Origin of the sequence: Dyella sp. EPa41 (genome assembly GCF_016586165.1) — a bacterium.
GTDB lineage: Bacteria > Pseudomonadota > Gammaproteobacteria > Xanthomonadales > Rhodanobacteraceae > Dyella.
This window is the reverse complement of record NZ_BCPR01000034.1, coordinates 1-47,839: the sequence shown is the minus strand read 5'-3', so window position 1 is coordinate 47,839 and position 47,839 is coordinate 1. Positions and strand designations below refer to the sequence as shown.

Annotated in this window: 47 protein-coding genes and 1 tRNA gene; 19 read left to right on the top strand and 29 right to left on the bottom strand. The window is 66.3% G+C overall.

What is annotated here, in order from left to right; genetic code table 11:
- Positions 1 to 79 precede the first annotated feature (79 nt).
- The 4 genes from thiD to JMF82_RS12430 all read left to right on the top strand — a co-directional run bounded on the left by thiD (position 80) and on the right by JMF82_RS12430 (position 3,322).
- Entirely contained in the window at positions 80 to 832 is a 753-nt protein-coding gene (gene thiD, locus JMF82_RS12445) for a bifunctional hydroxymethylpyrimidine kinase/phosphomethylpyrimidine kinase (RefSeq protein ID WP_307837974.1), read from the top strand.
- 83 nt (positions 833 to 915) lie between these two features.
- On the top strand, positions 916 to 1,860 hold the full coding sequence (locus tag JMF82_RS12440; RefSeq protein WP_201314881.1) for an aspartyl/asparaginyl beta-hydroxylase domain-containing protein: 945 nt from the start codon (positions 916 to 918) through the stop codon (positions 1,858 to 1,860).
- 58 nt (positions 1,861 to 1,918) lie between these two features.
- A complete protein-coding gene (gene sigJ / locus JMF82_RS12435) occupies positions 1,919 to 2,818 on the top strand; it encodes an RNA polymerase sigma factor SigJ (protein ID WP_201314880.1) in 900 nt (299 codons plus the stop codon).
- Between the two features lie 33 nt (positions 2,819 to 2,851).
- Positions 2,852 to 3,322 carry a carboxymuconolactone decarboxylase family protein gene (locus JMF82_RS12430; RefSeq protein ID WP_201314879.1) on the top strand — a complete coding sequence of 157 codons (471 nt, stop codon included), beginning with the start codon at positions 2,852 to 2,854 and terminating at the stop codon, positions 3,320 to 3,322.
- A gap of 56 nt (positions 3,323 to 3,378) precedes the next feature.
- On the opposite strand, the gene JMF82_RS12425 is transcribed toward JMF82_RS12430, so the two are convergent.
- The 3 genes from JMF82_RS12425 to grxC form a co-directional block, all read right to left on the bottom strand.
- Positions 3,379 to 4,392, bottom strand: coding sequence for an isocitrate dehydrogenase (locus JMF82_RS12425; protein WP_201314878.1), 1,014 nt, complete (start codon positions 4,390 to 4,392; stop codon positions 3,379 to 3,381).
- 202 nt (positions 4,393 to 4,594) lie between these two features.
- Complete coding sequence (locus JMF82_RS12420) at positions 4,595 to 4,999, bottom strand: carboxymuconolactone decarboxylase family protein (protein WP_201314877.1); 405 nt, start codon at positions 4,997 to 4,999, stop codon at positions 4,595 to 4,597.
- The gene (gene grxC / locus JMF82_RS12415; RefSeq protein ID WP_201314876.1) at positions 4,996 to 5,259 is read right to left on the bottom strand and encodes a glutaredoxin 3; all 264 of its coding nucleotides are present in this window, start codon (positions 5,257 to 5,259) and stop codon (positions 4,996 to 4,998) included. Before grxC ends, JMF82_RS12420 begins: the two co-directional genes overlap by 4 nt.
- Positions 5,260 to 5,520: 261 nt before the next feature.
- Between grxC and JMF82_RS12410 the strand changes: the two genes are divergently transcribed.
- The 7 genes from JMF82_RS12410 (at position 5,521) to JMF82_RS12380 (ending at position 14,671) form a co-directional block, all read left to right on the top strand.
- Positions 5,521 to 7,203, top strand: a complete 1,683-nt coding sequence (locus JMF82_RS12410; RefSeq protein WP_201314875.1) for a M48 family metalloprotease — start codon at positions 5,521 to 5,523, stop codon at positions 7,201 to 7,203.
- A 116-nt stretch (positions 7,204 to 7,319) separates the two neighbouring features.
- Positions 7,320 to 8,009, top strand: coding sequence for a phosphate regulon transcriptional regulator PhoB (gene phoB, locus JMF82_RS12405; RefSeq protein WP_038616383.1), 690 nt, complete (start codon positions 7,320 to 7,322; stop codon positions 8,007 to 8,009).
- A gap of 88 nt (positions 8,010 to 8,097) precedes the next feature.
- Complete coding sequence (gene phoR, locus JMF82_RS12400; protein WP_201314874.1) at positions 8,098 to 9,366, top strand: phosphate regulon sensor histidine kinase PhoR; 1,269 nt, start codon at positions 8,098 to 8,100, stop codon at positions 9,364 to 9,366.
- Between the two features lie 87 nt (positions 9,367 to 9,453).
- Positions 9,454 to 11,556 carry a polyphosphate kinase 1 gene (gene ppk1 / locus JMF82_RS12395; protein WP_201314873.1) on the top strand — a complete coding sequence of 701 codons (2,103 nt, stop codon included), beginning with the start codon at positions 9,454 to 9,456 and terminating at the stop codon, positions 11,554 to 11,556.
- A gap of 70 nt (positions 11,557 to 11,626) precedes the next feature.
- Positions 11,627 to 13,144 (top strand): Ppx/GppA phosphatase family protein, encoded by a 1,518-nt coding sequence (locus tag JMF82_RS12390; protein WP_201314872.1) that lies wholly within the window; start codon positions 11,627 to 11,629, stop codon positions 13,142 to 13,144.
- 84 nt (positions 13,145 to 13,228) lie between these two features.
- Complete coding sequence (locus tag JMF82_RS12385; RefSeq protein WP_201314871.1) at positions 13,229 to 13,936, top strand: peptidylprolyl isomerase; 708 nt, start codon at positions 13,229 to 13,231, stop codon at positions 13,934 to 13,936.
- Positions 13,937 to 13,942: 6 nt separating this feature from the next.
- Positions 13,943 to 14,671: a UDP-2,3-diacylglucosamine diphosphatase gene (locus JMF82_RS12380; protein ID WP_201314870.1), complete on the top strand. Its 729-nt coding sequence runs from the start codon at positions 13,943 to 13,945 to the stop codon at positions 14,669 to 14,671.
- Between the two features lie 18 nt (positions 14,672 to 14,689).
- Here the strand turns inward: JMF82_RS12380 and JMF82_RS12375 are convergent, their stop codons facing one another.
- From JMF82_RS12375 to JMF82_RS12325, 11 genes are all read right to left on the bottom strand, one after another.
- Complete coding sequence (locus JMF82_RS12375) at positions 14,690 to 15,517, bottom strand: class I SAM-dependent methyltransferase (RefSeq protein ID WP_201314869.1); 828 nt, start codon at positions 15,515 to 15,517, stop codon at positions 14,690 to 14,692.
- A 313-nt stretch (positions 15,518 to 15,830) separates the two neighbouring features.
- Positions 15,831 to 15,923: transfer RNA gene (locus JMF82_RS12370), tRNA-Ser, on the bottom strand.
- Between the two features lie 74 nt (positions 15,924 to 15,997).
- A complete protein-coding gene (csrA, locus tag JMF82_RS12365; protein ID WP_038616369.1) occupies positions 15,998 to 16,198 on the bottom strand; it encodes a carbon storage regulator CsrA in 201 nt (66 codons plus the stop codon).
- A 260-nt stretch (positions 16,199 to 16,458) separates the two neighbouring features.
- Positions 16,459 to 19,095, bottom strand: coding sequence for an alanine--tRNA ligase (gene alaS, locus JMF82_RS12360; protein ID WP_201314868.1), 2,637 nt, complete (start codon positions 19,093 to 19,095; stop codon positions 16,459 to 16,461).
- An 83-nt stretch (positions 19,096 to 19,178) separates the two neighbouring features.
- On the bottom strand, positions 19,179 to 19,670 hold the full coding sequence (locus tag JMF82_RS12355) for a regulatory protein RecX (RefSeq protein ID WP_201314867.1): 492 nt from the start codon (positions 19,668 to 19,670) through the stop codon (positions 19,179 to 19,181).
- Between the two features lie 3 nt (positions 19,671 to 19,673).
- Positions 19,674 to 19,829, bottom strand: coding sequence for a hypothetical protein (locus JMF82_RS12350; protein WP_201314866.1), 156 nt, complete (start codon positions 19,827 to 19,829; stop codon positions 19,674 to 19,676).
- Between the two features lie 7 nt (positions 19,830 to 19,836).
- The gene (locus tag JMF82_RS12345) at positions 19,837 to 20,394 is read right to left on the bottom strand and encodes a sulfur transferase domain-containing protein (RefSeq protein WP_201314865.1); all 558 of its coding nucleotides are present in this window, start codon (positions 20,392 to 20,394) and stop codon (positions 19,837 to 19,839) included.
- A gap of 19 nt (positions 20,395 to 20,413) precedes the next feature.
- Positions 20,414 to 21,445, bottom strand: a complete 1,032-nt coding sequence (gene recA / locus JMF82_RS12340) for a recombinase RecA (RefSeq protein WP_201314864.1) — start codon at positions 21,443 to 21,445, stop codon at positions 20,414 to 20,416.
- Positions 21,446 to 21,734: 289 nt separating this feature from the next.
- On the bottom strand, positions 21,735 to 22,241 hold the full coding sequence (locus JMF82_RS12335; RefSeq protein WP_201314863.1) for a CinA family protein: 507 nt from the start codon (positions 22,239 to 22,241) through the stop codon (positions 21,735 to 21,737).
- A gap of 90 nt (positions 22,242 to 22,331) precedes the next feature.
- Positions 22,332 to 23,477, bottom strand: a complete 1,146-nt coding sequence (locus tag JMF82_RS12330) for a membrane dipeptidase (protein ID WP_236585447.1) — start codon at positions 23,475 to 23,477, stop codon at positions 22,332 to 22,334.
- Complete coding sequence (locus JMF82_RS12325; RefSeq protein ID WP_236585446.1) at positions 23,464 to 24,861, bottom strand: amidohydrolase family protein; 1,398 nt, start codon at positions 24,859 to 24,861, stop codon at positions 23,464 to 23,466. The genes JMF82_RS12330 and JMF82_RS12325 overlap by 14 nt, the downstream gene beginning before the upstream one ends.
- Before the next feature lie 145 nt (positions 24,862 to 25,006).
- Between JMF82_RS12325 and mutS the strand changes: the two genes are divergently transcribed.
- The gene (mutS, locus tag JMF82_RS12320) at positions 25,007 to 27,634 is read left to right on the top strand and encodes a DNA mismatch repair protein MutS (RefSeq protein ID WP_236585445.1); all 2,628 of its coding nucleotides are present in this window, start codon (positions 25,007 to 25,009) and stop codon (positions 27,632 to 27,634) included.
- 211 nt (positions 27,635 to 27,845) lie between these two features.
- Positions 27,846 to 28,691, top strand: coding sequence for an exodeoxyribonuclease III (xth, locus tag JMF82_RS12315; RefSeq protein WP_201314862.1), 846 nt, complete (start codon positions 27,846 to 27,848; stop codon positions 28,689 to 28,691).
- Here xth and JMF82_RS12310 read toward each other — a convergent pair whose 3' ends face one another.
- A complete protein-coding gene (locus JMF82_RS12310) occupies positions 28,692 to 28,943 on the bottom strand; it encodes a hypothetical protein (RefSeq protein WP_111983749.1) in 252 nt (83 codons plus the stop codon).
- Positions 28,944 to 29,400: 457 nt separating this feature from the next.
- Between JMF82_RS12310 and katG the strand changes: the two genes are divergently transcribed.
- Complete coding sequence (gene katG / locus JMF82_RS12305) at positions 29,401 to 31,662, top strand: catalase/peroxidase HPI (protein WP_201314861.1); 2,262 nt, start codon at positions 29,401 to 29,403, stop codon at positions 31,660 to 31,662.
- A 90-nt stretch (positions 31,663 to 31,752) separates the two neighbouring features.
- Here katG and JMF82_RS12300 read toward each other — a convergent pair whose 3' ends face one another.
- The 6 genes from JMF82_RS12300 to htpX all read right to left on the bottom strand — a co-directional run bounded on the left by JMF82_RS12300 (position 31,753) and on the right by htpX (position 37,488).
- A complete protein-coding gene (locus JMF82_RS12300) occupies positions 31,753 to 32,268 on the bottom strand; it encodes a response regulator (RefSeq protein WP_236585448.1) in 516 nt (171 codons plus the stop codon).
- A gap of 165 nt (positions 32,269 to 32,433) precedes the next feature.
- The gene (locus tag JMF82_RS12295) at positions 32,434 to 32,832 is read right to left on the bottom strand and encodes an RNA-binding S4 domain-containing protein (RefSeq protein WP_201314859.1); all 399 of its coding nucleotides are present in this window, start codon (positions 32,830 to 32,832) and stop codon (positions 32,434 to 32,436) included.
- Between the two features lie 359 nt (positions 32,833 to 33,191).
- Entirely contained in the window at positions 33,192 to 33,551 is a 360-nt protein-coding gene (locus tag JMF82_RS12290; RefSeq protein WP_201314858.1) for a DUF4440 domain-containing protein, read from the bottom strand.
- 6 nt (positions 33,552 to 33,557) lie between these two features.
- Positions 33,558 to 34,460 (bottom strand): AEC family transporter, encoded by a 903-nt coding sequence (locus JMF82_RS12285; protein WP_201314857.1) that lies wholly within the window; start codon positions 34,458 to 34,460, stop codon positions 33,558 to 33,560.
- 150 nt (positions 34,461 to 34,610) lie between these two features.
- The gene (htpG, locus tag JMF82_RS12280) at positions 34,611 to 36,482 is read right to left on the bottom strand and encodes a molecular chaperone HtpG (protein WP_201314856.1); all 1,872 of its coding nucleotides are present in this window, start codon (positions 36,480 to 36,482) and stop codon (positions 34,611 to 34,613) included.
- Between the two features lie 109 nt (positions 36,483 to 36,591).
- Positions 36,592 to 37,488 carry a protease HtpX gene (htpX, locus tag JMF82_RS12275; RefSeq protein WP_201314855.1) on the bottom strand — a complete coding sequence of 299 codons (897 nt, stop codon included), beginning with the start codon at positions 37,486 to 37,488 and terminating at the stop codon, positions 36,592 to 36,594.
- Between the two features lie 207 nt (positions 37,489 to 37,695).
- On the opposite strand from htpX, the gene gluQRS reads away from it, so the two are divergent.
- Together gluQRS and phbB are read left to right on the top strand one after the other, a co-directional pair.
- Entirely contained in the window at positions 37,696 to 38,556 is an 861-nt protein-coding gene (gene gluQRS / locus JMF82_RS12270; protein WP_201314854.1) for a tRNA glutamyl-Q(34) synthetase GluQRS, read from the top strand.
- Positions 38,557 to 38,709: 153 nt separating this feature from the next.
- Complete coding sequence (gene phbB, locus JMF82_RS12265) at positions 38,710 to 39,450, top strand: acetoacetyl-CoA reductase (protein ID WP_201314853.1); 741 nt, start codon at positions 38,710 to 38,712, stop codon at positions 39,448 to 39,450.
- Positions 39,451 to 39,578: 128 nt separating this feature from the next.
- Here the strand turns inward: phbB and JMF82_RS12260 are convergent, their stop codons facing one another.
- On the bottom strand, positions 39,579 to 40,394 hold the full coding sequence (locus JMF82_RS12260) for a tRNA threonylcarbamoyladenosine dehydratase (RefSeq protein WP_201314885.1): 816 nt from the start codon (positions 40,392 to 40,394) through the stop codon (positions 39,579 to 39,581).
- 166 nt (positions 40,395 to 40,560) lie between these two features.
- Between JMF82_RS12260 and JMF82_RS12255 the strand changes: the two genes are divergently transcribed.
- Entirely contained in the window at positions 40,561 to 40,950 is a 390-nt protein-coding gene (locus JMF82_RS12255; protein WP_201314852.1) for a cytochrome c, read from the top strand.
- A 48-nt stretch (positions 40,951 to 40,998) separates the two neighbouring features.
- Here JMF82_RS12255 and JMF82_RS12250 read toward each other — a convergent pair whose 3' ends face one another.
- The 6 genes from JMF82_RS12250 to JMF82_RS12225 form a co-directional block, all read right to left on the bottom strand.
- On the bottom strand, positions 40,999 to 41,301 hold the full coding sequence (locus tag JMF82_RS12250) for a DUF962 domain-containing protein (RefSeq protein WP_201314884.1): 303 nt from the start codon (positions 41,299 to 41,301) through the stop codon (positions 40,999 to 41,001).
- Between the two features lie 69 nt (positions 41,302 to 41,370).
- On the bottom strand, positions 41,371 to 42,243 hold the full coding sequence (locus tag JMF82_RS12245) for a pirin family protein (RefSeq protein ID WP_201314851.1): 873 nt from the start codon (positions 42,241 to 42,243) through the stop codon (positions 41,371 to 41,373).
- Between the two features lie 14 nt (positions 42,244 to 42,257).
- Entirely contained in the window at positions 42,258 to 43,316 is a 1,059-nt protein-coding gene (locus tag JMF82_RS12240) for an NADH:flavin oxidoreductase/NADH oxidase (RefSeq protein ID WP_201314850.1), read from the bottom strand.
- 55 nt (positions 43,317 to 43,371) lie between these two features.
- Positions 43,372 to 44,268 carry an alpha/beta fold hydrolase gene (locus JMF82_RS12235; RefSeq protein ID WP_201314849.1) on the bottom strand — a complete coding sequence of 299 codons (897 nt, stop codon included), beginning with the start codon at positions 44,266 to 44,268 and terminating at the stop codon, positions 43,372 to 43,374.
- Positions 44,269 to 44,388: 120 nt separating this feature from the next.
- Entirely contained in the window at positions 44,389 to 44,598 is a 210-nt protein-coding gene (locus JMF82_RS12230; RefSeq protein ID WP_038616299.1) for a cold-shock protein, read from the bottom strand.
- A gap of 277 nt (positions 44,599 to 44,875) precedes the next feature.
- Positions 44,876 to 45,085 carry a cold-shock protein gene (locus tag JMF82_RS12225; protein ID WP_038616297.1) on the bottom strand — a complete coding sequence of 70 codons (210 nt, stop codon included), beginning with the start codon at positions 45,083 to 45,085 and terminating at the stop codon, positions 44,876 to 44,878.
- A gap of 372 nt (positions 45,086 to 45,457) precedes the next feature.
- Here JMF82_RS12225 and JMF82_RS12220 point away from each other — a divergent pair, with 372 nt between their 5' ends.
- Positions 45,458 to 45,958, top strand: a complete 501-nt coding sequence (locus tag JMF82_RS12220; protein ID WP_236585444.1) for a hypothetical protein — start codon at positions 45,458 to 45,460, stop codon at positions 45,956 to 45,958.
- Between the two features lie 2 nt (positions 45,959 to 45,960).
- Here JMF82_RS12220 and JMF82_RS12215 read toward each other — a convergent pair whose 3' ends face one another.
- On the bottom strand, positions 45,961 to 47,097 hold the full coding sequence (locus JMF82_RS12215) for a crosslink repair DNA glycosylase YcaQ family protein (RefSeq protein WP_236585443.1): 1,137 nt from the start codon (positions 47,095 to 47,097) through the stop codon (positions 45,961 to 45,963).
- 292 nt (positions 47,098 to 47,389) lie between these two features.
- On the opposite strand from JMF82_RS12215, the gene JMF82_RS12210 reads away from it, so the two are divergent.
- The coding region (locus JMF82_RS12210; protein WP_201314847.1) for a hypothetical protein at positions 47,390 to 47,839 on the top strand (450 nt) is incomplete at its 3' end.

The following is a 47,839-nucleotide window of genomic DNA, read 5'->3' as shown; positions in this document are numbered from 1 at the left end:
CATCCAGGGCGATAATGGTCGGCATTGCAACCGACCTACTCAACCATGCCCTCTCCGCCCCCTCCCACTCGCCCTCACCATCGCCGGCTCCGATTCCGGCGGTGGCGCGGGTATCCAGGCCGACCTGAAGACGTTCCATGCGCGCGAGGTGCACGGGCTGTCCGTGATCGCGGCGGTCACCTCGCAGAACACCCGCGGCGTCACCGCGGTGCATACCGTGCCGCTCAAGCACATCCGCAGCCAGCTCGACGCGGTGTTCGATGATTTCCCCATTGGCGCGGTGAAGACCGGCATGCTGGGCAGCGCGTCGGTCACGCGCCTGGTGGCGAAGGAGATGAGCACGCGCAAGCCGGCCTGGCTGGTGGTCGATCCGGTGATGATCTCCACCAGCGGTGCGCGCCTGCTCGATGAGGACGCGGTGGAGGCCATGGTGGAGGAATTGATTCCGCTCGCGGACATCCTCACGCCCAACCTGCCCGAGGCCGAGGCCCTGCTCGGACGCAAGCTGCGCGGCCCCGGGGATTACGACAAGGCAGGGCAATCGTTGCTCGAACTCGGCGCGACAGCCGTATTGCTCAAGGGCGGCCACTCCAACGAACGCGAGGTGGTGGATCGCTTCTACGACGCCAAGGGCGTCATGGAGCTGCGCCATCCGCGGCTGGCCGTCGAAGGCCATGGCACGGGCTGCACGCTGGCCTCCGCCATCGCCGCGGAACTGGCCAAGGGACACGCGCCGCGCTCGTCCGTGCGACGCGCAGTGGCCTACGTCCATCGCGCGCTGGCACGCAGCTACCGCCCGGGCGGCGGGCCGGTGCATGTCCTTGGGCACTGACTTCCTGCCTGAACCGTAGCGCCGGGCCCGTGACGGGCCAGGAGTTACACTAGCCACTTCGACCTCTCGCTGCGTCCTCGTCCATGATCCTCGCCCCGCGCCTCGTTCTGCTGCTCCTGTTGCTGGTGTTCGTGTTCTGCGTGCTGCTGGTGCACCTGCGCGGTCGCGCCAAGCTGCGCTTCGATCGCCAGCTGGTCGATCACTCGGCGGTGTTCGCGCCGTACAACCTGCTGATGTATGCGTTCTCGGCGGTGCCGGCCACGCCCATCCTCGACCGTCGCGGCTTCCCGCAACTCGATCTGCTGCAGGCGAACTGGCAGGCCATCCGCGAGGAAGCGCTGCACCTGTTCGACGAGGGCTACATCCGCGCCGCCGAGAAACACAACGACGCCAGCTTCAACAGCTTCTTCAAGCAAGGCTGGAAGCGTTTCTACCTCAAGTGGTACGGCGAACCGCTGTCGTCCGCCGAGGCGCTGTGCCCGAAGACGGTGGAGCTGCTCAACGCCATCCCCAGCGTGAAGGCGGCGATGTTTGCGTTGTTGCCGCCGGGCAGCAAGCTCAATCCGCATCGCGATCCGTTCGCCGGGTCGTTGCGCTACCACCTCGGCCTGATCACACCCAACTCGGAGGATTGCCGCATCTTCGTCGACGGCGAGATCCACAGCTGGGGCGACGGCAAGGACGTGGTGTTCGACGAAACCTACGTGCACTGGGCCGAGAACCGCACCGACCAGACCCGCGTGATCCTGTTCGCGGACGTGGAGCGCCCGCTGCGCACACGCTTCATGAACGCGATCAACCATCGCGTCGGCGCCTTCATGGGCAAGATCACCGCGTCGCCCAACACCGAGTCGCCGGAAGAGAAAACCGGCTTCGTGAACCGCATGTTCGCGCTCAACCAGCGCGGCCGCGAGCGCAATCGTGCCTTCAAGAAGAGGCACCCGAAGCTGTTCCGCGTTGCCAAGTACATCGGCATGCTGCTGCTGATCTGGCTGATCTTCCTGGCGCCCTGGCCGCTGGTGCACTGACCGGTCACGAACCGCCGGTCTCGCGCGTCCTTGAGTGGAGTCTCCCGAGGAACCGTCCATGGACCGCGCCACCGCTCTTTTCCAGCAACACCGGCCCCGCCTTCTGGGGCTGGCCTATCGCATGCTCGGCACGCAGGCCGACGCCGAAGACGTCCTGCACGATGCCTGGCTGCGCTGGCATCAGCAGGAAACCGACGCGCTCGATGACGCCGAGGCCTGGCTGGTGACGGTCACCACGCGCATCGCGCTGGACCGCCTGCGCCGCGCCAAGACCGAGCGTGAGCACTACACCGGCCCCTGGCTGCCCGAGCCCTTGGTGGAAGACACCGAACAGCCCGAAGCGGCGCTGGAGCGCGTGGAAAGCCTTTCCCTCTCTTTCATCGCCTTGCTCGAACGTCTCAGCCCGGAGGAACGCGCCGCCTTCCTGCTCGTGCAGGTCTTTGACTACAGCCATGCCGAGGCGGCCCGGATGCTGCAGATCGCCGAGGACGCCTGCCGCCAGCGCGTGCATCGCGCACGGCAGCGGCTGCGCGAAGGCCGCCCCCGTTTCACGCATGCGCCGGAGGTGCAACGACGATTGCTGGAGAAGTTCCGCGACGCACTAGAGCAGGCGAACGTGCCCGCGCTACAGGCGTTGTTCGCGGCGGACGCGGTCCATCTCGCCGATGGCGGCGGCAAGGTCAGGGCCACGCTCCGCCCGCTGCATGGCGGCGATCGCGTGGTGCGGCTGTACTCGATCATCGCGCAGCGCTATCGCGACCTGCCGATCGTGCATCGCCTGCAGTGGATCAATGGCGCCCCTGCCCTGTTGACCTGGGTGGACGCCAAGCTGGCGACGGTGGCGTGGATCGAGACCGACGGCGAACGCATCACCAGCATCCACTCGCTGCGCAACCCCGAAAAACTCGCTCGCCTGGCGGCTGTCACGAATCCGCAGGCCGGTACGTCCTTGTCATGAGCGGCCGTGGTGGCCGCGTTCAAGGAGTCCCCCATGTCCAAGCGTCTTTCGGTGATGAAGCATTTCCAGACCATCAAGCCGTTGCTCGATTTCGGCGAGGCGGTACACCACCAGGCCGGCCTCGAGCGGCCGATGGTCGAGCTGATGCTGCTGCGGGTATCGCAGATCAACGGTTGCGCCTACTGCCTCGACATGCACAGCAAGGATGCGCGCGCTGCCGGCGAAATCGAGCAGCGCCTCTACCTGGTATCGGGCTGGCGTGAAGCGGGATCCCTGTACAGCGACCGGGAGCGTGCGGCGCTGGCCTGGGGCGAAGCCGTGACACGGCTCGGTGAGCACGGTGTTTCCGACGACGTGTACGAGCTGGCACGTGCTGCCTTCAGCGAAGAGGAGCTGGTCAACCTTACGCTGCTCGTCGGCCTCATCAACACCTGGAATCGCATCAACGTCGCGTTCCAGACGCCGGCCGGAAGCTACAAGTCGCCGGTGAAGCAGGCCGCCTGAGGCACAAAAAAAAGCCCCTCGAACGAGGGGCTTTTTCCATTGCGCGGAACCGAGGATCAGGCGCGCACGCGCTTGACGATGGCGTCGCCGAAGGTATCGGTGCTGCCCTTGCCGCCGATGTCCGGCGTCACGCTGTCGCGGTCGTTGGTCATCACGTCGCGGATGGCGTTGCGCACCTTGTCGCCCTTGTCGACCATGCCGAGGTGATCGAGCATGTCGGCCGCCGCCAGCAGCAGCGCGCACGGATTGGCGATGCCCTTGCCGGCGATGTCCGGCGCGGAGCCGTGCACGGCCTCGAAGATGGCCGCTTCGGTGCCGATGTTGTCGCCCGGAGCCAGGCCCAGGCCGCCGACGAGGCCGGCGCACAGGTCGGACAGGATGTCGCCAAACAGGTTAGTCGTGACGATCACGTCGAACTGTTCTGGCTTCATCACAAGCTGCATGCAGGCGTTGTCAACGATCATCTCGTTGAACTCGATCTGCGGGTATTCCTTGGCGATCTCGCGCGCCACGTTGAGGAACAGGCCCGAGGCGGTCTTGATGATGTTGGCCTTGTGCACGGCCGTGACCTTCTTGCGGCCCTTCTTCACGGCCAGCTCGAAGGCGTAGCGCACGATGCGGCTGGAGCCCTTGCGGGTGTTGCGCACCATCGAGATCGCGGTTTCGCCGTCCTCGGACACCGACTGGCCCTCGGACAGGTACGCGCCTTCGGTGTTCTCGCGCACCGTGATGATGTCGATGTTCTCGAAGCGCGACTTGGTGCCCGGGAAGCTGATCGCCGGACGCACGTTGGCGTACAGGTCGAAGTGGCGGCGCAGCGTCACGTTGATCGAGGTGAAGCCACCGCCCACCGGCGTGGTCAGCGGGCCCTTCAGGGCGACCTTGTGCTTGGCGATGGCGTCGAGCGTCGGCTGCGGCAGGAGATCACCGCTCTTTTCCAGCGCGACCATGCCGGCATCGACGAACTCGTAGGACAGACCGCAGTCCAGGGCGTCGAGAACGCGCAGCGTGGCTTTCATGATCTCGGGGCCGATGCCGTCGCCCGGAATCACGGCAATGGTCTTGCTCATGGGGACACTCCTTGGGATATGAATCGTGCAGCCCCGAAGCGGGGAGATCAGGGCCATGAAACCCTTCAATTATCCCCGATGCGCCTGCGTGCGGCCAGAGCGACGCCCGTGGGAGCCGTTGCAAATCCTCGCATGCAGCATTGAATAAACTCGCACGCGTCAACGAAGCGGCAAGGAGCCAGCCGCCTCGCTTTCCCGGCGCTCAGCCGTGGCTGGCGCAGTCGGCCGTGGCGGCGGCGCCGGACTCGAGCTGGTCGAGGAAGTCCACGGCGCGGCGCAGGTGCGGAATCACGATCGAGCCGCCCACCACCAGGCCCACGCTGAAGGTCTCGAAGAATTCCTCGCGCGTGACGCCGGCTTCCTTGCACTGGGCCACGTGGTAGCTGATGCAGTCATCGCAGCGCAGCACCATCGAAGCCACCAGGCCCAGCAGTTCCTTGGTCTTCACGTCCAGGGCGCCGGGCTTGTAGGTCTGGGTGTCGAGCGCGAAGAAGCGACGCACCACCTGGTTGTCTTCGGACAGGATGCGCTCGTTCATGCGCTGGCGGAACGCGGTGAACTCCGCCACGCGGTCCTTGCCGGCCTGCTCGTCGGCGGGCTTGCTCATGCGATGGTCTCCAGCAGCTGGGCCAGCTTGCCGTTGCGGTCGGCGGCGGCAAGGTCGTCGAAGCCACCCACGTGGTGACCGTTGATGAAGATCTGCGGCACCGTGCGACGGCCGCCGCTGCGCGCGAGCATCGCCTCGCGCTGGGCCGGGTCGGTGTCGACACGCACCTCCGTCCATTCCAATCCCTTGGACTTGAGCAGGTTCTTGGCGGACACGCAGTAAGGACACACCGCGGTGGAATAGACCTCGATCTTGGGCACGACAAACTCCGAAACCGGAAATTAATACGATTGTTTGAAGATGGGGCTGGCCACCCTGCCAAACAAGCCAACGGACGCTGAACTGACGCCTTCAGCGGGTGTCTCACAATGGTATTGTCGCTGACCTATGCGAATGGCACCACGCCCCGCCTCCCACGCCCCAGGACCCCGTTGCCGTCCGTGCCCCAGACCGTCCTGGCGCATGGTCGATCCAAGGACAGCAAACCGCATGTCGACACTGTTTTCCGGGGCAGGACGCCCATGAACCGCCTTTCACTTTCGCGCCTGCTGGCGGCCCTGGTTTGCGCGGGCCTGACGCTCAGTGCCCAGGCGCAGGATCGCGACGTGCGCCTGCCCGACCTCGGCAGCTCGGCCAACGCGCTCATTTCCCCGCAGGAAGCCCAGAATTACGGCGCCTCCATGCTGCGCCAGATGCGCGCGCTGGACATGGTGCTGGACGATGCCCTGCTCGACGACTACATCAACGACCTCGGCTATCGCCTGGTCTCGGGCAGCGAAAAACCCAAGGACCATTTCCAGTTCTTCATCGCCAAGGAAAACATCATCAACGCGTTCGCCGCCCCCGGCGGCTATATCGCGGTGAATTCCGGCCTGATCGTTCTGACCAACAACGAGAGCGAGCTGGCCGGCGTGATCGCCCACGAAATCGGCCACATCACGCAGAACCACCTGCAACGCGCCTTCGAGGCGTCGAAGAAGGACACCCCGCTGATGGCGCTGGTGCTGCTGGGCGCCATCGCCGCGGGCGCGGGCGCCGGTGCGGGCGACGCGGCCGGCGCCATCCTGATGGGCGGACAGGGCCTGCTGATGCAACGCCAGATCAACTTCACCCGCAAGGATGAAATCGAAGCCGATCGCGCGGGCATCCAGACGCTCGCCAATGCCGGTTACGATCCGAACGCCATGGCCTCGTTCTTCGGTCGCATGGAAGACACGCTGCGCGTGGGCACCGGCGGCGACCTGGGCGATACCCCGGCACTGCTGCAGGACCATCCGGTCACGATGGACCGCATCAGCGACGCCAAGGCGCGCGCCGGCACGTTGGCGGCCCGCCAGAAGCAGCGTCCCAGCGGCTCCACGCTGGACAAGACGCAATGGGAAAAGAGCACGGCGCCGATCGCCTTCGTGAAGGACCCCACGTCGCTGATCAACCGCGACACGGACGGCGTGGACAACTTCCTGCTGATGCGCGAGCGCGTCCGCGTGCTTTCCAACGACCCGGGCCAGATGACGTCGTACTACGCCTCCAGCCTGAAGAACGACCGCAGCTTCGACATCCCGTCCAACCGCTACGGTTACGCGCTCGCGCTGATACGCAGCAACAACGGCAGCAAGGCCGCCGAAGAATTGCAGCCGCTGCTGACGGCCCATCCGGGCAACCAGGTGCTGCGCCTGGCCATGGCCGACGCCAAACTGCAGGCCGGGCATCGCGCCGAAGCCCTCAGCCTCTATGCGGAACTCAACCAGCAATCGCCGCGCAACCGCGCCATTGCATTGGGCTACGCGAAGGCCCTCATCGAAGGCGGCAACCAGGACGACGGCCGCCAGGCGGCCACCATGCTGATGCCGATGCTCGACAACAACGACGAACCCGAGCTTTACCGCACCTATGCACGGGCCAGCGACAAGGCTGGCGACACGGTGCGGGCCGGCGAGGCCTATGCCGATGCGTCGTATCTGTCCGGCCGTCCGTTTGATGCCATGGAACAGCTCAAGCGCCTGCTGAAGCGACCGGATCTCGACTACTACGCCCGCGCACGCATCCAGGCCCGCATCAACGACCTCACCCCGCTGGTGATGGAACTGCGCAAGCGCAGGGTGCAGACCGACGACAACCCCGACGGTCGCAGCCAGCAGCCCCTGCAAAACGGCTCGGCGTGCCAGGGGCGCGTCTGTTTCAGCGCCAACGAATCGCGCCGCTGAGCCATTTCGCGACGCCGTGACGCTGCCGTCACGTTGCGGCAGCGTGAAATGTCATCGCGGCGTAACATTTCCCCGTTGCAATAATTGCGTCATAGGCCCCCAAGCGGACCCCACGCGTGCACAAACGCATCCTGATCGTCGAAGACGAAGCCTCGATCCGCGACATGGTCGCCTTCGCCCTCCGCAAGGCGGGCATGGACGCCATCCACGCCGCCGACGCCCGTGCCGCCCAGCTCGCCATCGCCGAACAGGTGCCGGACCTCATCCTGCTCGACTGGATGCTTCCGGGCACCAGCGGCCTGGAATTGGCCCGCCGCCTGCGCAAGGAAGAACTGAGCCGCGAAGTGCCGATCATCATGCTCACCGCCCGCGGCGAGGAGATGGACCGCGTCAATGGCCTGGAAGCCGGCGTGGACGACTACGTCGTCAAGCCCTTCTCCACGCGCGAACTGGTCGCACGCATCAAGGCCGTGCTGCGCCGCAGCCAGGGCGATGATGGCTCGGGCATGGTCGAACTCGGCGGCCTGCGCATCGACGGCCCCGCGCATCGCGTGTTCGCCGGCGACGACGCGGTCACCATCGGGCCGACCGAATATCGCCTGCTCTATTTCTTCATGACGCATCCCGAGCGTGTCTATTCGCGCGCACAGCTGCTCGACCACGTCTGGGGCGGCAGCGTGTACGTGGAAGAGCGCACCGTGGACGTACACATCCGCCGCCTGCGCAAGACGCTGGAACCATGGAAGCTCGACGACATGGTGCAGACCGTTCGTGGCGCGGGTTACCGTTTCTCCGCCAGCCCCTGAGCGCCCGCGCCTGACGGCGCTATTGCGGGCACGCAGGCTTTTGCCGATGCTGGCGCACCGCCAGCCCGGCATCGATGACTGACCGCCCATGCCTGACCTCTTCGACCGCTCGTGGAAGCTGCCGGCCATTCTCGTGGCCGGATGGCTGGTGGGTGGCGTCGCGGGCTGGTTCGCGGGAGGCCATGTCGCCACTGGCGTGGCACTGGTTGCCATCGCGGAAATCGTCTTGCTTCTGACCCAAATCCGTCATCAAGCGCAGCACATGATGACGCAAAGTTCCACGGTGAATTCCCTTCAGCATGACCGTTTCATGACGCGTTCCCGCCGCATCGCCTCCAGTCTGCGCGACTTGCGCAGCGCCGCCGGCAGCCTGCCGGATGCGGTCGTCCTGCTCGACACCGAGCAGCACGTCCGATGGTTCAATCACGCCGCCGAAGACCTGCTGGGCCTGCGACGCCCGCAGGATCGCGGCGCGCATCTGGACGAACGCCTCAGCACGACCGAGCTCGCCGGCTGGTTGAAGGAAGGCGCGCGCGAACCGCTCAACGACGTGGCGGCGCCGGGCCATCCCAATCGCCATATCAACGTCACGCTGCTGCCGTTCGGCCGTCGCCAGCGCCTGCTGCTTGCGCGCGACATCAGCCATCTCACGCGGCTGGAACAGATCCGTCGCGACTTCGTGGCCAACGTATCGCACGAACTGCGCACGCCGCTTACGGTGATCCATGGCTATCTCGAACTGATCGATCCGGAAGACGTGCCGGAGCTCGCGCCGGTGCTCAGCGAAATGCGCGCGCAATCCAAGCGCATGGGGCAGATCGTCGAAGACCTGCTCACCCTCTCGCGCCTGGAAACCCAGGATCACGTGCAGGACGAGCGCGTGCAGATGACCCCGCTGCTGGCCACCATCCGCAAGGAAGCCGAGGCATTGAGCCAGGGCCGCCACCAGATCACGGTGGAATCCACCGCCGAGGCCGACCTGCTCGGTTCGGTGAAGGACCTGCACAGCGCGTTCTCCAACCTGGTGAGCAACGCCGTGCGCTACACGCCGACCGGCGGGCGCATCACGGTGCGCTGGCGTCGCACGCCGGAAGGCGCGGTCTATTCGGTGACCGACACCGGCTACGGCATTCCCGCGACGCACCTGGCGCGCCTCACCGAACGCTTCTATCGCGTGTCGTCAAGCCGTTCGCGCGACAGCGGCGGCACCGGCCTTGGCCTGTCCATCGTCAAGCACGTGCTGAACCTGCATCAGGCGCGCCTGGACATCCAGAGCGAGCCTGGCCAGGGCTCCACGTTCTCGTGCTGGTTCAGCACCGAAAGGCTGCTGACGCCGGGTAGTGGCGACCCGGATTGACGGCGGCCAGCGACGCTACCTGAACGGCCGTCACAGTCCGCGGCACTGCGCCATGTAACAAATCGTCGCATCGGCCAGAATGGCAGGATGCGCCGCAAACCCGCCACTCCTTCGCCTGTTGCCGACCGTGCTGCCCCTGAGTTCTACCTCAGCCGCGAACTGGCGGCGCTCGAATTCAATTTCCGCGTGCTGGCCCAGGCGCGTGACACGCGCATCCCGCTGCTGGAGCGGCTGCGCTTCCTGAGCATCGTCGCCAACAACCTCGACGAGTTCTTCGAGGTGCGCGTGGCGATGCTCAAGCACCACCACATGTTCGGTTCTGCGGCGCCGGGACCGGATGGGCTTTCCTCCGGCGATCTGCTCGCGCGCATCCGCAAGCGCGTGCTCGACCTGGTGACCCAGCAATACACCACCTGGCAGGAGGAGCTACGGCCCGCGCTGGACGCCGAGGGCATCCATTTCCTCACCCGCTCGCACTGGACCGAGCGCCAGAAACGCTGGCTGCAGGGCTACTTCGAGAACGAAGTGATGCCGGTGCTGTCGCCGCTGGGACTGGACCCGGCGCATCCGTTCCCGCGCATCCTCAACAAGACGCTCAACATCGCCGTCGTGCTCAAGGGCCGCGACGCGTTCGGTCGCGAAGGGCACATGGCGCTGGTCCGCGCGCCGCGTTCGCTGCCGCGCATCATCCGCCTGCCCGACGAAGTGTGCGACGGCGGCGTGCACTACATCTTCCTGGCGGAGCTGCTGCAGGGCTTCGTCGACCTGATGTTCCCGGGCTTCAAGGTCGCCGGGGCCTACCAGTTCCGCGTCACCCGCAACAGCGAACTGATGGTGGAAGAAGCTGAAGTCGACAACCTCGCCCGCGCGCTGAGCGAAGAATTGCTGGGCCGCGGTTATGCGCGCCCGGTGCGACTGGAGATCGGCAACGACTGCCCGAAATCGATCGTCTCCATGCTCATCGCCAATTTCGAGCTGGAGGAAACGGACGTCTATCGCTGCGACGGCCCGGTCAACATCATCCGCGCCGGCACCATCTACGACGGCCTGGATCGCCCGGAACTGAAGTTCCCGCGGTTCATCCCGCAGCTGCCCGCGGTATTCAACGATAGCCGCTGCAAGTTCGAAGTACTGCGCCAGCGCGACGTGCTGCTGCACCATCCCTACGAATCCTTCGCCGCCGTGGTGGACCTGCTGCGCCAGGCCGCACAGGACCCCGCCGTGCTCGCGATCAAGCAGACGCTCTACCGCGCCGGCGTCGACACGCCGCTGGTGGACCTGCTGGTGGAGGCGGCGCGCAATGGCAAAGACGTCACCGTGGTGATCGAGCTGCGCGCGCGCTTCGACGAAGAGGCCAACATCCGCCTCGCCACGCGCCTGCAGGAGGCCGGCGTGCAAGTGGTGTACGGCGTCGTGGGCTTCAAGACGCACGCCAAGATGCTGCTGATCGTGCGCCGCGAGGACGACAGCCTGCGCCGCTACGTGCACCTGTCCACCGGCAACTACCACCAGGCCAACAGCCGCACCTATACCGACATCGGCCTGATGACCGCGCATCCGGGCATCGGCGAGGACCTGCACAAGGTGTTCCAGCAGCTCTCGGGCCTGGGGCCGGTGATCGAGCTGCACCACCTGCTGCATTCGCCGTTCACGCTTTACCGCAATGTGCTGGAAAAGATCGAGCGCGAGACCAACCATGCACTGGCCGGCAAACCCGCGCGCATCGTCGCCAAGCTCAATGCGCTGAACGAGGCACACGTGATCCAGGCGCTCTATCGCGCGTCGCAGGCGGGCGTGGAGATCGACCTGATCGTGCGCGGCGCCTGCACGCTGCGCCCTGGCCTGCCGGGCGTGTCGGAGCGCATCCGCGTGCGCTCCATCGTGGGCCGCTTCCTCGAGCACAGCCGCGTGTACTGGTTCGCCAACGACGGCGCGCCGGAGCTTTACTGCGCCAGCGCGGACTGGATGGAACGCAACCTGATGCGCCGCATCGAAGTCGCCTTCCCCATCCTCGATCCCACGCTGGCCAAGCGTGTGTACGAGGAGACGCTGGCGAATTATCTTGCCGACAACCTCGACGCCTGGCTGCTGGACGGCAAGGGGCGCTACACGCGGGCCCAGGCCGGCGACGCGCCACCGCACAGCGCCCAGCAATGGCTGCTGGACAGGCTGGTGCCCGCCACGGCGTGAGTCGCTGCGGCTTCGCGACAGCCTGCCAGCGTGAGAGAATCCATCCCTTGCAGCCCGACGTGAGTCCCGCATGAGCCAAGGCGATCAGACCCCGATCAAGGACGGCGAACTGATCGCCGCCGTGGACATGGGATCCAACAGCTACCACATGGTGGTGGCCCGGGTGGAACACGGCGAACCCCGCGTGATCGATCGCCTGCGCGAGACGGTGCGCATGGCCGCCGGCTTGCGTGCCGATGGCACGCTGGATGCGGAACATCGCGCCCGCGCACTCAACTGCCTTGCCCGGTTCGGCCAACGCATCGCAGGGGTGCCCTCGATCCGGGTGCGCGCCGTCGCCACCAACTCCGTCCGTCGCCTGGCGTCGCCGCAGTCGTTCCTCACGTCGGCCGAGACCGCGCTGGGCCATCCGGTGGAAATCGTCTCGGGCCGCGAGGAAGGCCGCCTGATCTTCCTCGGCGCTTCGCACGACCTGCCGGCCTCCCGCGAGAGCCGGCTGGTGATCGACGTGGGCGGCGGCAGTACCGAATTCATCATCGGCCGCGGCTTCGCGCCGATGCACACGGAGAGCGTGCAGGCAGGCTGCATTGCGTCCACGCTGCGCTTCTTCCCCGGCGGCAAGCTCAATCGCAAGCGCTGGCAGCGCGCCAACAACGAAATCGGCGTGCTGTTGCAGCAGTTCGCCGAAGACTACCGCGAGTCCGGTTGGGTCGAGGCGTATGGCTCCTCCGGCACCGCCAAGGCCATCGGCTCGGTGGTGCAGGCGATGAAGTTCTCCGACGACGGCATTACGCCGGCATCCATCGCCGCGCTGCGTGACGCCCTGCTGGGCCAGGGGCAGATCAGCGCGCTAAAGTTGCCCGGCCTCGCCGAGGACCGCGCGCCGGTGATCGCCGGCGGCGTGGTGATCTTCGAAGCCGCGTTCGAGGCACTGGGCATCGAGCGCATGCGCGTATGCGAAAGCTCGATGCGCGAAGGCCTGCTGTGGGACCTGATCGGCCGCGCCGGCGGTACCGATCCGCGTACCTCGAGCATCGATGCGCTCGCCAACCGTTATGGCGTGGATCGCGCCCAGGCACGTCGCGTGGAATCGACGGCGCTGATGTTCTTCGACCAGATCGCCCGCTCGTGGAAGCTCGACGGCGAAGCGCGCGAATGGCTGTCATGGGCCTCGCGCGTGCACGAGATCGGCCTGGCCATCGCGCACAGCCAGCACCATCACCACGGTGCCTACATCCTGCGCCACGCCGACCTGGCGGGCTTCTCCCGGCAGGAGCAGCAACTGCTCGCCGCCATCGTGGAGGCGCACCGTCGCAAACCGGACAAGGCCAGCTTCTCGGCCCTGCCGCAGCGCTATCGCCAGCTCGCACGCTACATCACCGCCCTGCTGCGCCTTGCCGTGCTGTTCCGCCGCGCGCGTCGCGCCGAATCGCTGCCGCGGATGCAGTTGGGCGCCACCAGCCACCGGATGCGCCTGCTGGTGCCCTCGTCGTGGCTGGAACAGCACCCGCTCAGCGAAGCCGACCTGGAGCAGGAGCAGGTCCCGATGAACGAGCTTGGCCTGCTGCTGGAAGTCCATCCGTACTAAGCCTGACCGCCCCGGGCCTCGCCGGGCCCACTACGTCCCATCGCCGCGTATCATGTCCCGATGCCACACGTCGCCCAGCCCGCCATGTCCCGAATCCTGCTCACCGCCGCCCTGCTGATGTCGCCGCTCATGCTCCAGGCCCAGGCTGCCAAGCCGGCGCCGACGCCCGTCGCGCAAGCGCATCCGGAAGTGGTGCTGCATACCTCGCAGGGCGACATCACCATCGAGCTTTATCCCGACAAGTCGCCCAAGAGCGTCGCCAACTTCCTGCAGTACGTGCGCGACGGCTTCTACAGCGGCACCGTGTTTCACCGGGCCATCCAGGGCTATCTGGTGCAAGGCGGCCTGTATACCCGCGACCTGCAGGCCAAGCGCACGCGTTCGGCCATCGCGAGCGAGGCGGACAACGGCCTGTCCAACCTGCGCGGCACCGTCGCCGTGGCGCGCGCGGCAGACCCCAACTCGGGCACGGCGCAGTTCTTCTTCAACCTCGTCGACAACCGCCGCCTGGATTTCGTCGGCAACCAGAGCGGGCTGACCTGGGGCTACACGGTGTTTGGCAAGGTCGTCAAAGGCATGGACGTGGTCGACAAGATCGCCGCCCTGCCCACGCGCGGCCTCGGGCCGTTCGCCACCGACGTGCCCAACCCGCTGGTCGTGATCGACAGCGCCAACGTCGTCGGCGAGGACCTGCCCGGCGCCGAGTCGAAGCCGGCCGCGGCGAAACCCGCTGCGGAAAAGACCGCGCCGGCGCCGGCCAAATCCACCGACAAGCCCAAGTCCAAGGGCTGAGCCGCCGTGGCCACGCTGTTCATCGCCGACCTGCACCTGGACGACAGCCGTCCGCGGATCACCCAGCTGTTCGAGAAGTTCCTCGCCAGCGACGAAGTGCGATCGGCCGATGCGCTCTACATCCTCGGCGACCTCGTCGAAGCATGGATCGGCGATGACGATGACGCCGAACTGCCGGGGCGGATCGCACTGGCCACCAGGGCGCTGCGCGACGCCGGCGTGCCGGTGTATTTCATGGTCGGCAACCGCGACTTCCTGCTCGGCAAGGAGTTCGCCGGACGCGCGGGCTTCACCCTGCTCGATGATGGCGCCGTGCACGACCTTTACGGCCGCCCCACCCTGCTGATGCATGGTGACGTGCTATGCACCGACGACCTCGCCTACCAGGCCGTGCGCAAGCAGGTGCGCACTCCCGAATGGATGGCACAGATCCTTGCCATGCCGCTGGAGGCGCGACGCGCGTTCGCCGCGAAGGCGCGCGAGGACAGCCGCGCGCACACCGGCAGCACCATGGAAACCATCATGGACGTCAATGCCGATGCCGTCGCCGGCACCATGCGCAACGCGGGCGTGACGCGACTGATCCATGGCCACACCCATCGACCCGCCATCCACCGTTTCGATTTGGACGGCTATCCGGCCGAACGCATCGTGCTGGGCGACTGGTACGAGCACGGCTCGGTGTTGAGCATCACGCCCGAAGGCGCCGAACTGCGCGGCCTGGCCCTGTCCTGAGCGGAACCCGCCGCGGTGCTAGGGCGATCCGGTCACCAGCGTGAAGGTGTGGATGAAATGGAAGTCAGGGCGACGCAGCGCGTACGCCGGATGCCGCGGGTCGCATAACCGTTCGAGCTGCGCGTAGTCCTCGTCGGCCAGATAGGGCCGCAAGCGCTCGCCCCAGGTCTGGCGGAAGATCGCTTCCTGCAGGTAGGCCTCCGTGGCCGCATCGACCGGCGAAACGCGCTCGATCGCGATCGTCCGTGGCTGGACGTTTCCGAGGCCCGCCTCGCGCATGAGCCCGACGAGCGCGCGCACGGCGGTGAGATCGCGCTCGTCCAAGCCATAACGATCGCGGTAGTACTGCCGCACGGCCTCGTTCACCAGGCGCTCCAGCCGCAGATCCCACGCGAAGTACATGTCGGGAAGGAACGAACTCTGCCCCAGGGCGATGCGCCCACCCGGGCGCAGCAAGGCGGACATGCCGCGAAGGGCATCGACGGCGTCGCGCAGATGGTTGATGGTATTCGCGCACCAGATGAAATCGAAGCTGCCCGCATGCAATGGCAGGCGCGTGAGATCCGCCTGCACCAGGCCACGAGGAGTGCGCTGCGATGCGGTGGCTGCGATGTGCGGCGCGGAAAGGTCCACGCCGACGGCCATGCCGTCGGGCCCGACGATATTCGCCAGCCGCCCCAGCGTTTCGCCCGTGCCGCAGCCGGCATCGAGCACTGCCATGCCGGGCCTCAATCCCGCCGCGGTCATGAGCGAGTGCAGGTCGGGACCGGCGAATGCGTTGAACTGCCGCAGCTTGCGCGCATAGTCGCGCTGGGGATGATCGCCCAGAGGTCCAGCAGATGTCATGTCGCCTCCGCACGGCAGAATCGCATCGCCATCATCGCGGCATGCGGCTGTTCTGGACAACATGGCGGCGTGCAAGATCGCTTCTCCGCCATATGCAAAACACGCCCCGTTCGGGGCTTGGTTGAACGACTCGGCTGCGTGACGCGAGGGATTGTTTGGCCCATCCATGGGCTTCACCCCTCCGCGCTTGCGCGCTCCGGGGCCAGCCTTCGGTTGTCCAGATTTGTTCCCTGCAAATGGGTCGAACGGAGGCTTAGTCCACACCTCTCTCCGCCAGATACGCAAAAAGCCCGCGAGGGGCTTTTTGCGTATCTGGCGGAGAGAGAGGGATTCGAACCCTCGATAAGGCTTTTGACCCTATACTCCCTTAGCAGGGGAGCCCCTTCGGCCTCTCGGGCATCTCTCCGAATTTTGTCCGCATCACTGCGGAGCCGGTAAGGATACTAACCGGCGCGCTCTAGGTAAAGCTTTTATCGCCTGTCAGTGTTCGCCAGTTTCGCCGGAAGCATCCGGCTCGTGCTCGTTCTTGATCCGCTGATAGATCTCTTCACGATGCACCGCGACGTTCTTGGGGGCATTGATGCCAATGCGCACCTGGTTGCCCTTCACGCCCAGAACGGTAACGGTCACCTCGTCACCGATCATCAAGGTTTCACCGACCCTGCGGGTCAGAATCAACATGTTTGCCACTCCATGAATACTTTGGTCATAGGCCAACAGACGGCTCCGCCTCACCCCTGAGCTTTCACCGTCTGGACAGTTCGACGATCGTACCGCCGAAGGCCCTACCGCCTTCCCGGTTCACAGACTCGGCATCCCCTGTGATGCCATGTCGGCCGACACCGTCGCAACCAGCGGTGTCGACTGTGTTTGATACTAGCCGAGCGTCCGCGGGCTGCGCAATGCGTAAACGGGAACGGAGTCTGAGCGATAGCCCCGCTTCAGGAAGTCAGCCGTTCGCCAATCCAGCCGGCCAGACCGTTCAGGATGCGTGGCAAGTCAGCGCTGTCGTTGCCACCGCCCTGGGCCATGTCCGGGCGACCGCCACCCTTGCCGTCGATCTGGCTGGCCACGTGGGACACGACGTCGCCGGCCTTGATGCGGCCAAGCGCCTTGCCGCTCACGCCGGCCACCAGCGACACGCGCCCGTCGGCGGCGCCTGCGAGGAGGATCACGCCGTCGGACAGCTGCTGCTTGAGCTGGTCCATGCTGTCGCGCAAGGCCTTGGCGTCCAGGCCTTCCAGGCGCGCGGCGATGACCTTGATGCCGTCGATGTCCCGCGCCGTGGAAGCAAGGTCGGCCGTCGCCGAACCCGCCGCCTTGGAACGCAACGACTCCAGTTCGCGCTCCAGCTTCTTCTGCTTGTCGAAGAGCTGGCGCAGTTTCTCCACGGCATCGTCACCCGATGACGACAGCAGCTGGGCGAACTCGCCCAGGCGGCGCTCCTCGTCGGCCACGTAGGCCAGCGCGCCGGCACCCGTCACAGCCTCGATACGGCGCACGCCGGAGGCCACGCCGGCCTCGCCGACGATCTTGAACAGGCCGATGTCGCCCGTGCGGCCCACGTGGGTGCCACCGCACAGTTCGGTGGAGAAATCGCCCATCTTCAGCACGCGCACTTCATCGCCGTACTTCTCGCCGAACAAGGCCATGGCGCCGAAATCGATGGCTTCGTTGTAACCCATGTGATGCACTTCGGCGGCGTCGTTGCGACGCACCTCGGCGTTCACCAGCGTTTCGATCTCGCGCAGTTCGTCCGCGCTCATCGGCTTGAAATGCGAGAAGTCGAAACGCAGTCGCTCCGGCGCGACCAGCGAACCCTTCTGCGTGACATGCTCGCCCAGCACCTTGCGCAACGCGGCGTGCAGCAGGTGCGTCGCGGAATGGTTGAGCACGATGGCCTGGCGACGCGTGCCGTCGACATTCGCATCGATCGCGTCGCCCACGCGCAGGGCCTGCCTGCCGCTCCAGCGACCGGCATGTCCGAAAAACACGCCGCCCATCTTGAGCGTATCGCCTACGGCAAATGTGCCCGACGCGTTCATCAGCGTACCGGTATCGCCTACCTGTCCGCCGGATTCGGCGTAGAACGGCGTGCGATCCAGAATGACAAGGCCGTCGTCACCCTCTTCCAGCGCATCGAACTGCTTGCCGCCACGCACGATGCCGACGACCTTGCTGCCCTGGCTGGTCAGCGCGTCGTAACCGAGGAAGACCGTGGGCGACAACTGGCTGGCCAGCTCGGCCGGCATCTGGCCCTTGGCTTCGAACTTGCCGCCTTCGCGGCTGCGCTCCTGCTGTTCCTTCATGGACTGCTCGAAGCCGTCCATGTCCACCGTGAGGCCACGCTCGCGCGCGATGTCGGCGGTGAGGTCGATCGGGAAGCCATAGGTGTCGTAGAGGCGGAACGCGTCCGCGCCAGGAATCGTGCCGTTCGCCTTGGCGGCGACGGCATCGAACAGGCGCATGCCGTTTTCCAGCGTTTCGCCGAAGCGGCGCTCCTCGGTGCGCAGCGCGTCTTCGACGAAGCCCTGCTTCTGGGCGAGCTCGGGATAGGCCTCGCCCATTTCCTCGACCAGCGGCTGCACCATCTTCCAGAAGAAGTCGCCGCGCACGCCGAGCATCCAGCCGTGGCGCAAGGCGCGACGGATGATGCGGCGGAGCACATAGCCACGGCCTTCATTGGACGGCAGCACGCCATCGACGATGAGGAACGAGCAGGCGCGGATGTGATCGGCGATCACGCGCAGCGACTTGTTGGCGAGATCGCCGGTGCTCGTGAGCTCCGAGGCGACCTTGATCAGGTGCTGGAACAGGTCGATCTCGTAGTTGGAGTGCACGTGCTGCAGCACGGCGGCCAGGCGCTCCAGGCCCATGCCGGTATCCACGCACGGCGCGGGCAGCGGCGACAGCGTGCCGTCAGGCGCGCGGTCGAACTGCATGAACACGAGGTTCCAGATTTCGATGTAACGGTCGCCGTCCTCTTCCGGCGAACCCGGCGGACCGCCCGCGATGCCCGGGCCGTGGTCGTAGAAGATCTCGGTGCACGGACCGCACGGGCCGGTGTCGGCCATCTGCCAGAAATTGTCCGAAGCGAACGGCGCGCCCTTGTTGTCGCCGATGCGCACGATGCGTTCGGCCGGCACGCCCACCTGCTTGTTCCAGAGGTCGTAGGCCTCGTCATCGGTGTGATAGACGGTGACCCACAGCTTGTCCTTGGGCAGCTTGAGGACGTCGGTGAGCAGCTCCCACGCGTACGCGATGGCGTCGCGCTTGAAGTAGTCGCCGAACGACCAGTTGCCCAGCATCTCGAAGAAGGTGTGGTGACGGGCCGTGTAGCCCACCGAATCCAGGTCGTTGTGCTTGCCGCCAGCGCGCAGGCAGCGCTGCACGTCGGCCGCGCGCACGTACGGCAGCTTCTCGCTGCCCAGGAACACGTTCTTGAACTGCACCATGCCCGAGTTGGTGAACAGCAGCGTGGGATCGCTGGCCGGCACCAGGGAGCTGGACGGCACGATGGTGTGCCCTTTCGAACGGAAATAGTCGAGGAAGGTCGAGCGGATTTCGGCAGTTTTCATGCGGCTGGGGAGGACCTGGCGGAGAGGTCACGCCCGGGAAACGGCGCCGAAACGGCGCTTACCCACCCCAGCGACCGGGGAGGTCAGGCATCATCGTCGGCTGCGTCGTCCACGTCGGCGTGGGTAACACTCCGTACTGTGGCGGCGGGAAAGCCCCGACGCAAGAGAAATTGCGCCCGGCGGGCCTTTTCTTCGCGATCTGGCGCCGATCCGGTGCCAAAACGCCGCCTGAGCTGGGCCAGGGCGCTGGCGTCCCAGTCCACCTCGGCCTGGTCAAGCACGGCACGGATCTTCGCGTCCGACAAGCCGTGGCTCTTCAGCTCGGCGCGCACCCGCATCGGGCCGTAACCTTGGGAAACCCGGCTGCGCACCAGCATCTCGGCGAAGCGGTCATCGTCCTGGTAGTGCTGCTCGCCCAGGCGATCGAGCGCCGTGCCGGCCTCTTCGCCTTCATAGCCCTTCTGCCGAAGCTTGAGCTTCAGCTCGCGGCGGGAGTGCTCGCGCCGCGCAAGCATGCCCAGGGCCTTGTCGTAGGCACTGGGTTTGTCGGTCTTGTCGTCGCGGTCGCGCGCCATGGCCTAGCAACGGAAATCGATCAGGCCGAAGCAAAGGGCGCCGAACAAGCCGAGGATGGCACCCAGTACCAGCCCCACGGCGGCAACGATGACCTTGAGGGCCACCTTCCAGCCCGATGCACGGGATGCCTGCTGCGCTTGGGTGGTGTAGCTATCCATGGCGGGTTCAACCTGGCGTTGGACGCGCCGCGATGCGGGCGTGGATGTCAGGGCCGAGGTCATCCACCGGCTGGCCAGCGGCAAGCACGGCCCGCTTGATGGCTTCGGCATCGAGGCCGCCGGCTCGCGACGCCTCGGCCAGCGCCCAGGTGCGGGCGGCACGGCGGCCGCTGCGGCAGTAGAGCAGCAGCGGCCTGGGCTGGGACGCCAGCGCCTTCTGCAAGGCGCTTACCGCCTGGTCGGGAATGACGCCGTGCGGCACCGGGGCATAGCTGAAGGCGAGCCCTGCGCGGGCCGCGGCATCCGCCATGTCGCTGGAGGAAGGCTGTCCCGCCACCTCGCCGTCCGGACGCAGGTCCACCACGGCGGCGAAACGGTCCTGCTGCAACAAAGGCAGCTGGGCCGGGCCGATCTGTTCGGAAACCCAGACCCCGTCGGCCAACAGCTTCATCGGCACGGCCCGCGGAAGCGGAGGATGGGCAAAGCGTTGGTACGCCGCCCACCCCATGACGGCGGTGGCGCCCGCCAGGACCGCGATGAAGAAGCTTCCCTTCAGTCCCGGCATGGCGCCTCCGATGCGTCGATCAGGCCTCTTCCGTTTCCACCGCCGGCAGCGGCGAGGAGCCATTGCTGACCAGCAGGCGGGTGCGCAGCTCGGCGTCGATCTCGTTGGCGATGGCCGGGTTGTCGCGCAGGAACTGGCGCACGTTTTCCTTGCCCTGGCCGATGCGGTCGCCCTTGTAGCTGTACCACGCGCCGGACTTGTCGATCAGGTTCTGCGCGACGCCCAGCTCGATGATCTCGCCCTCGCGCGAGGAACCCTCGCCGTAGAGAATCTCGAACTCGGCCTGGCGGAACGGCGGCGCGACCTTGTTCTTGACCACCTTGACGCGGGTTTCCGAACCGATGACTTCCTCGCCCTTCTTCACCGCGCCGATGCGACGGATGTCCAGGCGCACCGAGGCATAGAACTTCAGCGCGTTGCCGCCGGTGGTGGTTTCGGGGCTGCCGAACATCACGCCGATCTTCATGCGGATCTGGTTGATGAAGATCACCAGGCAGTTGGACTTCTTGATGTTGGCGGTGAGCTTGCGCAGCGCCTGGCTCATCAGGCGGGCATGCAGGCCGACGTGGGAGTCGCCCATCTCGCCCTCGATTTCGGCCTTGGGCGTGAGCGCGGCGACCGAGTCGACCACCACCACGTCCACGGCGCCCGAGCGCACCAGCATGTCGGCGATTTCCAGCGCCTGTTCGCCGGTGTCCGGCTGCGAGACCAGCAGGTCGTCCACGTTGACGCCCAGCTTGGCGGCGTAGGTGGGATCGAGCGCGTGCTCGGCGTCCACGAAGGCCGCGGTGCCGCCGTTCTTCTGGCAGTTGGCGATGACCTGCAGGGTCAGCGTGGTCTTGCCGGAGGATTCCGGACCGTAGATTTCCACCACGCGGCCGCGCGGCAGGCCGCCGACGCCCAGCGCGATATCCAGGCCCAGCGAGCCGGTGGAGACGGTATCGATGGCGTCGTCGGTGCGATCGCCCAGGCGCATGACGGCACCCTTGCCAAACTGCTTTTCGATCTGGCCGAGGGCCGAGGTGAGCGCCTTGCGCTTGTTGTCATCCATCGTCTTGAATCCTGGGTGGCAGTGAATGAAGGGCATGATGCCCGCGTCTGGTCTCACGGGCTGCGATCTGTGGCTGAGAGCCTGTTCCTTATCTCGGCATGGCTCGCGTCGACTTCCAGACCGGGGCTGTTTGCCCGCGGGCCGGCGTCGTCACTCGGTATGCATCGGCACGCACGCCCGCGTTCTTCCATGGCCTGCGGGCAAACAGCCCCGGCGCGGGCCACGCCGAGATAGGAAACAGGCTCAAGTATCCCATACCGGTCAAGCCGGTCTGGAAAGGCAACCGGAATCAGTCCGTCAGCGCCTTGATGACGCCCTTGAGGGCCGCCGCCACGGTCTGCCGGCGCACGGCCTCGCGGTCGCCGTCGAAGTGGAACAGCTGCGCATGGGCGTAGCCGCCGCGGCGCTTCCAGCCGATCCATACGGTGCCGACGGGCTTCTCGGCGGTGCCGCCGCTCGGCCCGGCGATGCCGGTCACCGCGACCGCCATGCCCGCGCCGAAGCGTGCCAGCGCACCCGAGACCATTTCCAGCGCCGTCTCCTCGCTCACGGCGCCCGTGCGTTCCAGCGTGCGCGGGTTGACGCCAAGCAGTGCTTCCTTGGCTTCGTAGCTGTAGGTCACCACGCCCGCGTCGAACCAGGCGGAGCTGCCCGGCAGATCGGTGAGCGTCTTGGCGGTCCACCCGCCCGTGCACGATTCGGCGGTGACCAGCATCAGGCGCTGGCGCAGCGCATAGGCTGCGATCTGCTCGGCCAGCTCCTTGAGCTCGGCATCGGTGGGGACAGACAACGTCATGGCATTTCCCGGGGACGGCACAAGCCGCTCCTTCTACCCTGCCGGGGCCATCCCGCCAAGAGCCGCGCGCCCATGTACCGCATGAAGCCTTCAGCTTCCCCAGACGGTTTCCGCGTAACGAAGGAAGTTCAGGCCGAGGATTTTCTCGATTCGCCCGGATGAATAGCCCTTCTGGTCCAGCCGTTGCGCCAGCTTGTGGAATTGCTGCGGGCCACGCAGGTCGACCACGAACGGATAGGTGTCCGGACGCTCGCCTGCAGCACTGATGCCCGCCGCCTTGCGCGCGGCAATCTCTTTCGCCAATGCGGCCTGGTAGACCTTGAGATCGTCGATCTGGCTCACCGAGCCGTCCGTGCCGATGCCTACGTGGTCCTCGCCGCAGATATTCACCGCATGGTCGATGTGGGTGACGACGTCTTCCGCCCTGGCATGCCCGGAAACATTGAGGAACGGCATGAAATAGATGCCGATGAAGCCGCCCCGCTCCGCCACCAGCCGCAGCTCGGCGTCGGTCTTGTTGCGCGGCAGGTCGGTGACCGCGCGGCAGCCGGTGTGGTTGATCGAGATGGGCGCGGTGGAAACGCGCGCGGCTTCCAGGCAGGTGCGCTCGCCGCTGTGCGAAAGATCGACCATCACGCGGCGCTCGTTGAGCCTTGCGATCACGTCGCGACCGAATGGCGTAAGCCCACGGTTTTCCGGCGCCATCGAGCCATCGCCCAACGGGTTGGCCGGGTTGTAGGTGAGCTGGAACACGCGCACGCCCAGGTTGGCGAAGATGTCCACGCGCGTGGCGTCCTTGCCCATCATGGCGCCGTTCTGGAAACCGTAGATCAGCCCGATCTTTTTCTCCGCCTTGGCGCGCCGGATGTCGCCCGCCGTCAGCACCTTCAACAGGTCGCGCTCGTGGGCGCGTACCCGCGCATCGGTGGCGGCGATGTCGCGCACGCTGGCTTCGAACGGATCGTCGGGGCCGGACACGTAGCCGAGCGTGATGTTCACCGCCGTCAGGCCGGACGCGTGGGCCTCGGACAGGACACGCGGCGAGAACTCGGGCACCGGGCTGCCGCCGGAATCGCGGTTCGGGTCGTCGAGGCCGCCGAGTGCATTGATGATGATCCCCGCATCCGCCGCACTGGCAACCGGCAGCGGCACGCCGCGCGCCTCCCACGGCAACATGGCCGCCGCGGCCGTCCAGGTCAGGCCGGTGAGGAATTTCCGCCGATCATTCGTCGTCATCGCCCATCTCTTCCTTCGTCACCGGTCGATATTCGGCACGCGGGTACGCATGCCCGCGCTTCACCGTCATGCGGATGCTGCGGAGATTGCCGATGTCCTTCACGGGATCGGCCGAGAGCACGGCGAAGTTCGCCAGCTTGCCCGCGGCGATCGAACCCATGTCCCGCGCCTGCCCGGCGGCCTGCGCGCCGATCAGCGTGGCCGAGCGGATCACCTGCAGTGGCGGCATGCCTACGTCATGCGCGAGGAAGAACATCTCGTCGTACACGGGCGGCCATGCGTTCTTGACACCGCCGTCGTCGTCGGTGCCGGTCGAAATCGGCACGCCGGCCCGCCACGCCTGGCGCACGAGCCGCGTGGTGGTCGGCCCGGTGCAGCGCAGTGGCTTGCGATCGGGATATGTCTTGCGCCCGGCGTCGTAGCGCACGAACAGGCTGCCGGTCGCATCGAGGATCGTGCCGTGCTCGAGCATGTCGCGATAAAGACCCGCGATGACCGGATCGTCGCCGGTCTTCGCCAGCAGTTCGTCGTGGAACGGCGTGTGGTCCTCGTAGGACTTCAGCATCACCGGTTCCAGCTGATAGGCGAGATAGCACGCATGGCTGACCACATCGACGCCGGCGCCGATGACATCGGCGGGCCGCGTCGGAAACACCGCGCCATGTGCCCACACCATGATGTGCTGCCGATGCGCTTCAGCGGTGATCGCCGCCACCCGATCCGGCGGCAGGTCCGCATAGACCTTGATTGCCGTGGCCGAGGTGCCACGCGCCAGCGTCACCGCCTCGCGCAGGTCGGTGTCCTCGTCGATCGCCTGCATCCATGGACTCTTGCCCGGCGCCACGCCATAGCTGGCCGCTGCCACGCGCGGGTCGGCGAAAAACCCGGGGCCGGCCATCACCGCCGCGTAGTAGATGTCCGGCGACGGCATCTCGTTCGCCCGCGCCTCGCGCGCCAGCTCACCGATCGAGCGAAGATCGTCCGCCATGTCGCGCACGGCCGTGACGCCCGCATAGAGATTGCGCCGGAGCAGTGCCCGCGCGCGCTTCGCATCCGGCGGCGTGGCCAGATGCACGTGGCTGTCGATCAGGCCGGGAATCACGTAGCTGCCCTGAAGATCGACCGTGCGCACGCCGGCCTCCGTCGAGCCGGCCAGCGAACCGTGCGGCCCCAGCGCCACGATCCGCTCGCCGCGCACCAGGATGTCCTGGTTGGCCATCGGCAACGCACCGGTACCGTCGATGATCGTGACGCCGGCATAGAGCGTCACAGGTTCGGCAGCGGGTGACCGGGACGCCTCGCTCCCAGCGAAGGCGACGGAAGCAAACAGCGCCAGGATCAGCGCCACCGCCTTGCGGGAGACAGATCGAGAAGGACTATGCATGGCGGCTGATCCTACCCAGCGGATTCCGGGCGCCACAAGGGCAGCGACCGCCAGTCAATTGGGTTATCTTGGCGGGCCTTTTCGAACGGCGCATCGCGCCGCCCCGCCACGGCGCACGCCACCGTCAGGCCAGGTAAAGCAGGTTATGGTTGCCCAGGATTTCGAGACCCACACCCCACTCATGCGCCAGTACCTGGGCGCGAAGGCCGAGCACCCGGACGTGCTGCTGTTCTTCCGCATGGGCGACTTCTACGAGCTGTTCTATGACGACGCGCGCAAGGCGGCGCGCTTGCTGGACATCACATTGACCCAGCGCGGCCAGTCCGCGGGGCAGCCGATTCCGATGGCCGGCGTGCCCTATCACGCGGTGGAGAACTATCTGGCGCGCCTGGTGCGCCTGGGCGAATCGGTGGCGATCTGCGAGCAGATCGGCGATCCGGCGCTCGCCAAGGGCCCGGTCGAACGCAAGGTGGTGCGCATCGTCACGCCGGGCACGGTGACCGATGCCGCCCTGCTGGAGGAGCGTCGCGACAACCTGCTGATGGCGATCAGCGCGGGCGCGCATGGCGCCTATGGCCTGGCCTGGGTCGACCTGGCCAGTGGCCGCTTCCTGCTCAGCGAAGTGCCGAGCGCCGAAGCGCTGGCTTCCGAACTCGCGCGACTGCAGCCGGCCGAGACGCTGGTCGGCGAAGATGTCGCCTGGCCAAAGTTCGTCAGCTCCCTGCCCGGCCTGCGCAAGCGTCCACCGTGGCACTTCGATGGCGACGCGGCACGACGCGAGCTCAATCGCTTCTTCGGCACGCGCGACCTCGGCGGCTTCGGCGTGGACCGCATGCCGCTGGCGATCGCCGCGGCCGGCTGCCTGCTCGGCTACGTGGAAGAAACGCAGAAGAGCGCGCTGCCGCACCTGTCCGGCATGGCCGTGGAGAGCGCCGGCGAGACCATCGCCCTCGATGCCGCCACGCGTCGCAACCTCGAGCTCGATACCCACCCCAGCGGCCGCACCGAACACACCCTGCTCGGCGTGCTGGACGAGTCGGTGACGCCGATGGGCGCGCGCCTGCTGCGCCGCTGGCTCAACCGCCCGCTGCGCTCGCGCGAGCTGCTGCGCAGCCGCCATCAGGCCATCGGCGCGCTGATCGACAACCGCCAGTACGAACCGCTGCGCGAACAGTTGCGTGGCATCGGCGACCTGGAGCGCATCCTCGCGCGCGTGGCGTTGCGCTCGGCGCGCCCGCGCGACCTGTCCACGCTGCGCGATGGCCTTGCCGCGGCGCCGAACCTTGCCAGCGCGCTCTTTCCCGAGCGCGAAGACCCAGAAGCGGCCACCCATGGCCGCACGCTTCAAAAAGAGCGCAACCCGCTGCTCGCCGGGCTGGTGGAGCGCATCGGCGACCACGCCGGCACGGCCGCCCTGCTCGCCCGCGCCGTGGTGCCGCAACCGCCGGTGCTGCAGCGCGATGGCGGCGTCATCGCCGATGGCTACGATGCGGAACTGGATGAACTGCGCCGCCTCGCCACCAACGCCGACCAATACCTGGTCGAGCTGGAAGAACGCGAGAAGGCTGCCAGCGGCATTGCCACGCTCAAGGTCGGCTACAACCGCGTGCACGGCTACTACATCGAGATCAGCAAGGGCCAGGCCGACAAGGCGCCGACGCACTACACGCGTCGCCAGACCACCAAGAACGCCGAGCGCTACATCACCGAGGAACTGAAGACCTTCGAGGACAAGGTGCTCTCGGCGAAGGAGCGCTCGCTGATGCGCGAGCGGGCCCTGTATGAGGCGCTGCTCGACACGCTGATCACCGAGCTGGAACCGCTGAAGAACGCCGGCGCGGCCATGGCCGAACTCGACGTGCTCGCCACCCTGGCCGAGCGCGCCTCGACGCTCGACTGGAGCGCACCCGAACTCACCGACGAACCCGGCATAGCGATCGAACGCGGCCGCCACCCGGTGGTGGAAAAGGTGCGCGACGAGCCGTTCGAGCCGAACGACCTCGCACTCGACGACAACCGGCGCATGCTGGTGATCACCGGCCCGAACATGGGCGGCAAGTCCACCTATATGCGCCAGAACGCGCTGATCGTGCTGCTCGCCCATATCGGCAGCTACGTGCCGGCCTCGCGTGCGGTGATCGGCCCGATCGACCGCATCTTCACGCGCATCGGTGCCGGCGACGATCTCTCGCGCGGCCAGTCCACCTTCATGGTGGAGATGAGCGAAACGGCCAACATCCTGCACAACGCCACCGAACACAGCCTGGTGCTGATGGACGAAGTGGGCCGTGGCACCAGCACGTACGACGGCCTGGCGCTGGCGCGCGCGGCGGCCGTGCACCTGGCGGCGAGCAGCCGTTCGTACACGCTGTTCGCCACGCATTACTTCGAACTCACCGAGCTGGCCAACGAATATCCGTCCATCGCCAACGTGCACCTGGACGCCGTGGAGTACGGCGAGCAACTGGTGTTCATGCATGCGGTGAAGGAGGGCCCGGCCAACCGCAGCTTCGGCCTGCAGGTGGCGGCGCTGGCCGGTCTGCCGAAGTCGGTGATCGCCGATGCACGGCGCACGCTCGCCGAACTCGAACGCGGCATGCATCAGCAAGCCTCGGCGGCCGGCAGCAGGAGCGCGCCGGACGACTCGCCGCAAATGGGCCTGTTCGCTGCGCAACCGTCCGTGGTGGAGCGCGCGCTGGAAAACATCGACCCCGATGCGATGTCGCCCCGCGAAGCGCTCGAAGCGCTCTATCGCCTGAAGGCACTCGCCTAAGCAACACGGCGATGCGGCATGCACGCCGCGTCACCGGAGAGCGCTTGTTGGCGCTTTGCTGACGTTCCGTCCACCCGCCTTGCGCGGTCCGCGCCGTAGTGTGCGCGCAGGCGAGTGCCGGAGCAAACCCATGCAGACGCGACTTATCGGGCAAAGCGGCGCGCGAACCTGGCTGGTCAAGCTCGCGCCGCGGTGACGCCCGCGCTTTCCAATGACGCTGACGCTCGCCACCTTCAACATCAACGGCATCCGCGCCCGCCTGCCGAACCTGCTGGCGTGGCTGGAGCGCGAAGCGCCGGATATCGCCTGCCTGCAGGAGTTGAAGGCCAACGACGAGGCCTTTCCCATCGAAGCGATCCGCGAAGCCGGCTACGAGGCGGTGTGGCACGGCCAGCGTGCGTGGAACGGCGTGGCCATCCTGAGCAAGGGCGAGGCACCGCATGAGCGACGCCGCGGCCTGCCAGGTGGCGCCGAAGACACGCACAGCCGCTACCTCGAAGCGGAGGCACATGGCTTGATCGTCGGCTGCCTGTATCTGCCCAACGGAAATCCGCAGCCCGGACCAAAGTTCGACTACAAGCTTGCCTGGTTTGATCGCCTCAACCGCTACGCGAAACGGCTGATCAAAAGCGACGAGCCGGTCGTGCTTGCCGGCGACTTCAACGTGGTGCCGACCGACGAAGACATCTACAACCCTGCGTCGTGGCGCCACGATGCACTGCTGCAGCCGGAGACCCGCGAACGCTATCGCAAACTGCTGGCACAAGGCTGGACCGATGCGTTGCGTGCGTGCTTCCCGGAGGAGCGCATTTACACGTTCTGGGATTACTTCCGGCAGCACTGGCCACGCAACGCGGGGTTGCGCATCGATCACCTGCTGCTGTCACGCGTACTTGCCGAAAGGATGACGGATGCAGGCGTCGATCGCTGGGTGCGCGGCGAAAGCAAGGCAAGCGACCACGCACCGGCCTGGGTGCAGCTACGCGAAGAAGCAGGCAGCAAGCCACGCACGGCAACGCGCAGAACATCGACGCGCCGCCGCACCAAGGCAAGGTGATCAGTGCGGATATTCCGACTTGCGCGCCCTGCCGATCGCCTCCAGCACGGGGCGCGACAGATGATCGAGATCCAGCATGACCTTGCCTGCATGCACGGCGCGCACGCCGCTGGCGGGTATCAGGAAGTCGCCCGAGTTTTCGATGTAGACAATGACCGCGTTCTCTTCCGGCAACAGACGCCGCACGGCACCGACACCGTCCTCGCCATCAGCGACGAACACCAGCGAACCTTCTTCGATTGACTCGGCCATGACCGGCCTCCACGCGCCATTCACTGCGGTAAATCGTCGATAAGGTGCCGTCGGGCCAGCGTGAAGCGGGCGTCGCAAACGTTCATGTCGCGTCGTCACACCGTCATCACCGGGCGCAGGGCGAACTTGCCGGGCTGAGCCATGGGCCGGCCACGACTCATAGCCGCCGTCTATGGAAAGCATCGAAACAATCAAATTCCACCCCGGCGACGGCCTGCGTACATTCAATCGCAGGCCAGCCGTCGCCAGCCATCCCCTGTTGCGAGGAACCGCAGTCATGGGAAGCCCCAACACCACTCCCGCCTTCACCGTCCCGGGCGGCGCCGCAAGGTTCGCGGCCGGGGACATCGCCAAGCCGGCACACCGGCCGGCGTGCCTGTACTCATACCCACTTTTCCGTGCCCGGGCTTCTCGCAGACCGGGTCGCTGGATCCCCGCGGCCAAAGGTAGATAACCCATGTCAGCCCAAATGAAGTGCCCGTTCCACAACACCGCCGGCACCGGCACCACCAACCGCGACTGGTGGCCCAACCAGCTCAACCTGAAGATCCTTTCCCAGCATTCGGAACGGACCGATCCGATGGGCGAGGATTTCGACTACCGCAAGGAGTTCAAGACCCTCGACCTGGCCGGCGTGAAGAAGGACCTGCACGCGCTGATGACCGATTCGCAGGAGTGGTGGCCCGCCGACTTCGGCCATTACGGCCCGCTCTTCATCCGCATGGCCTGGCACGCGGCGGGCACCTACCGCATCGGCGACGGGCGCGGCGGCGCCGGCAGCGGCCAGCAGCGCTTCGCGCCGCTCAACAGCTGGCCGGACAACGCCAACCTGGACAAGGCCCGTCGCCTGCTATGGCCGATCAAGCAGAAGTACGGCCGCAAGCTTTCCTGGGCCGACCTGCTGGTGCTGACCGGCAACGTCGCCCTGGAATCGATGGGCTTCAAGACGCTGGGCTTCGGCGGCGGCCGCCCCGACGTGTGGGAGCCCGACGAGGACGTTTACTGGGGCAATGAAAAGACCTGGCTGGGCGGCGATATCCGCTACGGCAAGGGCCCGGGTGGCCAGGACGAAGCCGTGCTGGTGGCGGAGAAGGAGCTGCATGGCAGCGAGACCAGCCGCACCGATCATGGCCGGCGCCTGGAGAATCCCCTGGCTGCGGTGCAGATGGGCCTGATCTACGTGAATCCCGAAGGGCCCGACGGCAACCCGGATCCGGCCGCGGCGGCGCACGACATCCGCGACACCTTCGGCCGCATGGCCATGGACGATGAGGAGACGGTCGCGCTCATCGCGGGCGGCCATACGTTCGGCAAGACGCATGGTGCGGGCCCGGCCACCCATGTGGGTCCCGAGCCGGAAGCCGCCGGCATCGAGGAGCAGGGCCTGGGCTGGCGCAGCACGTTCCGCAGCGGCAAGGGCGGCGACACGATCACCAGCGGACTGGAAGTGACCTGGTCGCAGACGCCGACGAAGTGGAGCAACTACTTCTTCGACAACCTGTTCGGCTTCGAATGGGAGCTGACCAGGAGCCCGGCCGGCGCGCACCAGTGGACGCCCAAGAACGGCGCTGGCGCAGGCAGCATTCCCGACGCGCACGATCCGTCCAGGAAGCACGCGCCGACCATGCTCACCACGGACCTCTCGCTGCGCGTCGATCCGGCCTACGAGAAGATCTCCCGCCGCTTCCACCAGCATCCGGAGCAGTTCGCCGACGCGTTTGCGCGAGCCTGGTTCAAGCTGACCCATCGCGACATGGGACCGCGTTCGCGCTACCTCGGTCCGGACGTACCCAAGGAAGACTTCATCTGGCAGGACCCCCTTCCCGCCGTCGACCACCCCCTGATCGACGACAAGGACATCGCGTCGCTCAAGTCGAAGATCCTCGCCTCGGGCGTGTCCATTCCCGAACTCGTTACCACCGCCTGGGCCGCGGCCTCCACCTTCCGCGGTTCCGACAAGCGCGGCGGCGCGAATGGCGCGCGCATCCGCCTCGCGCCACAGAAGGACTGGGCAGCCAACGAACCCCAGCAGCTGGCCAAGGTGCTGAAGGCGCTGGAAGGCGTACAGCGCGACTTCAACGGCGGCGCGGCGGGCGGCAAGAAGGTCTCGCTTGCCGATCTCATCGTGCTGGGCGGCAGCGCTGCCGTCGAGCAGGCTGCCAGGAACGCGGGCGTCACTGTCACCGTGCCGTTCTCGCCGGGCCGCACGGATGCGTCGCAGGAACAGACCGACGTGGAGTCGTTCGACGTGCTCGAGCCGCTGGCGGATGGTTTCCGCAACTTCCTCAAGGGCCGCTACAGCGTACCCGCCGAGAAGCTGCTGGTGAACAAGGCCCAGCTGCTCACGCTGACGGCGCCCGAAATGACCGTGCTGGTCGGCGGCATGCGCGTGCTCGACACCAATGCCGGCCACACCAGGCACGGCGTATTCACCACGCAACCGGGAACGCTCAGCAACGACTTCTTCGTGAACCTGCTCGACATGGGCACGGAATGGAAGCCGACCTCGGAAAGCGGCGAGTTGTTCGAAGGCCGTGACCGCAAGACGGGTGCGGCCCGCTGGACCGGCACGCGCGTCGACCTGATCTTCAGTTCGAACTCGCAATTGCGCGGGTTGGCCGAGGTCTACGGCAGCGCCGACGCCAGGCAGAAGTTCGTCCACGACTTCGTCGCGGCCTGGGCCAAGGTGATGGACCTCGACCGCTTCGACCTGGCCTGATCCATCCGGTATCGCGTCACGACAAAGGGCGGTCATCCTCCAGGGATGGCCGCCCTTTTCATGACCGGCACAAGGGGATGTCGGACATCGTCAGGCCGCGAGTTCCGGCACGCTGCCGTCGGGCCTTTCGCTGGTCGCGTTCGCCAGCATCGCGGGAATGGTCTCCACCGGCACCGACACCGGCAGGCTCACGACATTGGCGACATCGCGCAGGGGCAAGCGGCCCTGCTGTACCAGGCGATCGATGCTGCGCGCCACTTCGGCATGGCCGAACGGCTTGCTGATGAAGTCATCGGCGCCGAAGCGCTGCACGTAGAACTGCTCCGTCGCCTGCTGGTTGCCGCTGATCATCACGATCGGGATGTGCCGGGTGGCCGCGTCATGGCGCAGCGAACGCAGCACGGCAAAGCCGTTCATGCCGGGCAGCACGATGTCGAGGAAGATCATCGCCGGCGGTTCGGCACGCGCCATCTCCAGGGCGCTCTCGCCGTCCGCCGCGCGCACCACCTCGTAACCGTCGACTTCGAGCATGCGCCCGAGCACCGCGCGGATCGTCGGCGAATCGTCCACGACCAGTACCCGCGCGCCCAGCGTCGTCTTGCGCATCGCCTCCGGCGCCGGCTCCTGGGCCGCACCGCTCAGCCACCGCTTCAGAAAGGTCAAGCCGGTCATCGTCGTCCTCCCGCATCACGTCCAAGGGAGAGCCGTCTTTTCGCGGCTCTTGGAGCGTGATGCTCCCGCAGAACGCAGCCGCATTCTGCGATGGCCGACTCACATGGAATCCTTAAGCCGTCGCAATTCCCGACGTGCCTGCTTGTCCGGGCGACCGGGAGGAGCCATGGCACCCACCAGCTTGCGCTGGGCCTTCGCCTCCTCGCGCGCCTTCACGCTGGCTTCGCTTTCACGATAGAGCGCCTGCGCCGCCGGCGCCGGGCCACGTTTGTCCGACAGCGCCAGCACCTCGACCTCCAGCCGTTCCTCGCCCCGGCTGATGCGGAACACGTCGCCGACCTGCACCGCCTTGGCCGGCTTGCAGCTGGCATCGTTGAGGTCGATCTTGCCGCCGTCGATGGCCTGCTTGGCCAGGCTGCGGGTCTTGAAGAAACGCGCAGCCCAGAGCCAAACGTCGGCGCGTACCGGTGACGAAACGGGGAATGGAACGGATGACATGGCCCCATTGTCGCCCATCCAGGTCTCTCCGTATCCGTGGACCCGCTTTGGCGGGAGCGCACCCGGCGCGCGACAAGCCGACGGAGTGGCCATCACCACGCGCCGCGGTCGCCCACTGGGTGGGCTCCTACAAACAAGGCGATCAACGCAGCCGTTACGCCCCTCCCCCTGTAGGAGCGCACCCTGTGCGCGACAAGCCGACGAAGCGGCCATCACCACGCGCCGCGGTCGCCCACTGGGTGGGCTCCTACAAACAAGGCGATCAACGCAGCCGTTACGACCATCCCCCTGTAGGAGCGCACCCAGTGGGCGACAAGCCGACGAAGCGAAGCCCCCGCCTCGCCTCACAGCCAAAACCCCTACAAAAGCGCCGTCCCCTGATGAAACACCATCTGCCACCGCCCCTCGCGTAGCCGCCAGATCGAACTGCGCAGCGAATCGGCGGCGGGACGCGCAGCGGTGACGCCGCGATGTGCGCGATACGTCAACAACGCCACGTCATCCGCCAGCAACGTCAAGCGGAAATCGGTCGCCTCGCGCGGCGAGAACGTTTCGTCCTTCAACGCGTCGATCACCGCATCGCGCGTCCATACCGCGCCCGATACACCGAACTCGAAAAAATCCCCGGCGATCAGTTGCCGCAACCATTCCGCATTCGCCCGCACGTCCTGCCGGTGCAGTTGCGTCTCCAGGTCGATCAGGTGCGCAAGAAGATCCATGGCGCACTACCCGCCCAGCCAGAGATTGCCCAAGGGAATGGTGATCAACGACAGCACGATGCCCGCGCCAAGGATCGTATTGGCCAACGTCGGCTCCAACCGGTGTTCGTCCGCCAGGATGGCCGCCGAAATCATCGGCGCCATGGCGGCCTGCAACACGCCCACGGTGAGTGTCAGGCCACCCACGCCGGCCGCCAGGCCGAGCGCCAGCGAAGCAAGCGGGGCGAGCAGCAGCTTCCAGCCGAGCCCCAGCAAAAGCGGGAGCATCTGGCGTTCACCGAGGTGGAACGTGAACTGCAGGCCCACCGAAAACAGCGCCAGCGGCGTCAGCGTGGTGCCAATGGGCGCGAGCACGCCCTCGAGCATGTCGGGCCATCCGCCCAGGACGCCCGCGATGCCGCCGACAACCAGGGCGATGAATGCGGGAAACGTCAAAATGCGGCGTGCGATCACCGCCGGCTGCGGTGTCTTGCCCGAATACCATGCGGCGACGGCGACGCCCGCCGACGCGAGCAGCGGAAAGCAACCGAGCTGGTCCGCCACGACGGCCAGCGCGAGACCTTCCTTGCCATGCAACGCCTGCATCATGGGGTAACCCATGAACGACGTATTGCCCAGTCCGCATACCAGGGTGAGCGCGCCGATGCGCCCGCGCGACCAGTTCAACAGACGCCCCAACACGGCGAACAGCAGCCACGCGCCGAAGAACACGATCCACATCGCCGCCACGGGAAACCACAGCTGCGTATCCACCTTCACCTTCGGCACCAGGTCCAGCACCAGCGCCGGCAACGCGACCCGGAGCACCCACCAGTTGATGCCATGGACGGTGCCGCTGGGCGGCTTGGCATAGCGCGCAACCAGCGCGCCAAGCAGCAGGCAGGCGAATAGCAGGAGCAATGCGCTCATGGACTTCCCATGAAGAGAAACGGCCGCAGTATAGCGGCCGTTGGCGTGATGCCCTTTGCGGGACCAGCGAGGAAACCGGGTCGCCCAGTGCCCCGCACCGTCGTGCAATGACACCGGACTTCAGCATGGTGAGCCGCTGGTCGCTCCCTGTCACCCCACGATCAGACGATTCAAACGCTGCACGAACCCCGCCGGATCCGGCAGCTGCGCACCTGCGGCGATTTCGGCCTGGTCGAGCAGGAGGTTGGCGAGATCGCCGGCCTTGGCCGTGTCGCTCTCGCTTTCCAAGCGCTTGAGCAACGGATGCTGCGGATTGATCTCCAGCGTCGGCTTGCTTTCTGGCATCTCGTGGCCGGCCTCGCGCAGCAGGCGCGCGAGGTGCGGTGCCATTTCGAAATCGGACAGCGCCAGGCACGACGGCGAATCGGTGAGGCGTGCGGATACACGCACCTCGTTCACGCGATCGCCCAGCAGCTCCTTGAGCTTCTTGAGCAGCGGCTCGGCCGCCTTGCTGGCTTCTTCCTGCTGCTTCTTGCCGGCCTCGTCCAGCGGCAGTTCGCCCTTGGCGACGTTGCGCAGCTTCTTGCCGGCGTACTCGTTGAGGCTGCCCAGCATCCATTCGTCGACGCGGTCGAACATCAGCAGCACTTCGATGCCCTTGGCCTTGAAAGCCTCCAGCTGCGGGCTGCCCAGCGCGGCGGTATAGCTGTCCGCGGTGATGTACCAGATGGTGTCCTGGCCCACTGCCATGCGGCCGATATAGTCATCCAGTGACACTGTCTGCTTGGCGCCATCGCCCTTGGTCGACGCGAAGCGCAGCAACTTGGCGATGCGCTCGCGGTTGGCGGCATCCTCCACGATGCCTTCCTTCAGCGTATTGCCGAAGGACTTGTAGAACGTGGCGAACTTCTCCGGTTCGTCGCGCGCCAGCTTCTCGATGAGGTCGAGCACGCGCTTCACGCAGGCCGCGCGGATGCGCTCCAGCTGGCGGTTGTGCTGCAGGATCTCGCGGCTCACGTTGAGCGGCAGGTCGTCGGCATCCACCACGCCGCGCACGAAGCGCAGGTAGTTGGGCAGCAGCTCTTCCGCCGCGTCCATGATGAAGACGCGCTTGATGTAGAGCTTGAGGCCCTTGCGTTCGTCGCGCCCGCCCATCATCAGGTCGAACGGCGGCTGCTCGGGCAGATAGAGCAGCGTGGTGAAGCTCTGGCTGCCTTCCACGCGGTTGTGCGTCCAGGCGAGCGCATCGTTGAAGTCATGGCCGAGCGACTTGTAGAAGCTCTGGTAGTCCTCGTCGGAAATCTCGTTGCGCGGCTTGGCCCACAGCGCCGAGGCGTCGTTGACGGTTTCCCACTCGCCGGTCGGCTTGCCGTCCTGCTCCTTCGGCATGCGGATCGGGAAGGCGACATGGTCGGAATACTTGCGGATCAGCGAGCGCAGCTCCCAGCCCTTGAGGAACTCGTCCTCGTCGGCCTTCAGGTGCAGGATCACCGCGGTACCGCGCTCGGGCAGGTCGACCTGGGCCAGGCTGTATTCGCCCTTGCCGTCGCTCTCCCATTTCACGCCCTCGCCCGCCGGCTGGTCGGCACGACGGCTCAACACGGTGACGCGGTCGGCCACCACGAACGCGGAATAGAAGCCCACGCCGAACTGGCCGATCAGGCGCGCGTCGGTCTTCTGCTCGGCGCTCATCGCCTCGAGGAAGCGACGCGTGCCGGAACTGGCGATGGTGCCGATGTTGGCCACCACTTCATCGCGTGTCATGCCGATGCCGTTGTCGCGCACGGTCACGGTGCGGGCGTCGGCATCCCAGCTGACCTGGATCTGCAGTTCGCCGTCGCCCGACATCAGCTCGGGGTTGGCGAGCGATTCGAAGCGCAGCTTGTCGCAGGCGTCGGAAGCATTGGAGATGAGCTCGCGCAGGAAGATCTCCTTGTGCGAGTACAGCGAGTGCGTGACCAGGTGCAGCACCTGGGCGACTTCGGCTTCGAATTTGCGGGTCTCGGGCGTGGCGTTCGTCATACGGAAAGGCTCGTTCGAAAGTCAGTCAAAAGGACAAGGAGTCACAAACGAAGGGGCCGACAAGTCGGCCCCTCAGGCTACCCGCCTTCACGGGGAAGGCGGGTGAAGATCAGGCGTTGGCCGAACCCTGCAGTGCGGCGATGCGCTCTTCCAGCGGCGGGTGGCTCATGAACAGGCGCTTGAAGCCCGTGGCCAGGTGGCCGGAGATGCCGAACGCGGCAATGGTCTGCGGCAAGGTGCTTTCACCGTGCTGCACCTGCAGGCGCTGCAAGGCCGAGATCATCGCGCCACGACCCGCCAGCTTGGCGCCGGCGGCATCGGCGCGGAATTCACGCCAGCGCGAGAACGCCATCACGATCATCGAGGCGAACAGGCCGAACACCAGCTGCAGCACCATCACCGACACGAAATAGCCAATGCCGCCACCACCGTCACGGTCACGGCCGCCCGAGAGCCAACTGTCGACCAGGCGGCCGACCACGCGGGCCGCCACGATCACCAAAGTGTTCACCACGCCCTGGATCAGGGTCAGCGTCACCATGTCGCCGTTGGCGACATGGCCGATTTCGTGACCCAGCACGGCCGACACCTGCTCGCGATCCATCTGCTGCAGCAGGCCCGTGCTCACCGCCACCAGCGAGCTGTTCCTGGTCATGCCGGTGGCGAAGGCGTTCATTTCGGGTGCGTCGTAGATCGCCACCTCGGGCATGCCGATGCCGGCGTTCTGTGCGTGGCGACGCACGGTTTCCACCAGCCAGCGCTCGGCCTCGTTCTGCGGCTGCTCGATCACGCGGGCGCCGGTGGACATCTTGGCCATCCACTTGGACATGGCCAGCGATATGAAGGCGCCGCCCATGCCGAATACGGCGGCGTAGATCAGCAGGCCGCCCATGCCGCCGTAACCACGGGCGGCGGCCCACTGGTCGACGCCAAACACGTGGCAGACGATGCTCAGCAGGAACAGGACGGCGATATTGGTAAGCAGGAACAGTGCGATGCGACGCATGGCTGTCTCTTTGGCAGTCATGAAGGAACACAGACGGCTCTCGCCGTCACCCAAGGATCGTGGCGAAATCTTGCGGTTTCAAGGCCTCTTTCTCCTGCAGGAGCGCACCCAGTGCGCGAAAAGCCCACGGAGCGGGTGCGCCGTGGCTTTGCGGTCGCGCACTGGGTGCGCTCCTACAAGGGAAAGCTTCCTCCGTACAATGACGGAATGACCTACCGCGGACGTTTCGCTCCTTCTCCGACCGGCCATTTGCATTTCGGTTCACTCGTCGCCGCGGTGGGCAGCTGGCTGTGCGCGCGCCATGCAGGCGGAGAATGGCTGCTGCGGGTGGAGGACATCGACCCGCCCCGCGAAATGCCGGGCTCCGCGGAGAGCATCCTCGCGGCCCTGCCCGCCTTCGGCCTGGCGGCCGATGGTCCCGTCGTGTTCCAGTCCAACCGGCAGGCGGCGTACGACGCGGCGTTCGAGCAGCTGAAGGCGGCGGACCTGGTATTTCCGTGCTGGTGCAGCCGGAACGACCTCGCCGGCGGCCTTCACCTGGACGGACGCTGTCTGGCCGCCCCCGGCGCGGGCCGGGAGCCGGCCTGGCGCCTGCGCGTCCCGGACATCGAGATCGGCTTCGACGATGGCCTGCAGGGCCCGCAGATGCAGAACCTGCGCGACACGGCTGGCGATTTCGTGATCCGGCGCGTGGAGGGCTATTACGCCTACCAGCTCGCCTGCGTGGTGGACGACGCCTTCCAGGGCATCACCGAGGTGGTGCGTGGCAACGACCTGCTCGACTCCACGCCGCGCCAGATCTTCCTGCAGCGCTGCCTGGGCCTGCCGACACCTCGCTACCTGCACCTGCCACTGGCGCTGGACGGCAGCGGCCGCAAGCTCTCCAAGTCGGAACAGGCCCATCCGGTCGACCCCACCGACCCGTTGCCGGCGCTGCGACGGACGCTGGCGTTTCTCGACCTGCCCATCGCCCCCGCGGCCGGTCATCCGGCTGCCCTGCTCGCCCATGCGCTCGAACGGTTCGAGCCCGCGGGCTTGCCGCACTGCAGCGAACGGATGGCCGCCTAAACGCCGACCCGCCGGCAGTGATCGAACTCACCTCGCGTTACGGTGGAATTTGCGTATCCTCCGTAGACGTTTTGCCATGTGGCGCGGTTACACATGGCTTCGCCCCTCGACGCATGGGCGGATGGGTACTCGATCATCATTTGGAGAACAGGCATGACGCAGCGCACGGCATTGGTCACTGGCGGCACGGGCGGAATCGGCACGGCGATCATCCGGTATCTCGCCCGGCAGGGGCATCGGGTTGCCACCAATTATCGCGACCAGGCCAAGGCGGAAGCGATGAAGGACATGATGGCGAAGGAAGGCATCGAGGTGATGCTGGTGCCGGGCGACGTGAAAGACCCCGACTCCTGCGAGGCCATGGTGCGCATCATCGAAGGCGCCATGGGTCCGGTGGAGATCCTGGTCAACAACGCCGGCATCACGCGCGACACCACCTTCCACAAGATGACCTATCCGCAGTGGATGGAAGTGGTGAACACCAACCTCAACGCGTGCTTCAACGTGACGCGCCCGGTGATCGAGGGCATGCGCCAGCACAAGTGGGGCCGCATCGTGCAGATCAGTTCGATCAACGGCCAGAAGGGCCAGTACGGCCAGGCCAACTACGCCGCGGCCAAGGCCGGCATGCATGGCTTCACCATTTCGCTGGCGCAGGAAAACGCCAGGTTCGGCATCACCGTGAACACCGTATCGCCCGGCTATGTGGGCACCGACATGGTGATGGCCGTGCCCGAGGAAGTGCGCGAGAAGATCATTGCGCAGATCCCGGTGGGACGCCTCGGCAAGCCAGAGGAAATCGCGCATGCCGTGGCCTTCCTCACCGGCGAGGAGGCGGCGTGGATCACCGGCGCCAACCTGTCGATCAACGGCGGCCACTACATGGGGTGGTAAGGCCGGCCGCAGGAGCGGCCTGTGAAAGGAGAAGCCGGCGGCTGCGCCGCCTGTAAATGGAAAAGCAAGCGCCACGGCGCCGCGTGTCATCAACCATTGACAGGCCGCTTGGCGGCCGGCTTCGCCATTTACTGCTCGCCCAGCGAGCGACTCAACAGCTTCTCCATCACCTTCCCCACCGCCGCAAACGCGAACGCCCCGGTGACGTGCGTGGCCGCGCCCAGGCCGCCGCCGCAGGCGAGATTCAGCGCCTCGGTGCCGTTGGCCACCGGCGGGCGCGTGCCGCACACCGTGCCGTCGGGCTGCGGGTACTGGACGTTCTGCAGCGAATAGACGGCCGACACGCCGAAATAGCGATCAGGGTTCTTCGGGAAATTGAAATCCTGGCGGAGCTTCTTGCGGATCAGGCTGAACATCGCGTCGTGCTCGGTGCGCGACAGGTCGCGCACGCGGATCTGCGTGGGGTCGGTGCGACCGCCTGCCGAACCCACCGTCACCATCGGCAGCTTGCGCCGGCGGCACCAGGCGATGGCCTCCAGCTTTACGCGGAACGCATCGCAGGCGTCCAGCACCACGTCGTAACCGCGGTCGAGCAGCTCGTCCAGCGTGGAGGTGGTGAGGAATCGCTCGATGGCATCGATCTTGATCGCAGGATTGATCGCGCGCAGGCGCTTTTCGATCACGCCGACCTTGGACTTGCCGTACTCGCCGTCCAGCGCATGCAGCTGCCGGTTGGTGTTGGAGACGCAGATCTCGTCGGCGTCGATCAGGGTGAGATGCCCCACGCCACTGCGCGCCAGCGCCTCGGCCGCCCACGAGCCCACCCCACCGATGCCGATCACGCACACATGTGCCTGGGCCAGCGCGTCGATGCTGCCCACGCCGTACAGGCGCTCGACGCCAGCGAAACGCTCACGAGGAAACGCTGTTTCGCCCACCGGCATGGTGTCAGGGGACTGTCGCGCGGCGGCCACGCCGGCCGCGCCATCTGAATGCTTCACTGGAACCTACCAACCTTTTGAAGACAGTACATTTTAGCGAGAGGTGAGCCACCGTGCAGGCGGCCGGCTATGCTTGCGGTCTTTGTGCCTTTCCACGGAAATCCCACGCATGCGCGCCGCCCTCCTGATCGTGCTTGGCCTGTTCATCGGCATCATCGGCACCGTGTTCGCCCTGAACGCACTCCGCCAGCACCAGCCGATGTCCCATTCGGTGATGTCGCTGATGGATCACCATGCCGGCGAACTGCGCGCGGCCCTCAAGGTCCAGCACTGCGAAGCGGCGCCGGTGCGCCAGCACCTGACGCGCCTGCTGCAGACCCAGGCCGATATCGGCGAGGCGTTTCCGGGCGTCGACCAGCCCTTCCTGGATGAGGCCACCAAGCTGCGTGACAAGACCCAGGCCGCCCTGGATGCCGCGCCTGCCGACTGCAAGGCGCTGGCCGCGGTGATCAAGCCGATTGCCGAGACCTGCCAGTCCTGTCATCAGCAATACCGCTGAAGGCGACACCCCTCCTGCTGGGAACATATGCCACCGGGCAGTGGTTCGTCAGAGCTTGATCTTGCCCCGCAGCATCTGCCAATACATCACCCAATCACCCATCAGGCTGTAGAGCGGATGGGTGAAGGTGGCGGGCCGGTTCTTCTCGAACACGAAATGCCCGATCCAGGCGAAGCCGTAACCCGCCACCGGCGCGGCCAGCAGCCACCACGCATTGCCCGTCGCCACCGCGGTCACGATCACCGCCAACACCAGCGTGCTGCCGATGAAATGCATGCGGCGGCATTGGCGGTCGCTGTGCTCGTTCAGATAGAACGGGTAGAAGTCGCGGAAGCTGGCATAACCGGACATACGGTCACCCTTGGCGTGATGGCGCCAGCGTAAACCGGCGCGTGCGGTCATGCATGCGCATGCGCAGCATCAGGTCGGCAGCGGGATGTACTCCGCCTCATCGCCAATCACCTTGCCCATGCGTTGCGCGGCCCAGTCGGCCTTGGCCTGCTCGATGCGCTCGCGGCTGCTGGCGACGAAGTTCCACCACAGGTGGCGCTCGCCATCCAGCGGCGCGCCGCCGAACAACATCACGCGGCTGGCAGTGCGGGCGCGCAGTGGCGGCGAGTCGGGGCCCGCCTGCACGGCCGCTTGCATCGGCTTGACCGTCACGCCATCCCACTCCACCTCACCGTCCACCACGCATACGCCACGCTCCACGTGGTCTTCGGGCCACGGCAGCTCGGCACCGGCTTCCAGCGTCGCCTCGATGAAGAACATCGGCGCGAACACCTTCACCGGGGACTGCTGGCCATAGCCCGTACCGGCGATCAGCACCAGCCTGGCGCCGGCCATGTCGATGCGCGGCAGCTCGTCGGCCTCATGGTGATGGAATTCCGGATCGACTTCCGCATCCTTCTGCGGCAAGGCCACCCACACCTGGATGCCGTGGGCGCGCTGGCCGCCGCCGCGCGCTTCAGGCGGCGTGCGTTCGGAATGCACGATGCCGCGGCCGGCCGTCATCCAGTTCACTTCGCCCGGGCGGATGTCGGCGATGCTGCCCAGGCTGTCGCGATGGCGGATCACGCCTTCGAACAACCATGTCACGGTGGCCAGCCCGATGTGCGGATGCGGGCGTACGTCCATGCCCTTGTCTTGGAGAAAGGTCACCGGCCCCATGTAATCGAAGAACACGAACGGACCCACGTGGCGTGCCTGCAGCACCGGCAACAGCCGTCGTACGTTGAAGCCATCGCCCAGGTCGTGTACGCGACCATCGATCAAAGTCGGCTGCTGTTCCATATCGGTTCCTTTGGTTACCACGCCCGCTGATATTGCACCGGTGCCGTGATCGGCACGCCCAGCTCCTGCGCCGCGCGGCGCGGGAAATAGGGATCGCGCAGGCTCTCGCGCGCGATCAGCACCACGTCGGCGGCGCCTTCGTCGATGATGCGCGCGGCATGTGTGGATTCGGTGATGAGGCCCACGGCGCCCGTCGCGATGCCCGCATCATGACGGATGCGCGAAGCGAATGGCACCTGGTAGCCGGGGGACACGGGAATCTTCGCATGGGGAACCAGGCCACCGCTGGAGGTATCGACGAGATCGACGCCGAGCGACTTGATGTCACGCGCGAGTTGCACGCTCTGCTCGATATCCCAGCCACCCTCGGTCCAGTCGGTGGCCGAAACGCGCAGCCACAGCGGGAGGTGCTCGGGCCATACCTCGCGCACGGCCTTGATCACTTCGCGCACGAGGCGCGTGCGATTCTCGAAGCTGCCGCCGTACTCGTCGGTGCGATGGTTGCTGAGCGGCGAAATGAACTGGTGCAGCAGATAGCCATGGGCGGCATGCAGCTCGATGAGCTGGAAGCCTGCCTCGAGCGCGCGTACCGCGGCCGCGCGGAAGTCCGCGATCACCTTGGCGATCCCGGCGGCATCCAGCGCCTGCGGCACGTGCCAGTGCGCGTCGAACGGTATCGCCGAGGGCGCCACGGTCTGCCACGCACCGGCGTCCGCCGCCAGCGGGTGACCGCCTTGCCACGGCGGCAACACACTGGCCTTGCGGCCGGCATGCGCCAGCTGCACGCCGGCCACCGCGCCCTGCGAGGTCACGAAGCGCGTGATCGGTTGCCAGGCAGCCAGCTGCTCGTCGTTCCACAGTCCGACATCGCCGGCGGAAATGCGGCCCTCCGCGGATACGGCCGTCGCTTCCACGATCACCGCACCCGCCCCGCCCACGGCGCGGCTGCCGAGATGGACCAGATGCCAGTCGCTGGGCACGCCGTCGGTCGCCGAGTATTGGCACATGGGCGCGATCACCAGGCGATTGCGCAAGGAAAGGCTGCGTTGGGCAAAAGGAGTGAAGAGATTCATCGAACCGGGTCCGGGGCAAAGATGCCGTTCCACATGCCGCCGATGTGTACGCGCTTCAAGGGCACGGCGCGGATGACAGGCCCGATTGCCAGGCGACGATGCGATCGGCCACGGGTTGCGGCGCCTTCATCCAGCCGAAATGATCGGCCGGCCGGCCATCCATGTCGCCGGAAACGATGAGCTGCCGTTCGACAAGGGCATGCGGCATCTTCCCCAGCAACCATGACAGCGACGCCTCCGGACCTAGCCAGTCCTCGGCAAACCGCAGCGCCAGCAAGGGCATCGCCAAGCGGCGGAGACCCTGCTCGAGGTCGTCGGGCATGCCCTTGGCCGCATAACGGCCGGTGCGCCCGCTGCGCGCCCAGTCGTCGATCACGCCGCGGGCTTCGTTGCCGCCGAAACCGATCTTCTTGCCGGGGAGGTGACCGACCGCTCGCGCAAGCCATGGTGCCGCGGCATACGCCAGGCGGATCCATTGGCCGTGACGATATTGCCGCCAGTACGGCGAGCCGCTGGCCACCACGAGCAGCCCGACCGCGGCATGCGGATGCATGCCGGCGTAGAGCGACGCCAGCTGCCCGCCGAGACTGTGTCCGCCGAGCAGGAATTCCTTGCGAGGCAATCGCTCGCGGACGGCGGCGAAGCCCGCCGGCAGGTCGTCCTGCAACAGTTCGCGATAACCCCAATTTTCATGGCGCCCTGCACGGCGGCTGCTGGAACCGTTGCCACGCCATTCGTGGATGGCCATCGCCACGCCGGCCTGCGCCAATGCTTGCGCCAATGGCAGGTATTGCCTGGCCGATACGCCCAGGGCCGGCAGCCAATACAACACGCGGCGCGGGGAACCCACGGGCAATTGCAGCAGCACGTCTGCCTGCGCGCCGTCAGCGGCGCGCGCCGGCAAGGCCTCGCAGGCCGGCAGCATGGGAACCGAAGGCAGAAACACGGACATGGCGATTTGCCGCTGGAGCGAAACGACGCAGGCTAGCGAATCCAATTCGCGGGAAAAAGACCGCGAAATAAAAAAGGCCGGCTTGCGCCGGCCTTTTTTATAAACAAGAGGTCAATTGAATCAGGCAGGCGCGACTTCGTCGGCCTGCAGGCCCTTCTGGCCCTGCACGACCTTGAAGCTCACCTTCTGTCCCTCTTTGAGGCTACGGAAACCCGTGCCGCTGATTGCCCTGAAATGCACGAAGACGTCGGGTCCGCTTTCACGACTGATAAAGCCAAACCCTTTGGCGTCGTTGAACCATTTGACTGTGCCAACTTCACGATCCGACATGACTCACTCCGATCTGCTCGACGCTGAGACAAGTCAGCCTCCCCTTTGGCCGACGGCTTACTGGGCATGCAGGGATCGGGTGAAGCGATGTGGACCCGAGTGGGTCGCGCACCGGGCATGCACGTGACCGAGCAACCACAGTGAATCCAGCATAACGGATTTCTTTAATGCAAGTGAATGGCCTTTGCCATTTTCACATTTCAACGACATTTGCACAGAAAATAAAAAAGCCAGGCATTGCTGCCTGGCTTTTCTTTTGCGTTATGAATAACGCTTTTTACTGCGGGATCACTTCGTCAGCCTGCAGGCCCTTCTGGCCCTGCACGACCTTGAAGCTGACCTTCTGGCCTTCCTGCAGGCTCTTGAAGCCGTTGCCCTGGATCGCGCGGAAATGCACGAAGACATCCGGGCCGTTGTCACGGCTGATGAAGCCGAAACCCTTGGCATCGTTGAACCACTTGACGGTACCGATCTGACGATCAGACATGTAAATCACTCCATAGGATAGAAAAGACTCAACCTGCGCAACGTGCGCAGGCCGACTTACTGGTATGCAAGGAAACCCTAGGGGTGATGCGATGAGGCTAGATCGAGATCAGGCGGCATCGGGTCACAAAACTCTGGTGACCCCGGCAGACACAGTCCGTGCATCATAGCGGTTCGATCGCCACAAGGCGAATAGGCCTTTTTCCCAAACTGAATGAATGCCGCATAACAGCGCGACAATGCGGATTCATTTTCACGCCGCCTTCTCATTTCATCCGGTCTTTACCGCGTAGGACGAGTATGAAAGTCTCTGCGCTCGCACCGGCCCCTGAGACTGACGAGCGTCCGGCCGGCCATTAGAAGGAGAAGCTCGATGATGTCCCGTCGTACCCGTCTTGCGCTGTTTTCGCTGATTGCCGGTGGTGTCGCGCTGGCCGGCTGCAGCAGCCAGCCCACCGCCACCACCACGACGACCACCTCATCGACCACCGGCAGATCACACGCGGGCACGTCCACGCCGGCATCGCCCCGCTCGGGCGCCGCCACGGCGCCGCGCTCCAAGGCCGCTGCCGCTGCCGGGGCGCCCGCCACCAGCCAGGCCGGCAATACCGGCATTCCGGCCTGCGATGACTACCTGGCCAGCTATGTCGCCTGCCATCGCACGGCAGCGATCTACCCGCCGGACCAGATCGAAGGGCATTACGAGGCCATGCGCGACAGCCTGATGCGCGATTCGCAGGATCCGAACATCCGCCCGCAGCTGGGTGGGCGCTGCACCGCGCTGGCCCAGACGCTGCGCCAGGCATTGCATGGCCGATCGTGCGGCCCGGCCAACCCGACGCCCCCCGCCTCCACCTCCGGCACGAGCCGATAGCTTCAGCGCTCGCGCCACAACGCGCGCAGCGCGCTCGCGATGCTGCCCGGGCGCGTGCGGCCCAATCGCACCTTGGGCGTGCCATGCCAGCGTGCCGTCGTGGCGATCGCCCCGGCCACGTCCGCGAGCAGGCTGTCGCTCGGCGTCACATCCGGCTCGAGGAAGAGTGCCTTGACCTCGAACACGCCCTCCGCGCGATGCGCCTTGGCATCCAGTCGTCCGACCAGGCGCCCGCGATGCAGGATGGGCAGCACGTAGTAGCCATAGCGCCGCTTCGGTGCCGGCACATAGCACTCGATGGTGTACTCGAAGCCGAACAGTGCCTGCGCGCGCGCGCGATCCCATACGACGGGATCGAACGGCGAGAGCAAGGTCGTATACGTGCCGCGCAGCTTTCCTTCGACCGCTTGCGCGAGCAGTTCCGCGTGATCGGGATGCACGTAGGCCGGCACGCTCCAGTCGGCCACGTCCACCGGCAACAACTGCCCCGCCTCGACCAGCGGCGCGAGTTCGCGGTCGGTCACGGCGGGTTTCAAGCGGTAGTAGTCGGCGATCCAGCGCGCCTGCGTCACGCCCAGCGCGCGTACGCTGTCGAGGATGAAACGCTGCCGCAGCGACGCATGGTCCATCTGCATCAGCGCTTCGTCCATGGGCGGATCAAGCTTGGCGAGCACGCGCTCGGCAAGGTCGTACACGCGCTGGAAGCGCTCGCGCCGCGTGACCATCAGCTCGCCCAACGCAAACCACGCTTCCAGCCAGCGCTTCTCCGGCTTCCACGACCACCAGCCACCCGCGCCACGCTGTTCGCTTTCGAAATCGGAAGCGCGTGCCGCGCCGCCCTCCCGAATGCGCGCGAGCAGCGTGTCCATCCCTTCGCGATGCTCGCGATGCATGCGCGCGGCGTGCTTGTACGCCCAATGCATCGAACGTTGCATGCGCCACGCCTGGTGCAAAGGCAGGTCGGACGACGGCACGAAGCACGCCTCGTGCGCCCAGCACTCTGCAATGCGCCCCGACTCCAACGCTTCGTCGAGCCATTGCGGGTCGTAATCACCCAACCGCGAATGCAGCACCATGTACGGACTGCGGGCAATCACGTGGATGCTGTCGATCTGCAGCAGGCGCATGCGCGCGATCATGGCGACGACATCCGCCGGCCGTGCTTTCACGCGTGGCTTGCGCAACAGGCCTTGCGCGGCCAGGTGAAGTCGCTGTGCCTGCGCGAGCGCTAAGCGGGCGTGGGGGCTGTATGAAGGAACCGACAACGGTAACGATGACTTCACGCGTTCGCGATGCCTGTATTGAGGCGGCATTTATCGGGCCTTTGATAGCGTGGTGACCAGCGAGGAGGAGCTCGCAGCGCGATATCGCCACGTTCGCCGCCCCGCACATCCGTCCACTAGCCACGCATTCTGGCATGGAGTAACGACGATGAAATCACGCAAACCCCTTCTTGCGCTTCTGGCCGCCGGTTCGATGACGTTGGCTGGTTCGCTGCTCGCCCAGGACCAGGGCATGCAGACAGCGCCACCGCCTCCGCCGCCGGCACCCACGGCACCGATGCCGGCCACGCCACCACCGCCTCCGCCGTCCGCGCCTGCTGCACCGACGCCGGCGCCCAGGCCCACCATGCCTGCCACCAGCGCAACGCCATCGGCGCCGGCCGCGACCGTGCCGGCTGCGACGCCCACGCCGCCGCCACCGGCCGGCACGCAGGCAAACGTCAACAGCCCTCAAGGCCAGGTGACCATCAACTCCAGCGTGCCGCCGGTCAATGCAGGCCCGGCACCGAGCTTCGAGCAACTCTCGGGCGGCACGCGTTTCATCACGGAAGACCAGGCTTCGGCCTATCCGCTGCTGGCCAATGATTTCCTGTATGTC

Excerpts from the sequence above, each read along its gene's own strand:
- JMF82_RS12385 (WP_201314871.1), top strand. The coding sequence starts at position 13,229 with ATGTCCCGAATCCTGCTCACCGCCGCCCTGCTGATGTCGCCGCTCATG.
- JMF82_RS12300 (WP_236585448.1), bottom strand. The coding sequence starts at position 32,268 with ATGCGCAAGACGACGCTGGGCGCGCGGGTACTGGTCGTGGACGATTCG.
- JMF82_RS12230 (WP_038616299.1), bottom strand. The coding sequence starts at position 44,598 with ATGTCGGATCGTGAAGTTGGCACAGTCAAATGGTTCAACGACGCCAAA.
- JMF82_RS12225 (WP_038616297.1), bottom strand. The coding sequence starts at position 45,085 with ATGTCTGATCGTCAGATCGGTACCGTCAAGTGGTTCAACGATGCCAAG.
- JMF82_RS12355 (WP_201314867.1), bottom strand. The coding sequence starts at position 19,670 with ATGGCGCGCGACCGCGACGACAAGACCGACAAACCCAGTGCCTACGAC.
- JMF82_RS12350 (WP_201314866.1), bottom strand. The coding sequence starts at position 19,829 with ATGGATAGCTACACCACCCAAGCGCAGCAGGCATCCCGTGCATCGGGC.
- phbB (WP_201314853.1), top strand. The coding sequence starts at position 38,710 with ATGACGCAGCGCACGGCATTGGTCACTGGCGGCACGGGCGGAATCGGC.
- xth (WP_201314862.1), top strand. The coding sequence starts at position 27,846 with ATGACGCTGACGCTCGCCACCTTCAACATCAACGGCATCCGCGCCCGC.
- JMF82_RS12240 (WP_201314850.1), bottom strand. The coding sequence starts at position 43,316 with ATGAATCTCTTCACTCCTTTTGCCCAACGCAGCCTTTCCTTGCGCAAT.
- JMF82_RS12235 (WP_201314849.1), bottom strand. The coding sequence starts at position 44,268 with ATGTCCGTGTTTCTGCCTTCGGTTCCCATGCTGCCGGCCTGCGAGGCC.
- JMF82_RS12290 (WP_201314858.1), bottom strand. The coding sequence starts at position 33,551 with ATGGATCTTCTTGCGCACCTGATCGACCTGGAGACGCAACTGCACCGG.
- JMF82_RS12295 (WP_201314859.1), bottom strand. The coding sequence starts at position 32,832 with ATGTCATCCGTTCCATTCCCCGTTTCGTCACCGGTACGCGCCGACGTT.
- katG (WP_201314861.1), top strand. The coding sequence starts at position 29,401 with ATGTCAGCCCAAATGAAGTGCCCGTTCCACAACACCGCCGGCACCGGC.
- JMF82_RS12410 (WP_201314875.1), top strand. The coding sequence starts at position 5,521 with ATGAACCGCCTTTCACTTTCGCGCCTGCTGGCGGCCCTGGTTTGCGCG.
- phoR (WP_201314874.1), top strand. The coding sequence starts at position 8,098 with ATGCCTGACCTCTTCGACCGCTCGTGGAAGCTGCCGGCCATTCTCGTG.
- JMF82_RS12220 (WP_236585444.1), top strand. The coding sequence starts at position 45,458 with ATGATGTCCCGTCGTACCCGTCTTGCGCTGTTTTCGCTGATTGCCGGT.
- mutS (WP_236585445.1), top strand. The coding sequence starts at position 25,007 with ATGGTTGCCCAGGATTTCGAGACCCACACCCCACTCATGCGCCAGTAC.
- JMF82_RS12325 (WP_236585446.1), bottom strand. The coding sequence starts at position 24,861 with ATGCATAGTCCTTCTCGATCTGTCTCCCGCAAGGCGGTGGCGCTGATC.
- JMF82_RS12255 (WP_201314852.1), top strand. The coding sequence starts at position 40,561 with ATGCGCGCCGCCCTCCTGATCGTGCTTGGCCTGTTCATCGGCATCATC.
- JMF82_RS12215 (WP_236585443.1), bottom strand. The coding sequence starts at position 47,097 with ATGATCGCGCGCATGCGCCTGCTGCAGATCGACAGCATCCACGTGATT.
- htpG (WP_201314856.1), bottom strand. The coding sequence starts at position 36,482 with ATGACGAACGCCACGCCCGAGACCCGCAAATTCGAAGCCGAAGTCGCC.
- ppk1 (WP_201314873.1), top strand. The coding sequence starts at position 9,454 with ATGCGCCGCAAACCCGCCACTCCTTCGCCTGTTGCCGACCGTGCTGCC.
- JMF82_RS12425 (WP_201314878.1), bottom strand. The coding sequence starts at position 4,392 with ATGAGCAAGACCATTGCCGTGATTCCGGGCGACGGCATCGGCCCCGAG.
- JMF82_RS12245 (WP_201314851.1), bottom strand. The coding sequence starts at position 42,243 with ATGGAACAGCAGCCGACTTTGATCGATGGTCGCGTACACGACCTGGGC.
- JMF82_RS12420 (WP_201314877.1), bottom strand. The coding sequence starts at position 4,999 with ATGAGCAAGCCCGCCGACGAGCAGGCCGGCAAGGACCGCGTGGCGGAG.
- JMF82_RS12250 (WP_201314884.1), bottom strand. The coding sequence starts at position 41,301 with ATGTCCGGTTATGCCAGCTTCCGCGACTTCTACCCGTTCTATCTGAAC.
- gluQRS (WP_201314854.1), top strand. The coding sequence starts at position 37,696 with ATGACCTACCGCGGACGTTTCGCTCCTTCTCCGACCGGCCATTTGCAT.
- JMF82_RS12285 (WP_201314857.1), bottom strand. The coding sequence starts at position 34,460 with ATGAGCGCATTGCTCCTGCTATTCGCCTGCCTGCTGCTTGGCGCGCTG.
- JMF82_RS12310 (WP_111983749.1), bottom strand. The coding sequence starts at position 28,943 with ATGGCCGAGTCAATCGAAGAAGGTTCGCTGGTGTTCGTCGCTGATGGC.
- JMF82_RS12335 (WP_201314863.1), bottom strand. The coding sequence starts at position 22,241 with ATGACGTTGTCTGTCCCCACCGATGCCGAGCTCAAGGAGCTGGCCGAG.
- JMF82_RS12390 (WP_201314872.1), top strand. The coding sequence starts at position 11,627 with ATGAGCCAAGGCGATCAGACCCCGATCAAGGACGGCGAACTGATCGCC.
- csrA (WP_038616369.1), bottom strand. The coding sequence starts at position 16,198 with ATGTTGATTCTGACCCGCAGGGTCGGTGAAACCTTGATGATCGGTGAC.
- JMF82_RS12345 (WP_201314865.1), bottom strand. The coding sequence starts at position 20,394 with ATGCCGGGACTGAAGGGAAGCTTCTTCATCGCGGTCCTGGCGGGCGCC.
- JMF82_RS12440 (WP_201314881.1), top strand. The coding sequence starts at position 916 with ATGATCCTCGCCCCGCGCCTCGTTCTGCTGCTCCTGTTGCTGGTGTTC.
- JMF82_RS12260 (WP_201314885.1), bottom strand. The coding sequence starts at position 40,394 with ATGCCGGTGGGCGAAACAGCGTTTCCTCGTGAGCGTTTCGCTGGCGTC.
- alaS (WP_201314868.1), bottom strand. The coding sequence starts at position 19,095 with ATGAAAACTGCCGAAATCCGCTCGACCTTCCTCGACTATTTCCGTTCG.
- htpX (WP_201314855.1), bottom strand. The coding sequence starts at position 37,488 with ATGCGTCGCATCGCACTGTTCCTGCTTACCAATATCGCCGTCCTGTTC.
- sigJ (WP_201314880.1), top strand. The coding sequence starts at position 1,919 with ATGGACCGCGCCACCGCTCTTTTCCAGCAACACCGGCCCCGCCTTCTG.
- JMF82_RS12375 (WP_201314869.1), bottom strand. The coding sequence starts at position 15,517 with ATGACATCTGCTGGACCTCTGGGCGATCATCCCCAGCGCGACTATGCG.
- JMF82_RS12330 (WP_236585447.1), bottom strand. The coding sequence starts at position 23,477 with ATGACGACGAATGATCGGCGGAAATTCCTCACCGGCCTGACCTGGACG.
- recA (WP_201314864.1), bottom strand. The coding sequence starts at position 21,445 with ATGGATGACAACAAGCGCAAGGCGCTCACCTCGGCCCTCGGCCAGATC.
- JMF82_RS12430 (WP_201314879.1), top strand. The coding sequence starts at position 2,852 with ATGTCCAAGCGTCTTTCGGTGATGAAGCATTTCCAGACCATCAAGCCG.